This window comes from Comamonas sp. C24C (assembly GCF_053345995.1).
Genome location: NZ_JBKFBC010000005.1, coordinates 93,131 through 146,640 on the forward strand (window position 1 = coordinate 93,131; position 53,510 = coordinate 146,640).

General features: G+C 61.5%; 61 protein-coding genes (1 of these 61 cut by a window edge). 43 read left to right on the forward strand and 18 right to left on the reverse strand.

The window, feature by feature from the left end:
- From ACLBXN_RS11035 to ACLBXN_RS11050, 4 genes are all read left to right on the forward strand, one after another.
- A partial coding sequence (locus ACLBXN_RS11035; RefSeq protein WP_447612158.1) for a type II secretion system F family protein occupies nucleotides 1-573 on the forward strand: 573 nt, incomplete at its 5' end.
- A complete protein-coding gene (locus tag ACLBXN_RS11040) occupies nucleotides 570-2,234 on the forward strand; it encodes a tetratricopeptide repeat protein (protein ID WP_447612159.1) in 1,665 nt (554 codons plus the stop codon). The genes ACLBXN_RS11035 and ACLBXN_RS11040, both read left to right, overlap by 4 nt.
- A 17-nt stretch (nucleotides 2,235-2,251) precedes the next feature.
- Complete coding sequence (locus tag ACLBXN_RS11045; protein WP_447612160.1) at nucleotides 2,252-2,677, forward strand: DUF3613 domain-containing protein; 426 nt, start codon at nucleotides 2,252-2,254, stop codon at nucleotides 2,675-2,677.
- Between the two features lie 21 nt (nucleotides 2,678-2,698).
- Nucleotides 2,699-4,261, forward strand: a complete 1,563-nt coding sequence (locus tag ACLBXN_RS11050) for a pilus assembly protein TadG-related protein (protein ID WP_447612161.1) — start codon at nucleotides 2,699-2,701, stop codon at nucleotides 4,259-4,261.
- Here ACLBXN_RS11050 and ACLBXN_RS11055 read toward each other — a convergent pair.
- The 6 genes from ACLBXN_RS11055 to apaG all read right to left on the reverse strand — a co-directional run bounded on the left by ACLBXN_RS11055 (nucleotide 4,224) and on the right by apaG (nucleotide 10,533).
- Nucleotides 4,224-4,745, reverse strand: coding sequence for a CinA family protein (locus ACLBXN_RS11055; protein ID WP_447612162.1), 522 nt, complete (start codon nucleotides 4,743-4,745; stop codon nucleotides 4,224-4,226). The genes ACLBXN_RS11050 and ACLBXN_RS11055 overlap by 38 nt on opposite strands.
- A 23-nt stretch (nucleotides 4,746-4,768) precedes the next feature.
- Nucleotides 4,769-5,362 (reverse strand): phosphatidylglycerophosphatase A family protein, encoded by a 594-nt coding sequence (locus tag ACLBXN_RS11060; protein ID WP_447612163.1) that lies wholly within the window; start codon nucleotides 5,360-5,362, stop codon nucleotides 4,769-4,771.
- A gap of 21 nt (nucleotides 5,363-5,383) precedes the next feature.
- Nucleotides 5,384-7,000 carry a mucoidy inhibitor MuiA family protein gene (locus ACLBXN_RS11065; RefSeq protein ID WP_447612164.1) on the reverse strand — a complete coding sequence of 539 codons (1,617 nt, stop codon included), beginning with the start codon at nucleotides 6,998-7,000 and terminating at the stop codon, nucleotides 5,384-5,386.
- A 99-nt stretch (nucleotides 7,001-7,099) separates the two neighbouring features.
- Complete coding sequence (gene thiL / locus ACLBXN_RS11070) at nucleotides 7,100-8,077, reverse strand: thiamine-phosphate kinase (RefSeq protein ID WP_447612165.1); 978 nt, start codon at nucleotides 8,075-8,077, stop codon at nucleotides 7,100-7,102.
- Nucleotides 8,078-8,139: 62 nt separating this feature from the next.
- The gene (locus tag ACLBXN_RS11075; protein ID WP_447612166.1) at nucleotides 8,140-10,107 is read right to left on the reverse strand and encodes a site-specific recombinase; all 1,968 of its coding nucleotides are present in this window, start codon (nucleotides 10,105-10,107) and stop codon (nucleotides 8,140-8,142) included.
- An 18-nt stretch (nucleotides 10,108-10,125) separates the two neighbouring features.
- Nucleotides 10,126-10,533 (reverse strand): Co2+/Mg2+ efflux protein ApaG, encoded by a 408-nt coding sequence (apaG, locus tag ACLBXN_RS11080; RefSeq protein WP_019043152.1) that lies wholly within the window; start codon nucleotides 10,531-10,533, stop codon nucleotides 10,126-10,128.
- A gap of 31 nt (nucleotides 10,534-10,564) precedes the next feature.
- Between apaG and rpe the strand changes: the two genes are divergently transcribed.
- The 3 genes from rpe to speE all read left to right on the forward strand — a co-directional run bounded on the left by rpe (nucleotide 10,565) and on the right by speE (nucleotide 13,528).
- Nucleotides 10,565-11,245: a ribulose-phosphate 3-epimerase gene (gene rpe, locus ACLBXN_RS11085; RefSeq protein ID WP_050872514.1), complete on the forward strand. Its 681-nt coding sequence runs from the start codon at nucleotides 10,565-10,567 to the stop codon at nucleotides 11,243-11,245.
- Nucleotides 11,246-11,440: 195 nt separating this feature from the next.
- Nucleotides 11,441-12,124 carry a phosphoglycolate phosphatase gene (gph, locus tag ACLBXN_RS11090; RefSeq protein WP_447612167.1) on the forward strand — a complete coding sequence of 228 codons (684 nt, stop codon included), beginning with the start codon at nucleotides 11,441-11,443 and terminating at the stop codon, nucleotides 12,122-12,124.
- Nucleotides 12,125-12,262: 138 nt separating this feature from the next.
- Entirely contained in the window at nucleotides 12,263-13,528 is a 1,266-nt protein-coding gene (speE, locus tag ACLBXN_RS11095) for a polyamine aminopropyltransferase (RefSeq protein ID WP_447612168.1), read from the forward strand.
- Nucleotide 13,529: 1 nt separating this feature from the next.
- Here the strand turns inward: speE and ACLBXN_RS11100 are convergent, their stop codons facing one another.
- Nucleotides 13,530-14,135: a chalcone isomerase family protein gene (locus ACLBXN_RS11100; protein ID WP_447612169.1), complete on the reverse strand. Its 606-nt coding sequence runs from the start codon at nucleotides 14,133-14,135 to the stop codon at nucleotides 13,530-13,532.
- Nucleotides 14,136-14,562: 427 nt separating this feature from the next.
- Between ACLBXN_RS11100 and trpE the strand changes: the two genes are divergently transcribed.
- The 6 genes from trpE (at nucleotide 14,563) to trpC (ending at nucleotide 19,077) form a co-directional block, all read left to right on the forward strand.
- Nucleotides 14,563-16,062, forward strand: a complete 1,500-nt coding sequence (gene trpE / locus ACLBXN_RS11105; protein ID WP_012840114.1) for an anthranilate synthase component I — start codon at nucleotides 14,563-14,565, stop codon at nucleotides 16,060-16,062.
- Complete coding sequence (locus tag ACLBXN_RS11110; RefSeq protein WP_447612170.1) at nucleotides 16,059-16,388, forward strand: chorismate mutase; 330 nt, start codon at nucleotides 16,059-16,061, stop codon at nucleotides 16,386-16,388. Before trpE ends, ACLBXN_RS11110 begins: the two co-directional genes overlap by 4 nt.
- Nucleotides 16,389-16,392: 4 nt before the next feature.
- Entirely contained in the window at nucleotides 16,393-16,974 is a 582-nt protein-coding gene (locus tag ACLBXN_RS11115) for an anthranilate synthase component II (RefSeq protein ID WP_043003915.1), read from the forward strand.
- Nucleotides 16,975-17,085: 111 nt separating this feature from the next.
- The gene (trpD, locus tag ACLBXN_RS11120; RefSeq protein WP_211457422.1) at nucleotides 17,086-18,126 is read left to right on the forward strand and encodes an anthranilate phosphoribosyltransferase; all 1,041 of its coding nucleotides are present in this window, start codon (nucleotides 17,086-17,088) and stop codon (nucleotides 18,124-18,126) included.
- On the forward strand, nucleotides 18,123-18,284 hold the full coding sequence (locus tag ACLBXN_RS11125; RefSeq protein ID WP_196250270.1) for a hypothetical protein: 162 nt from the start codon (nucleotides 18,123-18,125) through the stop codon (nucleotides 18,282-18,284). The genes trpD and ACLBXN_RS11125 overlap by 4 nt, the downstream gene beginning before the upstream one ends.
- Nucleotides 18,277-19,077 carry an indole-3-glycerol phosphate synthase TrpC gene (gene trpC, locus ACLBXN_RS11130; protein WP_447612171.1) on the forward strand — a complete coding sequence of 267 codons (801 nt, stop codon included), beginning with the start codon at nucleotides 18,277-18,279 and terminating at the stop codon, nucleotides 19,075-19,077. The genes ACLBXN_RS11125 and trpC overlap by 8 nt, the downstream gene beginning before the upstream one ends.
- 21 nt (nucleotides 19,078-19,098) lie before the next feature.
- Here trpC and ACLBXN_RS11135 read toward each other — a convergent pair whose 3' ends face one another.
- Nucleotides 19,099-19,503 (reverse strand): winged helix-turn-helix domain-containing protein, encoded by a 405-nt coding sequence (locus tag ACLBXN_RS11135; protein WP_043003918.1) that lies wholly within the window; start codon nucleotides 19,501-19,503, stop codon nucleotides 19,099-19,101.
- Between the two features lie 171 nt (nucleotides 19,504-19,674).
- On the opposite strand from ACLBXN_RS11135, the gene ACLBXN_RS11140 reads away from it, so the two are divergent.
- The gene (locus ACLBXN_RS11140; protein ID WP_211457323.1) at nucleotides 19,675-20,412 is read left to right on the forward strand and encodes a uracil-DNA glycosylase; all 738 of its coding nucleotides are present in this window, start codon (nucleotides 19,675-19,677) and stop codon (nucleotides 20,410-20,412) included.
- A gap of 21 nt (nucleotides 20,413-20,433) precedes the next feature.
- On the opposite strand, the gene ACLBXN_RS11145 is transcribed toward ACLBXN_RS11140, so the two are convergent.
- The 4 genes from ACLBXN_RS11145 to ACLBXN_RS11160 all read right to left on the reverse strand — a co-directional run bounded on the left by ACLBXN_RS11145 (nucleotide 20,434) and on the right by ACLBXN_RS11160 (nucleotide 24,838).
- Nucleotides 20,434-21,339: a DMT family transporter gene (locus ACLBXN_RS11145; RefSeq protein ID WP_447612172.1), complete on the reverse strand. Its 906-nt coding sequence runs from the start codon at nucleotides 21,337-21,339 to the stop codon at nucleotides 20,434-20,436.
- 122 nt (nucleotides 21,340-21,461) lie between these two features.
- Nucleotides 21,462-22,316, reverse strand: a complete 855-nt coding sequence (locus ACLBXN_RS11150; protein WP_407714473.1) for a Wzz/FepE/Etk N-terminal domain-containing protein — start codon at nucleotides 22,314-22,316, stop codon at nucleotides 21,462-21,464.
- 134 nt (nucleotides 22,317-22,450) lie between these two features.
- Nucleotides 22,451-23,539, reverse strand: coding sequence for a tRNA preQ1(34) S-adenosylmethionine ribosyltransferase-isomerase QueA (gene queA, locus ACLBXN_RS11155; protein WP_003050455.1), 1,089 nt, complete (start codon nucleotides 23,537-23,539; stop codon nucleotides 22,451-22,453).
- An 87-nt stretch (nucleotides 23,540-23,626) separates the two neighbouring features.
- Entirely contained in the window at nucleotides 23,627-24,838 is a 1,212-nt protein-coding gene (locus ACLBXN_RS11160; RefSeq protein ID WP_447612173.1) for an HD-GYP domain-containing protein, read from the reverse strand.
- A 155-nt stretch (nucleotides 24,839-24,993) separates the two neighbouring features.
- On the opposite strand from ACLBXN_RS11160, the gene recG reads away from it, so the two are divergent.
- The 5 genes from recG (at nucleotide 24,994) to ubiA (ending at nucleotide 30,774) form a co-directional block, all read left to right on the forward strand.
- Nucleotides 24,994-27,171, forward strand: a complete 2,178-nt coding sequence (gene recG / locus ACLBXN_RS11165) for an ATP-dependent DNA helicase RecG (protein ID WP_447612315.1) — start codon at nucleotides 24,994-24,996, stop codon at nucleotides 27,169-27,171.
- 142 nt (nucleotides 27,172-27,313) lie between these two features.
- Nucleotides 27,314-28,282, forward strand: coding sequence for a LysR substrate-binding domain-containing protein (locus ACLBXN_RS11170; protein WP_003050465.1), 969 nt, complete (start codon nucleotides 27,314-27,316; stop codon nucleotides 28,280-28,282).
- Nucleotides 28,283-28,345: 63 nt separating this feature from the next.
- Entirely contained in the window at nucleotides 28,346-28,882 is a 537-nt protein-coding gene (locus ACLBXN_RS11175) for a Dps family protein (RefSeq protein ID WP_003068377.1), read from the forward strand.
- Nucleotides 28,883-28,993: 111 nt separating this feature from the next.
- Entirely contained in the window at nucleotides 28,994-29,842 is an 849-nt protein-coding gene (locus tag ACLBXN_RS11180; RefSeq protein WP_447612174.1) for a phosphatase PAP2 family protein, read from the forward strand.
- 50 nt (nucleotides 29,843-29,892) lie between these two features.
- Nucleotides 29,893-30,774 (forward strand): 4-hydroxybenzoate octaprenyltransferase, encoded by an 882-nt coding sequence (gene ubiA / locus ACLBXN_RS11185; RefSeq protein ID WP_211457317.1) that lies wholly within the window; start codon nucleotides 29,893-29,895, stop codon nucleotides 30,772-30,774.
- Between the two features lie 86 nt (nucleotides 30,775-30,860).
- Here the strand turns inward: ubiA and proC are convergent, their stop codons facing one another.
- Both proC and ACLBXN_RS11195 read right to left on the reverse strand, forming a co-directional pair.
- On the reverse strand, nucleotides 30,861-31,700 hold the full coding sequence (gene proC / locus ACLBXN_RS11190) for a pyrroline-5-carboxylate reductase (protein ID WP_211457316.1): 840 nt from the start codon (nucleotides 31,698-31,700) through the stop codon (nucleotides 30,861-30,863).
- Nucleotides 31,701-31,770: 70 nt separating this feature from the next.
- A complete protein-coding gene (locus tag ACLBXN_RS11195; RefSeq protein WP_447612175.1) occupies nucleotides 31,771-32,949 on the reverse strand; it encodes an esterase-like activity of phytase family protein in 1,179 nt (392 codons plus the stop codon).
- A gap of 107 nt (nucleotides 32,950-33,056) precedes the next feature.
- On the opposite strand from ACLBXN_RS11195, the gene aqpZ reads away from it, so the two are divergent.
- Nucleotides 33,057-33,755 (forward strand): aquaporin Z, encoded by a 699-nt coding sequence (gene aqpZ / locus ACLBXN_RS11200; RefSeq protein WP_043003927.1) that lies wholly within the window; start codon nucleotides 33,057-33,059, stop codon nucleotides 33,753-33,755.
- Nucleotides 33,756-33,861: 106 nt separating this feature from the next.
- Here the strand turns inward: aqpZ and glpK are convergent, their stop codons facing one another.
- From glpK to ACLBXN_RS11215, 3 genes are read right to left on the reverse strand one after another with little or no spacing between them, the layout of a single operon-like run.
- Nucleotides 33,862-35,358, reverse strand: a complete 1,497-nt coding sequence (glpK, locus tag ACLBXN_RS11205; RefSeq protein ID WP_447612176.1) for a glycerol kinase GlpK — start codon at nucleotides 35,356-35,358, stop codon at nucleotides 33,862-33,864.
- 14 nt (nucleotides 35,359-35,372) lie between these two features.
- Nucleotides 35,373-35,852 (reverse strand): GNAT family N-acetyltransferase, encoded by a 480-nt coding sequence (locus tag ACLBXN_RS11210; protein WP_447612177.1) that lies wholly within the window; start codon nucleotides 35,850-35,852, stop codon nucleotides 35,373-35,375.
- Nucleotides 35,849-36,613 (reverse strand): DeoR/GlpR family DNA-binding transcription regulator, encoded by a 765-nt coding sequence (locus tag ACLBXN_RS11215; protein WP_447612178.1) that lies wholly within the window; start codon nucleotides 36,611-36,613, stop codon nucleotides 35,849-35,851. The genes ACLBXN_RS11210 and ACLBXN_RS11215 overlap by 4 nt, the downstream gene beginning before the upstream one ends.
- A gap of 229 nt (nucleotides 36,614-36,842) precedes the next feature.
- On the opposite strand from ACLBXN_RS11215, the gene ACLBXN_RS11220 reads away from it, so the two are divergent.
- The 6 genes from ACLBXN_RS11220 (at nucleotide 36,843) to ACLBXN_RS11245 (ending at nucleotide 43,146) form a co-directional block, all read left to right on the forward strand.
- Nucleotides 36,843-37,949: an ABC transporter ATP-binding protein gene (locus ACLBXN_RS11220; protein WP_447612179.1), complete on the forward strand. Its 1,107-nt coding sequence runs from the start codon at nucleotides 36,843-36,845 to the stop codon at nucleotides 37,947-37,949.
- Between the two features lie 2 nt (nucleotides 37,950-37,951).
- Entirely contained in the window at nucleotides 37,952-39,037 is a 1,086-nt protein-coding gene (locus tag ACLBXN_RS11225) for an ABC transporter ATP-binding protein (protein WP_447612180.1), read from the forward strand.
- A complete protein-coding gene (locus ACLBXN_RS11230; protein WP_447612181.1) occupies nucleotides 39,034-39,927 on the forward strand; it encodes a carbohydrate ABC transporter permease in 894 nt (297 codons plus the stop codon). The genes ACLBXN_RS11225 and ACLBXN_RS11230 overlap by 4 nt, the downstream gene beginning before the upstream one ends.
- Nucleotides 39,920-40,732 carry a carbohydrate ABC transporter permease gene (locus tag ACLBXN_RS11235; RefSeq protein ID WP_447612182.1) on the forward strand — a complete coding sequence of 271 codons (813 nt, stop codon included), beginning with the start codon at nucleotides 39,920-39,922 and terminating at the stop codon, nucleotides 40,730-40,732. The genes ACLBXN_RS11230 and ACLBXN_RS11235 overlap by 8 nt, the downstream gene beginning before the upstream one ends.
- 244 nt (nucleotides 40,733-40,976) lie before the next feature.
- Nucleotides 40,977-41,285 carry a DUF2160 domain-containing protein gene (locus ACLBXN_RS11240; RefSeq protein ID WP_447612183.1) on the forward strand — a complete coding sequence of 103 codons (309 nt, stop codon included), beginning with the start codon at nucleotides 40,977-40,979 and terminating at the stop codon, nucleotides 41,283-41,285.
- Between the two features lie 127 nt (nucleotides 41,286-41,412).
- Complete coding sequence (locus ACLBXN_RS11245) at nucleotides 41,413-43,146, forward strand: ABC transporter substrate-binding protein (protein ID WP_447612184.1); 1,734 nt, start codon at nucleotides 41,413-41,415, stop codon at nucleotides 43,144-43,146.
- On the opposite strand, the gene ACLBXN_RS11250 is transcribed toward ACLBXN_RS11245, so the two are convergent.
- Entirely contained in the window at nucleotides 43,143-43,364 is a 222-nt protein-coding gene (locus ACLBXN_RS11250) for a hypothetical protein (RefSeq protein ID WP_447612185.1), read from the reverse strand. The genes ACLBXN_RS11245 and ACLBXN_RS11250 overlap by 4 nt on opposite strands.
- On the opposite strand from ACLBXN_RS11250, the gene ACLBXN_RS11255 reads away from it, so the two are divergent.
- The 17 genes from ACLBXN_RS11255 to ACLBXN_RS11335 all read left to right on the forward strand — a co-directional run.
- A complete protein-coding gene (locus ACLBXN_RS11255) occupies nucleotides 43,363-44,958 on the forward strand; it encodes an FAD-dependent oxidoreductase (protein WP_447612186.1) in 1,596 nt (531 codons plus the stop codon). The two genes, ACLBXN_RS11250 and ACLBXN_RS11255, sit on opposite strands and share 2 nt — an antisense overlap.
- A 422-nt stretch (nucleotides 44,959-45,380) precedes the next feature.
- On the forward strand, nucleotides 45,381-45,749 hold the full coding sequence (gene rplN / locus ACLBXN_RS11260; protein ID WP_003050500.1) for a 50S ribosomal protein L14: 369 nt from the start codon (nucleotides 45,381-45,383) through the stop codon (nucleotides 45,747-45,749).
- Nucleotides 45,750-45,761: 12 nt separating this feature from the next.
- Nucleotides 45,762-46,079 (forward strand): 50S ribosomal protein L24, encoded by a 318-nt coding sequence (gene rplX, locus ACLBXN_RS11265; RefSeq protein WP_003050504.1) that lies wholly within the window; start codon nucleotides 45,762-45,764, stop codon nucleotides 46,077-46,079.
- Between the two features lie 10 nt (nucleotides 46,080-46,089).
- Nucleotides 46,090-46,629 carry a 50S ribosomal protein L5 gene (rplE, locus tag ACLBXN_RS11270; protein ID WP_003050507.1) on the forward strand — a complete coding sequence of 180 codons (540 nt, stop codon included), beginning with the start codon at nucleotides 46,090-46,092 and terminating at the stop codon, nucleotides 46,627-46,629.
- An 8-nt stretch (nucleotides 46,630-46,637) separates the two neighbouring features.
- Nucleotides 46,638-46,943: a 30S ribosomal protein S14 gene (gene rpsN / locus ACLBXN_RS11275; RefSeq protein WP_003050509.1), complete on the forward strand. Its 306-nt coding sequence runs from the start codon at nucleotides 46,638-46,640 to the stop codon at nucleotides 46,941-46,943.
- A 20-nt stretch (nucleotides 46,944-46,963) separates the two neighbouring features.
- Nucleotides 46,964-47,359, forward strand: coding sequence for a 30S ribosomal protein S8 (rpsH, locus tag ACLBXN_RS11280; RefSeq protein ID WP_003050510.1), 396 nt, complete (start codon nucleotides 46,964-46,966; stop codon nucleotides 47,357-47,359).
- Nucleotides 47,360-47,383: 24 nt separating this feature from the next.
- Complete coding sequence (gene rplF, locus ACLBXN_RS11285) at nucleotides 47,384-47,917, forward strand: 50S ribosomal protein L6 (protein WP_003050512.1); 534 nt, start codon at nucleotides 47,384-47,386, stop codon at nucleotides 47,915-47,917.
- 11 nt (nucleotides 47,918-47,928) lie between these two features.
- Nucleotides 47,929-48,294: a 50S ribosomal protein L18 gene (gene rplR, locus ACLBXN_RS11290; RefSeq protein WP_003050513.1), complete on the forward strand. Its 366-nt coding sequence runs from the start codon at nucleotides 47,929-47,931 to the stop codon at nucleotides 48,292-48,294.
- Between the two features lie 15 nt (nucleotides 48,295-48,309).
- Complete coding sequence (gene rpsE / locus ACLBXN_RS11295; protein ID WP_003050515.1) at nucleotides 48,310-48,831, forward strand: 30S ribosomal protein S5; 522 nt, start codon at nucleotides 48,310-48,312, stop codon at nucleotides 48,829-48,831.
- 14 nt (nucleotides 48,832-48,845) lie between these two features.
- Nucleotides 48,846-49,028: a 50S ribosomal protein L30 gene (gene rpmD, locus ACLBXN_RS11300; RefSeq protein WP_003050517.1), complete on the forward strand. Its 183-nt coding sequence runs from the start codon at nucleotides 48,846-48,848 to the stop codon at nucleotides 49,026-49,028.
- Nucleotides 49,029-49,039: 11 nt separating this feature from the next.
- Complete coding sequence (rplO, locus tag ACLBXN_RS11305; RefSeq protein ID WP_003050519.1) at nucleotides 49,040-49,471, forward strand: 50S ribosomal protein L15; 432 nt, start codon at nucleotides 49,040-49,042, stop codon at nucleotides 49,469-49,471.
- Nucleotides 49,472-49,495: 24 nt separating this feature from the next.
- On the forward strand, nucleotides 49,496-50,809 hold the full coding sequence (gene secY, locus ACLBXN_RS11310) for a preprotein translocase subunit SecY (RefSeq protein ID WP_003050520.1): 1,314 nt from the start codon (nucleotides 49,496-49,498) through the stop codon (nucleotides 50,807-50,809).
- A gap of 118 nt (nucleotides 50,810-50,927) precedes the next feature.
- Complete coding sequence (rpmJ, locus tag ACLBXN_RS11315) at nucleotides 50,928-51,041, forward strand: 50S ribosomal protein L36 (protein WP_003050535.1); 114 nt, start codon at nucleotides 50,928-50,930, stop codon at nucleotides 51,039-51,041.
- A gap of 22 nt (nucleotides 51,042-51,063) precedes the next feature.
- Nucleotides 51,064-51,429, forward strand: coding sequence for a 30S ribosomal protein S13 (gene rpsM / locus ACLBXN_RS11320; protein ID WP_003050537.1), 366 nt, complete (start codon nucleotides 51,064-51,066; stop codon nucleotides 51,427-51,429).
- 17 nt (nucleotides 51,430-51,446) lie between these two features.
- Nucleotides 51,447-51,851: a 30S ribosomal protein S11 gene (gene rpsK, locus ACLBXN_RS11325; protein WP_003050538.1), complete on the forward strand. Its 405-nt coding sequence runs from the start codon at nucleotides 51,447-51,449 to the stop codon at nucleotides 51,849-51,851.
- An 89-nt stretch (nucleotides 51,852-51,940) separates the two neighbouring features.
- Nucleotides 51,941-52,564, forward strand: coding sequence for a 30S ribosomal protein S4 (rpsD, locus tag ACLBXN_RS11330; protein WP_003050540.1), 624 nt, complete (start codon nucleotides 51,941-51,943; stop codon nucleotides 52,562-52,564).
- 111 nt (nucleotides 52,565-52,675) lie between these two features.
- A protein-coding gene (locus ACLBXN_RS11335; protein ID WP_003050542.1) for a DNA-directed RNA polymerase subunit alpha crosses the window boundary here: on the forward strand, nucleotides 52,676-53,510 show its 5' portion. 164 nt of this gene lie beyond the right edge of the window; the window shows 835 of its 999 coding nt (coding positions 1-835); it begins with the start codon at nucleotides 52,676-52,678; the stop codon falls past the right edge of the window.

Below are 53,510 nucleotides of genomic sequence, written 5' to 3' on the forward strand. Positions count from 1 at the left end.
GTTTTTTCGGGCAGCAAGCATTTTCTGCTCTACCTGTTTGCCGCCTTCACCATAGGCTTTCTGCTTCCCAAATGGGTGCTGCGCAGCGTGGCACGCCGCCGCAGAGCCAGTGTCGCCCGCGAGCTGCCTTTGCTCGTCGACTTGCTGGGCTTGCTGCAAGGCACGGGCATGAGCCTGGACCAGACCCTGCAGGTCATTGGCTCCGATTTCGGCAATGTCATGCCTGTGCTCTCGCGCGAGATACAGCTGGCCAACCAGCAGTACAGCCGGGGCAGCACGCGCGAGCGTTCTTTTGCTCGCATGAGCGAGGTATATCAGAGCGACAACCTGACCAATCTGACATCCCTGATGATTCAGATCGACAGATACGGTGGAGCCGTGCAGGAGCCTCTGCGCATTTTTGGCGAACGTCTGCGCGAGCAGCGCAAGGCCAAGATGAAGGAGTTGATAGGAAAGATCTCGGTCAAGATGACAGGCGTCATGGTCCTGACGCTGCTTCCGGCCCTGATCATCGTTACTGCCGGACCCGGCTTTCTGGCCGTGATGAAGGCACTGGGGGGGATAAACAAATGAAAAAAGAAAGCCGATATCTGATGCTGCCATTGGCGGCTGCAACCATGGCTCTGTTGTCGGGCTGCTCCAGCATGGGCAATCTGCTGGGGCAGAGCCAGCCCGTGCTGTCGCCCGCGGCCAAGGCAGCGGCAGACAGGCCGCTGGAGAAGGAGGCAGTGGTCGACACGCAGGACACTTACCTCTCTCTGGTCAAGCAGATGCAGTCCAAGTCGCTCTGGTATGCCTCCATCGCGCACCTGGATGCACTGGACAAGCAATGGGGTGCTTCCAGCGATTCGCGGCTGCTGCGCGCCGATGCATTGCGTCAGGTGGGGCAGCTCAGTGCGGCCATCCCCATTTACCAGGGCTTGCTGGGCAGCGCCAAGGATGGTGCTGCACGCTACGGCCTGGGCCGTGTGGCCGCTGAGCAGGGCGACTTTCGCAGTGCCGCTCAGCAGATGGAGCAGGCGCGCATGAGCAACCCTGTGGATTCGCGCCTGTTGACCGATCTGGGCTATGCCTATCTGCGTGCGCATGATCTGAACGCGGCGCGCATTCCGCTGATGCAGGCAGCGCAGCTCAACCCCGAGGATGCACAGGTCAACGTCAATCTGAGCCTGTTCATGATGGTCAGCGGCCAGAGCGCGCAGGCTGAAGAATTCATGCGCCAGCGCAAGCTGGACGCACAGACCCGGCAACTGGTCAAGGAGCAGGCCGGGGAGTGGCTGAGGACTGCAAGCCTGGCAGCAGCAAAGCCTGCCGCGGCTGCGACCGGAAAGGTCGTCAACCTCTCCCGTCCGGAAGTGAAGACCGCCTCCGAGGCCGTGGCCAGCTCCGGGAAATCCGCCGAAGTGCCGGAGCCTGCGGCAGTGCAGGAGGTACCCGCCGCAAAAAAGCCCGTACCGGAGCCTGAAGCCGCAAAGGCTCCGGTAGTGGTAGTCAAGGCAACGGAGTCTGTGCCATCTCGTACCGCTACGTTGCCGCTGCCCCAGGCGCAGCCCATGGTGGCGCGGAATGTGGAGCGTGCGCCCAGCGGCGGTCAGTGGATGGTCTCTGGCGGCAGCTTCGATGCAGGAAGGCCGCGTCACCCCGGTCAGGGGGCGAGCCAGTTTGTGCCGGCCGCTCCGCAGACCTATGCCTATGCGCTACCTGTGCCTGTGCAGGCAAGAGCTGCTCCTGTCGATGTAGCGGCTACCGCTCCATTGGAAAGGATTTCAGAGTCAAAACAACCTGAAGTTGCCACATTTGAAGCGCAGAAAGCTCCTGCATCGATAGCGACAGTGGTGCCACCGCTGGAAGCAGCCGTGGCGACAGCTTCTCGGTCCGCGAAGCAGGAGACGCCCAAGCCGGCACAGCCTCTGCTTACCGAGGCGATGCCCGCAAAACTGCAGCAGACGCAGCCGGCACCGGCCTCGCAAGCCGAGCCTGCGGTGCAGCCCGTGATCGCGCGCCAGCCGGTGCGCCCGACAAGATCGATGCCGGAGGCTGCCGTGGTGATGGCTGCGGCACATCCTGTCGCCGTTCGCCAGGCCGGTGAACCCGGTGGCAAACAGGCGGTGCAAGCCATGCTGCCCCAGCGCGCGGCGGCGGGCGGTTTGTTCTTCGAGACGCCCGATGAAGATGCCGGCAGCAAGCCTGCGGCCTCTGCCAAGATGAGTGCACCCGAGCGTGCCTGGCCCTGAACCTTCAAGGAGTCCCCATGAATACGCAGACAGCATTCACCCGACGGGCACGCGCATTCACCCTGGCGTTGATGGCACTGGGCACGGCCTCGGTCGCCATGGCGCAGGCCGGCAGCAGTACCGGCTCCAGCACGGGCGTGACCAATATGAGTGCGCCCCGAAGTGCGGCAGCGATGCCCGCAGCAACAGCTCAGGCAGCAGTGACGCAGACTCCGGCTCCCGGCAATGCCTCCCTGACACCGCCTGCAAGCAATTGGGTGGGCGACGCCACCAGCTATCTGCTGGCATTGCAGGTCAGCGGCCAGTACGCATCGCGCAATGCCTATCCCGTGACAAGCGATGTGGCACAGCGCAGCTATCAGCGCTATCTGGAGAGCTTTACCCACAAGATTCCGGAAAGCACGGAAACACAGGTGAGCAGTAAAACGGGCGGCAGCCGTTAGGCGGCCACAGAGGTTTTTTGCATGCAGTCATTTGCAACAGGCCTTGGTCGTGCTCGCATGCGTCGCCAATCGGGTTCAGTGGCGATGCTGGGGGCACTGTGGTTGATGATTGCCTTGATCTGCCTGGCAACCATCGATATCGGCAATGTGCTCTGGCAAAGGCGCGAGTTGCAGAAGATCGCGGATCTGGCGGCTCTGGCGGGTGCCAGCGGTGCTCTGGATCAGACCTCTTGTCGTACCAATGCAGAGAGAAATTTGCTGCTCAACGGTAGCGTGGTCTCCGAGCTCGTGACTGCGCAGGCTGGGCGTTGGGACAAAAGCACCAACCCCTTCTTTGGCAGCGTCAGCAAGGCCAGCGATATCAATGCATGCAGGGTGACTTTCCGCAGGACAGTGCCGTACTTGTTTGTCTTTGCGGCTGGAGCCGAAAGAGGACGCCAGATATCGGCCCAAGCCACAGCAATGCAGTCGGCCAGGATCGCCAGACTATCCGTGCGTTCGACCCTGTTGGCACTGGATACGGAAAAGTCTGCCCTCCTGGACGCCGTGGTGGGCGGATTGCTTGGAGGCAAGATCAATCTCGGTGTTGCTGGATGGCAGGGCATTGCCAATTCGAATATCAGCTTGTTGAGTTTTTTTGATGCCCTGGCAATCAGGGCTGGTTTGAATGTCGGTGATTACGACCAGGTCGTAAAGACCAAGGTCACGCTGGACAAGGTCATGTTGGCAATGCTGGATGCCTTGCCACAGCAAGGCAGTCTGGCGGCTGTCAATGCGCTTAATGCATTGGCGCTAGGGGTCGGCAATATACAGATTGCGCTGCAGGATATTCTCAAGCTCGGCACAGGGCTCGGATCCGAGGCCTTGAGAACGGATGTGAACGTCCTGGACCTGGTGACCACGGTTGCGCAACTCGCCAACAGCCAGAATGCGGCCAAGGTGGGCGTCAATCTCAATCTTGGTCTGGTGGAGGTGGGGTTGAATCTGAAAGTGATCGAACCACCGCAAAGCGCAATAGGTGATCCGGTAAGAGACAGGATTGAAGCCAAGACATCCCAGATCGATCTGGTGACCGGGCTGAAACTGAATCTGGCGCTGGTCGCTGCCAGTCTGTCTCTTGATGTGAAGCTGGCGCAAGGCAGTGCCTTGCTGACGGAGCATACTTGCTCGCCTCAGAAAAGCATGACCGTGAATGGTGTGACGGGAGTCGGAACGGTTGCGTTGAAAGGCGCGGTCGACATTCTTCCGCTGCCTCTGGTTCCCAAATTGACAATACCTGTAGAGATAAAAATACCGCTGGTTTCCAAGGCCCAGAGGCTGGACTATCAGAACCCTCCGAATCTGAGCGAACCTCCCAAATGGGCAACCATATATCAGAGCAACTTGGTTGAGAGCTTGATCAAGTCCCTGACAGATCAGTTGGGCTTGCTTGGCGCTTTGTTGGCCGTGGTTCTTACCCCTCTGACTTTGGTGCTGGATGCAGTGTTGAATCTGGTGTTGAATCTGCTGGGGCTGAATCTGGCCCAGACAGATATCGGTGCTCAGCTCAATTGCATTGGGCGCCATGTGGTGCTGGTGGAGTGATGGCGGACAACAGGTGCTGAAGGCCGTGGCTGGTAGTCGCCAGGCGGATACTGGTGCGGCTGCCGCTCAGCTTCAGCAACTGGCTATGGATGGTGTTGTGAACGCACCACCCCACCCACACCGTCCCCACAGGCTTTTCGGCTGAGCCTCCGCTCGGGCCGGCAACCCCCGTCACGGCAATGCTGACCTGGGCGCGTGCGTGACGGAGGGCGCCCTCGGCCATGGCGCGCACGACTTCCTCGCTGACGGCGCCGTGCTTTGCGATCAGCTCGGCGGGCACCCCCAACATCTCTGTCTTGGCCTCGTTGGAGTAGGTCACGAAACCACGCTCGAACCATTGGCTGGAGCCTGCCAGATCGGTGCAGGCCGCGGCAATCATGCCGCCGGTGCAGCTTTCGGCGGTGGCCAGCATCCAGCCTTTTTCAGTCAGCCTGGCGGCCAGTTGTCGCACCAGTTCTTCGATGCTGCTTGCTTGTGTGCTCATCGTCTCCTCCATGGCTTGCACCGTCAGAAGAAATGTCGCCAAAGGGCGATCACCAGCAGGGTGCAGAAGGCGGCTACCAGGTCATCCCACATGATTCCCCAGCCGCCGCGCGGGCCGAAGCCTTTGAACAGGCGGTCGGCCCATCTGACGGGCTGGGGTTTGACGGCATCAAAAAAGCGGAACAGCGCAAAGCAGGTCAGCTGCCCCCAGAAGCCCATGGGCATGCATAGCCACAGAACAATCCACATGGCGACCACTTCGTCCCAGACGATATGGCCGGGGTCGGCCACGCGCATATGCTTTGCGGTGACGGTGCAGGCCCACCAGCCTACGGGAATGCTGGCGGCAATCAGCCAGCCGATCTGTGCCGGGCTCAGCCACAGTGCCAGCACCAGATAGGCCAGCCAGGCCCACAGGCTGCCCACCGTGCCGGGGGCGACGCGGGGCAGACCGGAGCCAAAGCCCAGCGCAATCAAATGGGCCGGATGCTGCAGCATGAACTTTACGCTGGGGTGGGCGATTCCCGCTGCACTCATGCCGGTGCGTGCTTTGTTATTGATAGCTGCTTGCGCACTATCCACATGCGCTGCGGCGCTATCTGATAGATCATCCGTCATGGTGTGATGATACGCGCTGCCTTATTGCAGACCTGTGATGGGCTGGTTTTCGGGGAAGCGGATCTGGTGTGTGGCCTGGAACTGGGCCGTGCTGCGGGCGGCCAGATTCTGCTCCCAGGCAACCATGCCGTTTTGCGCATTCCAGCTGGTGGTGGCGGGCTGTGGGCTGTACTGTGACTGCACCTTGATCTGCTCATTGCGCGAAACAGGGGCCGAGTCCAGCACCTGGAGCGCGATAGGCTGGTTGTGGCGGTTTTCCACGGCATAGTTGCGCACGATGCTGCGCTCGGTCTTGCTGCTGGCCCAACCACCGCTGCCGGTGTGGCTTTGCGCAGGCAGACGGCGCACCACGACGTTGTCATCGCGACCAAAAGACAGTCCCTGTGCCAGCGCCCGGGCATTGCCGAAGTCCAGCCTGCCATTGCCAACCAAAGCGTCGTCGCGCAGCAGCGCCACTGGGCCTGCCGGCCAGATGCCTGGCGGAGCCTGCAGCGTGGCAATCAGATAGGCCGCCTCTTCCATGGCCGGCGCGGTGCGGGTCAGCAAGCTGGTCGCCAGATTTTCCTGACCTAGCGACAGCGTGATGCGCTCGGCGCTGGAGGGTACGCTGATCTTGTACGGCACGATGAATTGCGTGCTGTAGGCCGTGTTGATGCTGGAGACATCGAGCACCGGCAAGTCCGGGGCTGCGGCCACTTCGCGCATGGCGCCGGCACTGCTGCGCGCCATCATGGCGACGGGGGCTGGTGCCGGAGCGGCGGGTGGCATCGGTTGGGCGATATCCACCGTCCAGGGGCGCGGCATGACACCCTGGGTGCTGCGGCCGGGCTGTCCAGTGGACAGGCGCAGGCGCACATTGCTCCAGTCTTCGCCACTGGCCTGCACGACCAGGGCCTGGCGCTCCAGCTGCACCTGCTGTCTGGCGGTGTTGAGCTGTGCACGGTAGCTGGGCTGCCAGCTGGGGCCGCGTACCTGATAGCTCAGACGCACATTGGCCGCGCGTGCGCTGGCCAGTTGCACGCTGACTTTCATGACCTGAGACTGTTCGGAGCCCGTGCGGTCGCGCTCCTGGCGCAGAGGCTGTAGTTGTGCCAGCAGATCCTGCTTCTGGCGCTGAATCTGGTGGGCACGCAAGCTGTTGTCGCGGCTGGTCTGGCGCAGGACCTGGCTGGTGCCGGCGATCTGAGCGGGGCTTATTCTGGCTTCGTCGCCAGGCTTGCTCATGCCTTGCAGAAAGTCGCCCACCAGCCTGGCGGCGCCTTCTTCGGCCTCGATGCTCGCAAGCTGATCCTCAAGGCTGCGAATCTGCTGATCCAGCGGGCTGGTGCATTCCTTGGCAGCCATCTGCCTGGACTGCATCAGGGTCTTGATCTCACCCACGCGCACGCCTTCGTCGCCGCTGATCTGCAGACTCTGCGTATCCACGCTGGCGGGCAGGCATTCAAAGCTGAGCAGGCGGGTCTGGGCGTCAATGCGTGCCTCGCGCTGTATGGCGGCGATGCCAGGATAGAGCGTGACCTCGGTGATAGGCGCGCGATTGCCCGAGACACTGAGGCTGCTGGCGTCGGCCAGGGCGAGCCCGGGCAGAGTAGCTGCAACACAGACCATGGACACAGGCAGAAGACGGCTTGAACGCATTGGCAGCTCTTGTGGGCAGTGGACAGGGCTTGAGCTTAACCCAGGCGGTTTCCTATCCCTTTCCTGGCGCCTCTTGCGTCCGGCTCGCGTTTCTTGCGTTCATCCGCCGAAGTGGTCGAAGGACTTCCAGCGGTTTTGCAGCAGGGCGCCGTCCGCACCGATCACGCGCAGACCCTGCTCGGCATCGATGCGGCCTATGCGATGCACCGGCGTGCCGCTGGCAGCGCCTGCTGCCAGCACGTCGGCATGCCGGGCTGCGGGGGCGGTAAAACACAGCTCGTAGTCATCGCCGCCGGCCAGCGTGCATTGCTGCTGCAGTCTTGCATCCAGTTGCCATGCACTGCCTGACGCGTAGGCGGCAGCAGCCATCAAAGGCGTGATGCAGCGGCTGTCTACCGTGGCGCCGACGCTGGACAGCTCCAGAATATGGCCGAGATCGCCGAGCAGGCCGTCGCTGACATCCAGTGCACTGCTGGCAATGCCGCGCAGCGCCAAGCCCAGGGCCACGCGCGGCGTGGGTGCTTCCAGCCGCTGGCGGGCCTGCTGCAGCAGCTCTGCAGGCAAGGGCGCATGGCCCAGCACGGCCTCCAGTGCCAGGCGTGCATCGCCGAGAGTGCCGCTGACCCAGATCTCATCGCCGGCCCTGGCGCCGCTGCGCAGCAAGGCCTGGCCGGCAGGGACTTCGCCGAACACGGTAATGCAGATATTGAGCGGGCCGCCCGTGGTGTCGCCGCCGATGAGTTCGCAGTCATGGGCATCGGCCAGGGTCAGCAGGCCGGCCGCAAACTCGCTGATCCAGGCTTCGTCGGCGCGGGGCAGGGACAGGGCCAGCGTGAACGCCAGAGGCCTGGCACCGCTGGCGGCCAGATCGCTGAGGTTGACGGCCAGAGCCTTGTGACCGAGCAGGCGCGGGTTCACATCGGCAAAGAAGTGGCGGCCCTCGACCAGCATGTCGCTGGAGATGGCCAGTTGCATGCCAGGGGCCGGGGCCAGCAGCGCGCAATCGTCGCCCACGCCAAGAGCGGCGCGACGTACGGGGCGCTGGAAATAGCGCCGGATCAGATCGAATTCACCCATGAGGTCTCTGGCCGCTCGCGATGCTGCGGCCTGCTGGGCCGCTGGTCGGCGGCGGTTAAAGGTCAAGGCCAGAAAAAGCTCAGCGGCCTGCGCCAGAAGCGCTGGCGTATGGCCTTGTAGATGCGTGATCGGTCCACGCCGCTGACGTTGTGGGCACGCAGTGCAACGCGGAAGGCCAGGTAAAAGCTCACCCCCACGTTCAGCGCCGCATTGAAGGGCAGCATGGCCACGGCCCACCACAGCAGGTCGTCATGCAGCACCTCCCAGCCCAGCGATGCCACGGCCACGCCGATCTGGCCCGTGGACAGGGTGACATGGCGCACTTCCAGCCCCAGGCCGAAGAAAGCCGCAAATGCAGGCACCAGACCCAGCATGAAACCCAGCGAGATATTGGATGCCAGGCTGGAGACATTCTTGCGCAAGAAGTGCGCCCAGCGATCTGCGCGAGCCTTGCCCAGAAAGCGGGTGATACCGGGGTTGTAGCGAATCACCGAATCGATATTGCGCAGCACAAACCAGTTTTCGGCACCGCCGGCAATCAGGCTGCTGACAAACAGCAGCACGCCGGTAAAGGCGGCGAAGAGCACCGACGGCCCCAGCAGGCTCAGCGAGTCAAGCACCTGTCGCGCATGCGGGGTGCTGAGCGCCTGATGACCGACCAGATAGGCATAGCCCAGCGACAGCAGCAACGCCCCGGGGAAGACGATGAGCACGTTGCCCAGGATAGCTGCGACCTGGGAGCGCACCAGATGGGCGACTTCATCGACGAACTCCTGGATGGAGTCATCGCTTTGAATGTCCTTGAGCTTGGCCGCCATGGCCGGCGCCGTCATGGCCGGCTGTTTGGTGGCCACCGTGAAGTGCAGCATCTGGATCAGCACAAAGCTGATGGCGTAGTTGAAGCCCGCAGCCAATCCCGCCCAGAAGACCGACAGGCCCAGCGCATACAGCGCAAACTTGGCCAGCGTGGTGAAGGCCATCACCAGGCCGCCGCCCGCGGCCTTGGCCACCATCTTGCGATACTCGCTGCCGTCGCGGGTGATGTAGTGCTCGCCGGTTTCGGCGCTGCGCTCGGCCACCTTGGCGGCCAGCAAGGATGAGTTGGTAGACATCAGCGCGCGCACGCTGCGCCGCTCTATGCCCACGGCCACCAGATTGGACAGCAGCTCTGACGTTTCGTAGGCGCGGTCTTCGGCCAGCAGGCAATCGAGCAGGCGGCGAATGCGCAGAATGCGCGCACGCACCTGGCGCAGGCGGAAGATCAGGCCGACGGAAATGCCTTCGGCCTCGACATAGGAGTACACCGACGACACGGCGGCGCGGCAGGCCTCAAGCCGTTCGCGCAACTGTGCTGCAGCGGCGTCGCGCCTGTCGGTGGTGCGCAGCGGCAGCATGACCTCCACACGCAGGTTTTCCACATCGTGGATCAGCGCATGAAACGGTTTTTCCTCGCGTGCCTGCTCACTCATGCGCAGACGCAGCTCGGGGGCAAACCCCGTGGAGAGAATCTGGCCCGCGCAATAGGTGATGGCGTCCAGCAGATTGCGCTCCCAGAAGCTCACGCCTTCGTCCTGCTGCTGCGGGGTCAGCAAGGTGGTGATGCGGGCCATGAGCTGGCTGTCCAGCGCATGCAGCCAGCGGGCGTCGAAGCGGTCGGGAAAGACCAGCATGAACAGCTCGGAGGCGTCCTCGGTCTCGGGCGTGCTGGGCAGCAGCTTGTAGCGCAGGCGCTCGGCCACTTCGCTGGCCATGGCCGTGCGCGGGGCAAAGCCGAAATCGGCCAGCAGGGCGGTGATGTCCACCGTCTCCATCAGTGTCTGGCTCCAGCGGCGCAGCCGGGCCAGGGCTTCAGGGTCGGCCTCGAAGGCCTCCACGACCTGTTTCACACGCTGCACGGCGCCTTCGACAGAGGGCTCGGCCGCGCGAATCCATTCGGCCAGATAAATCAGCCACAGATGGCGTTGTGCAAGGCCTGCATCGGGGTCCAGGGAGGCCAGCAGGCCGGGCAGATCAAGAGTGCTTTTCTTCATGCAAATGTGGGACAGGCCTCAGTGCAGAACGCGCTTCTCGGGCATGGGCATGGGGTCGCCAGACTCGTTCATCTGCAATACGAAGAGAGGAATCTCGCATTCGAAGGTCTCGCCCTCGTGATTCACGCAGAGATAGCTTCCCCGCATGGTGCCCGTGGGCGTACGCAGCTGGCAGCCGCTGCTGTACTCGAAGGACTCACCAGGCTGCAGCAACGGCTGTCGGCCCACCACGCCCAGGCCTTTGACCTCTTCGACATGGCCCAGCTCGTTGGTGATGATCCAGTGCCGCGCAATCAGCTGCGCCGGCACCTCACCCGTGTTGGTGACAGTAATGGTGTAGGAAAACACATAGACGCCGGCGGCCGGGGCGGATTGCTCGGGCAGGTAGGCGGGCTGGACTTGGACCAGAAACTCATTCATCGGCATGAGCTAATGGTAACTGCGACAATTGCAATCCATGAGCCCCACCTACCGTATTGCCCCCTCCATCCTGTCAGCCGACTTCGCCCGTCTGGGTGAAGAAGTGCGTAATGTCATTGCGGCCGGCGCCGACTGGATCCACTTTGACGTGATGGACAACCATTACGTGCCGAATCTGACCTTCGGCCCCATGATCTGTCAGGCTTTGAAGCCTCATTCGGTGACACCCGATGGCAAGCCCGTGCCCATCGACGTGCATCTGATGGTGCAGCCCGTGGACGATCTCGCCACGGCCTTTGCCAAGGCGGGTGCGGACTACATCAGTTTCCACCCCGATGCCTCGCAGCATGTGCACCGCAGCATCCAGAACATCAAAAGCCATGGCTGCAAGGCCGGCCTGGTGTTCAACCCTGCCACGCCGCTGGACGTGCTGGACTGGGTGATCGAAGACATCGACCTGATCCTCTTGATGAGCGTGAACCCCGGCTTCGGCGGCCAGAGCTTTATTGATAGCACTCTGCGTAAGGTGGAAGCTGCTCGCAAGCGTATTGAAGCCAGTGGCAAGGATATCCGCCTGGAAGTGGATGGCGGCATCAAGGAAGCCAATATCCGCGCCGTGGCCGATGCCGGTGCCGATACCTTTGTGGCAGGCAGTGCCATCTTCGGCAAGCCGGATTACAAGGCTGTCATCGACACCATGCGCAAGAATCTTGCCTGACTCCCGCTTAAGGCGCTGCGACCCCGCAGCTCCTTCGCACCGGGGTGGCGAGGCCGCCCGGGTCTGGTTCTCTGCCCGGACTTCGGCTGCACTCGATACACGAGCGCGGCTTTGGAGTCGGGGCATGAAGTTTTAGTGTTTTTGGCTGCAAGCCCAATATTGAAAAGCGCATGCAGCTATTGAATTGATAGTTGTATGAAGCTGAATCTGCCTGCTCCCGCCGCCGCCCTGGAACTGGATGCCGTCATGGTCGACCTCGATGGCACCATGGTGAACACGCTGGGTGACTTTGCCGAAGCGCTCAACCGCATGCTGACCGATCTGCAATTGCCGGCCATCAAGCCGCAGGTCATCGAGAACATGGTGGGCAAGGGCAGCGAGCATCTGATCCGCTCCGTGCTGGCGTATGTGGGGGCATTGGACATCGATGCCCTGTATCCCCGGGCCTGGCAGCGTTACGAGCACCATTACCTGGCCATCAACGGTCAGTTTGCCGATGTCTATCCGGGCGTGGCCGAAGGCCTGCACGCACTCCAGTCCCTGGGGCTGCGCATGGCCTGCCTGACCAACAAGCCTTTGTCCTTTGCCCAGCCTCTGCTGGCCGCCAAGGGGCTGGACGGCTTCTTCGACTGCGTGTTCGGGGGCGACTCCTTTGCGCGCAAAAAGCCCGACCCCATGCCGCTGGTCGAGACCTGCAAGGCTCTGGGCAGCGAACCCGCGCGCACGCTGATGGTGGGTGACTCCAGCAACGATGCCCAGGCCGCCCATGCCGCAGGCTGCCCGGTGGTGCTGATGACCTACGGCTACAACCACGGCGAGCCCATCACGGCGGTCGAGGCCAGAGCCCATCTGGATTCCCTGGCGCAACTTGCAGTGTGATGCTGTCTGTTGGTCTGCATATCTGGCAAGAAAGAGTGCGGATAAGCATATTTGCTAGAGTCATTGGCTTTGTTTGAACCAATGTCGGCTCGTGCATCGCCTTGCAGCCGGCAGAGAACGAAGGGGGACTCACGCCACATGCACGGACTGCACCTGACTGCCGACCTTTACCAATGCGCAGGTTCCGAGCGCTACATGCTCGATGCCGATGCCATCGCCGGGCTTTGCCGCGAACAGACTGCGGCCTCGGGTCTGACTCTGGTGGATGACACCTGGGTGAAGTTCCCGCCCTATGAAGGGCAGCCCGGCGGGGTGACGGGTACGGTGCTGCTGGCGGAGTCCCATCTGGCCATACATACCTGGCCCGAGACGGGCAGTGTCACCATCGACGTCTATGTGTGCAATTTTTCCGCCGACAACTCGGGCAAGGCCCGTAGGCTGATGGAAGGCGTGATCGACGCTTTCGCGCCCCGAAAGGTGTTGCGCCAGCAATTGATGCGCGGCGATATCGGCATGGCGCAGCCGGCAGACCACGACGTGGGCCCTGCACCCGAGCCCGAATCCGGCTGGGCCATGGAGCAGCTCACGCCCCATGCGCGCTTTGGTTACCGCGCCACGGCGCTGCAGACGCAGCAGACCTCGCATCAGAAGCTGGATCTATTGCAGACGCCGCAGTTCGGCAAGGTGCTGCGTCTGGATGATTGCTTCATGACCTCCGAGGGCGAGGAGTTTTTCTATCACGAGGCGCTGGTGCATCCGGCCGCCATGGCCCACCCCGCGCCGCGCAAGGCCTTGATTCTGGGAGGCGGCGATGGCGGGGCCGCGGAGGAGCTGCTCAAGCATCCGAGCATCGAGCGCGTGGTGCTGGCCGAGCTGGACGAGGCCGTGGTGCAGTTCTCGCGCCAGCATCTGCAGGCCGTGCATCGCGGCGCGCTCGATGATGCCCGCGTCGAGGTCTGCATAGGCGACGGTCTGGCCCTGATGGAGGCAACCGATGAGCGCTTCGATCTGGCGCTGATGGATCTGACCGATCCAGACACCCCGGCCAGCGCCTTGTATGCGCCGGACTCGCTGGCACGCATGAAGCGTGTGCTGGCGCCGGGCGGCGCGCTGGTGCTGCATCTGGGCAGTCCTGTCTTTCACGGCCCGCAGGTGGCCGAGCTGGTGCGCAGCCTGCGTCAGCAGTTTGCCGTGGTGCGCTGCTACGGCCTCTACATTCCGCTTTACGGTGCTTACTGGGGGCTAGCCGTGGCCTCCGATGAGCTCGATCCGCTGGAGCTGAAGGCGCAGCAAGTGGCCGAGCGCCTCAGGCAGCGCAAGGTGCGGGATCTGCGGTACTACAACGAGCAGGTGCACGGCGCGCTGTTTGCGCTGCCCAACTACTACCGCGAGCTGCTCAAGTGAGTCAGCCGGTCTCGCCCAGCAGCGCTTTCTTGAGCTGCTGATCGGCGGGCCTGGGGCCCAGCCAGATGCCCAGCAGGGCGTTGAAGAACTCTGGCTCCTTGAAGGCTTCGCCCTGTGGCTGGCCTTTGACGGTCACGATGGTGCCCTGGCCGGGAAGCCAGTCCACCATGAAGTTCTCGCCTGCAAGCAGCTTTTTGTGCTGGGTGAAGATCTCGCTCATGCGCATCACCCCCGGAATCAGCTTGGAGAAGGCGGCCCGCTCCATATTGTCTTCCATGCCGCGTGAGAACAGCTTGCCAAGCTCGGCCGAGTCGATATCGCGCAGCATGGTCACGCTGATGCGCTTGGGGCCGGGCAGGGCAGCGATTTCCTGCAGGCTGTGCGCCGGCTTTTCCAGATACAGGCCGGCGGTATAGACCTTGAAAACGGCCTTGTAGCGGGTGCCTGCGCCGTTGAGCTGCAGGGCCTGACCCTGCAACTGCAAGCTGGGTGCGTAGTTCACACCATGCAACTTGACGGGTTCAGTCGGGCGCTCCTGAGCATGGGGGGCAAAGCTGGCAAGCGCAGCAGCCAGCAGCAAAGCCTGTGGCCAACGTAAGCTGGGCATGAATGTCTCCTCGTGTTGGTTGTTCCTGGCCGCTCTGCATGTGGCCTTGAATTGCGAACGGTCGTGCATATTTGTGTCTGCCAGATTTCATCGCAATAAGGACTGTCCCCAGCATGGAAGTCATTGCATGGCATAGAAGCGTCATTGTTTGCGCGTCGGCGCTATGCGCTACACTGTCCGCATCATGTTCATTCATCGCACGTTCAATGCAGGTTGTGGAGACCGGGGAGCCTGGCCCTGGCGTAAGCCTGCACATCTGAACTGCTGAAGCACCCGGCACGAGCCCGGCGTGCACCCCGCGGCCCCATGCGTTGCATACTTCGGGCCAATTGGAATGAACCGGCGCATCCTCTCTTCAAACGCGTCATCTGCCCTGTAATCAATCCGTGTAGATGCACCATGCGCCATGACTCCCGGAGCTTCTCCCGTGATCACGGAACTGGAATTCAAATCGCTTGCGGCCCAAGGCTATAACCGCATCCCGTTGCTGATCGAGGCCTTTGCCGACCTCGAAACCCCGCTGTCCCTCTATCTCAAGCTCGCCCATGCCAATGGCGACGGCAAGTACAGCTTCTTGCTGGAATCCGTTGTCGGCGGCGAGCGCTTCGGCCGCTACAGCTTCATCGGCCTGCCGGCACGCAGCTTTGTGCGCGCCTCTGGCTTCGGTGACCAGGCCAGGACCGAGGTCGTGACCGATGGCAAGGTGGTGGAGACAGCCGGCGGCAATCCGCTGGACTTCATCGCGGCCTATCAGCAGCGTTTCAAGGTGGCCGTCACGCCCGGCATGCCGCGTTTTTGCGGCGGCCTGGCCGGCTATTTCGGCTATGACGCCGTGCGCTACATCGAGAAAAAGCTGGAGAACAGCTGCCCTCCAGACAGCCTGGGCACGCCCGACATCATGCTGCTGCAGTGCGAAGAGGTCGCCGTCATCGACAACCTCTCGGGCAAGCTCTACCTCATCGTCTACGCCAATCCCGGCGAGGCCGAAGCCTATACCCGCGCCAAGAAGCGACTGCGCCAGCTCAAGGACCAGTTGCGCTATTCCGTCAGCGCGCCGCAGATCCGTGCCGGCGAGAGCTATCCCGCAGAGCGCAGCTTTGACAAGCAGGACTATCTGGACGCCGTGCAAAAGGCCAAGGAGCTGATTGCGGCGGGCGACTTCATGCAGGTGCAGGTGGGCCAGCGCATTCACAAGCGTTTCACGGCCTCGCCGCTGTCGCTGTATCGCGCGCTGCGCTCGCTCAACCCCAGCCCCTATATGTACTTCTACCATTTCGGAGATTTCCATGTGGTGGGAGCCAGCCCGGAGATTCTGGTGCGCCAGGAGCGCACGCCCGACGGCCAGAAGGTCACGATTCGCCCCCTGGCCGGCACCCGTCCGCGCGGCAATACGGTGGAGGCCGACAAGGCCACCGAGCAGGAACTGATCGCCGACCCCAAGGAGCGTGCCGAGCATGTGATGCTGATCGACCTGGCGCGCAACGATATCGGCCGCATTGCCAGGACCGGCAGCGTCAAGGTGACCGAGGCCTTTGCCGTGGAGCGCTACAGCCATGTCATGCATATCGTGAGCAATGTGGAAGGCATCTTGCAGGACGGCATGGACAATATGGATGTCTTCAAGGCCACCTTCCCCGCCGGCACGCTGACGGGCGCTCCCAAGGTGCATGCCATGGAAGTCATCGACCGGCTCGAACCCAGCAAGCGCGGTATCTACGGCGGTGCCTGCGGCTATCTGAGCTTTGCCGGCGACATGGATCTGGCGATTGCGATCCGTACCGGCGTCATCAAGGACAACGTGCTCTATGTGCAGGCCGCTGCCGGCGTGGTGGCCGACTCCGTGCCCGAGCTGGAATGGAGAGAGACCGAACACAAGGCCCGCGCCCTGCTGCGCGCCGCAGAACTGGTTGAGGAAGGTCTGGAATGAGCCAAGCCATTGATCTGGTGCAGCACTGCACCACCATGGAAGATGTGCGCCGCAATGTGAATGCGCTCGACGATGTGCTGGTGCCGCTGCTGGTCACCCGCATCGGCTATATGCAGCAGGCAGCGCGCATCAAGGGTGATGCGAGCCAGGTGCGCGATGAGGCGCGCATCGAAGCCATCGTCAGCCGCGTGCGTGAGCGCACGGCGCAGGAGGGCGGTCAGCCCGGTGTGATGGAGACCGTCTATCGCGCGCTGATGGAAGCCTGCATCGACTACGAACACCAGGAATTTGCGCGTCTGCGTGAACCCAGGAAATCAGGGGAGTAAGACCATGAAACTGCTGATGGTCGATAACTACGACAGCTTTACCTACAACATCGTCCAGTACTTTGGCGAGCTGGGCGCGGAAGTGACCGTGGTGCGCAATGACGAAACCACGGTGGCCGAAGTCGAGGCGCTGATCGCGCGCGAAGGCATCGAGCGGCTGGTGATCTCGCCCGGCCCCTGCTCGCCCAACGAGGCGGGCATCTCGGTGGCGGCGATCAAGCATTTCGCGGGCAAGCTGCCGATTCTGGGTGTCTGCCTGGGTCACCAGAGCATTGGCGCGGCCTTTGGCGGCGACATCATCCGGGCGGGCCAGCAGATGCATGGCAAGACCAGCGTGATAAGCACCGACCAGAAGGGCGTGTTTGCCGACCTGCCCAGGCAGTTCACGGTCAACCGCTATCACTCTCTGGTCATAGACCGCAGCACGCTGCCCGAGTGCCTTGAAATCACGGCGACCAGCGAAGATGGTGAAATCCAGGGGGTGCGCCACCGCGAGCTGGCCATCGAGGGCGTGCAGTTCCACCCCGAGAGCATTCTGACCGAGCATGGCCATGCCATGCTGAAGAACTTTCTCGAGCAGAAATAAACGCTGATTTATTGATAGCTGCCAGCGCATGACAATGCTTGATTTCAGAATAAAAACAATGGGAAATCAAGTATTGGTATGCGCAAGCAGCTCCCAAAAGCATAGAGAGATATTGCAATGATCACTCCCCAGGAAGCGCTGCAGCGAACCATCGAGCATCGTGAAATCTTCCATGACGAAATGCTGCATCTGATGCGCATGATCATGCGCGGCGAGCTCTCGCCCGTGATGACGGCCTCCATCATCACCGGCCTGCGCGTGAAGAAGGAAACCATTGGCGAGATCTCGGCTGCGGCCGAGGTGATGCGCGAGTTCTCCAACAAGGTGAACGTGCACGACAAGAGGAATCTGGTCGATATCGTCGGCACCGGCGGCGATGGCGCCAACACTTTCAACATCTCTACCTGCTCGACCTTTGTGATTGCGGCGGCGGGCGGCAAGGTCAGCAAGCATGGCGGGCGCAGCGTCAGCAGCAAGTCGGGCAGTGCCGATGCCATGGAGGCGCTGGGCGTCAACATCAACCTCAACGCCGCGCAGATCGCCGATTGCATACGCGATGTGGGCATAGGCTTCATGTTTGCGCCCAACCATCATCCGGCCATGAAGAACGTGGCCCCCGTGCGCAAGGAACTGGGCGTGCGCACCATCTTCAACATCCTGGGCCCGCTGACCAACCCGGCATCCGCGCCCAATATCCTGATGGGCGTGTTCCACGAAGACCTGGTCGGCATTCAGGTGCGTGCCCTGCAGCGCCTGGGCGCCGAGCATGCGCTGGTCGTCTACGGCCGTGATGGCCTCGATGAAATCAGCCTGGGCGCGGGCACGCTGGTCGGCGAGCTCAAGGACGGCGTGGTGCGCGAGTATGAAGTCCATCCCGAGGACTTTGGCCTGCGCATGGCGGGTACGCGCTCGCTCAAGGTCGAGAACCCCGAGGAGTCCAAGGCCATGCTGATGGGCGTGCTGCAGGGGGACCAAGGCCCGGCGCGCGATATCGTCTGTCTCAACTCCGGCGCTGCCCTGTATGCGGCCAATGTGGCCGGCTCGATCGAAGAGGGCCTGGAGCGTGCGCAGAAGGCCATCGATAGCGGCGCGGCACTGGCCAAGCTCCAGGAGCTGGTGGCCTATTCGCAAAAGCTCGGCGCAGCCGCATGAGCCTGCTGGATGCGCCCATCTGGAGCGATCCCGGCACCTGGATCGTGCTGGGCGTCTCCCTGCTGTTCATCGCGGTGGGCATAGGCATGCACCGCGTCATCATGAAGGTATTGCGCGTCCCGGCAGATGCCGCCGCCAACAAGGAAAACCATGTCTGACATTCTGAAGAAAATCTGCGACGTCAAGGTCCAGGAAGTTGCCGCTGCCAAGAAGGCCGTGCCGTTTGCCGAGATGCGCCGCGATGCGGAAAGCCGTGTCTCCACGCGCGATTTCGTGGGCGCCATCCGTGCCAAGATCGCCAAGGGACAGGCCGGCGTGATCGCCGAAGTCAAGAAGGCCAGCCCCAGCAAGGGCGTGATTCGGGCCGATTTCGATCCTGCCGATATCGCTCAGAGCTATATGGTGGGCGACGGCAAGATCAGTGCAGCCTGCCTGTCGGTGCTGACCGATCGCCAGTTCTTCCAGGGGCAGCCTGACTATCTCAAGCAGGCCCGCGCGAGCACGCTGCTGCCGGTGCTGCGCAAGGACTTCATGGTCGACCCTTATCAGATCTACGAATCGCGGGTGATGGGCGCCGACTGCGTGCTGTTGATCGCCGCCTGCCTGGATGATGCGCAGATGACCGAGATGGAGCAGATTGCGCACAGCCTGGACATGGATGTGCTGGTGGAAGTGCATGACGCCGAAGAGCTGCAGCGCGCTCTCAAGCTCAAGACGCCGCTGGTGGGCATCAACAACCGCAATCTGCGCAGCTTCGAGGTCGATATCCAGACCACGATTGCGCTCAAGAAGGATGTGCCCGCCGATCGCCTGCTGGTGACCGAGTCCGGCATCCTGAGCCGGGACGACGTGAAGACCCTGCGTGAGGCAGGCGTTGACGCCTTCCTGGTGGGAGAGGCCTTCATGCGTGCCCGCGAGCCGGGCGAGGCCCTGGCCCAGCTGTTTCAGTAAGCGGCAGTCGGCTGCGCAGGTTCAGCGCAGCACCTGCACGTCGGCATCCAGAAAATAGCCGGCGCCACGCTTGGTCTTGAGCAGCGTGGGCGAGCGACCCGACGTTTCGATCTTGCGGCGCAGGCGCAGCATTTGCACATCGATGGCACGGTCGAAGACCGTGTCTTCGGCCTGGGTCATGTCCATGATCTGTTCACGGCTCATGATTTGCTTGGGGCGCTTGAGCAGGGCCAGCAGCAGTGCGAACTCGCTCTTTGTGAGCCCCACTTCGTGCCCGGCGGCGCTGATCAGGCTGCGCGTGCGCAGGCGCAATTCCCAGCCGGCAAACCTGAAACCCTGGGGGTTGAGGCTGAAGGCCGGGCGGGCATAGGAGAAGAAGGCCTGCGCGGCAGAGACTGGCAAGTGACTGGCAGAAGACGTGTGCATGAAAAACTCCCTGTGAGCCCGAGCTGCCGAGCGGTCAGCTGTGTTGGAGTCGATTTTTTGCAAAATGTCAGAATGTGTCACTCACTGAAATCAGGTATTTTGGGTCCCCGATAGTCGCCAAGCCTGCAGGAACTCCTTCGGGATGGTCGTGGAAGTTGAGAAAATCAAGGCATGAACCTCACCAGCCAGAGCACAGTTGCTAACACCGCAGCGCCTACCCAGTTGACGAGTGCAGATCCGCAGGACTGGCCAGTCTCGTCAGGTTGGCAAACCGCTGTCGACACCTTTTTTGCGGGAAATACCGGCCAGAAGCTGCTGCAGTTCCTGCAGCAAAGGCTGGATGTCGGTGCGGTGATCTTTCCCCCGGCCCCCTTGAGGGCCCTGGAGTTGACACCGCCGGAGGATGTGCGTGTCGTGATCCTCGGGCAGGACCCCTATCACGGCCGCGGGCAGGCCGAGGGGCTGGCATTCTCGGTCGCCCCCGGGGTGCGTGTTCCGCCTTCGCTGCAGAACATCTTCAAGGAAATGCAGCGCGAGCTGGGGACGCCGTTTCCGGCTTTCCCCCAGCCCGGCGGCAGTCTGGTGGGCTGGGCCCAGCACGGCGTGCTGCTGCTCAACACCAGTCTGACGGTGGAAGAGGGGCAGGCCGCAAGCCATGCCAAAAAGGGCTGGGAAGAGCTGACCGACGCCATCATCCGCCAAGTGGCCGAGCAGGGGCGCCCCACGGTCTTCATGCTCTGGGGCTCGCACGCCCAGTCCAAGCGGGTGTTCATTCCCCAGGATAGAGGCCATCTGGTGCTGATGAGCAACCACCCTTCGCCGCTATCGGCCCTGAGGCCGCCCGTGCCCTTTATCGGTAACGGGCACTTCGGCAAGGCCAGGGAATTCAGGCTCAGGCACGGCTATTGAGAGGCTCGTTCTCCGGAGGGCTCAGCGCTTTTCCCGGATGCCCAGCCAGACGCCCATCAGGCCGCTGAGCGTCACCACCGCCATGCCGATCAGCGATGTGCTGTCGGGAAGCTGTCCGAAAAACAGCCAGCCCATCAGCATGGCGAAGCCGATCTGGCTGTAGAGAAACGGGGCAACAGTCGCAGGCGTGGCGTGGGTGTATGCCTGCAGCAGCATCAGGTGGCCAATGCCGCTGCAAAGTCCCATCACGGCCGCCGCCGCGTAGATCTGCCAGTGATCGATGGGCTGCCATACCAGGCCGACCAGCGGCGTGGTCAGCAGTATCGGCAGCCAGGTGGAGTAAAGCTGGGTGGTCGGAGGCGAGTCCAGGCGCGACAGGCGGCTTCCCAGCACCTGGTAGGTGGTGCCGGATATCAGCAGACCCACGGGCCACAGGGCGGCCAGACCCAGGGCCTGACCGTCATTTTCCGGCCGCACAATGGCAATCACGGCCAGCAGACCGATCACCAGCAGCGCCCAGCGGGCAGGACTGACCTTTTCCTTGAAGAAGAGTGCCGATGCAACCACGATGAACAGCGGGGCTGCAGACCAGATGGCCGTGAAATTGGCCAGGGGCATGTTCTGTATGCAGAAAAAGGCGCAGACCGTGGTCAACAGCCCAGAGATCGCGCGCAGCAGCTGAAACCTCAGGTTCCGGGTTTTCAGTGCCGACAGGCCATGCCGGGGCAGAACCAGCACGCTGGTGACAAAGGCCTGGGCCATGAAGCGCAACCACAGCACCATGAGCACCGGCAGCAGCTTGCCGCTGAACTTGGTGGCGCTATCCAGAACCGCAAACAGTGCACAGGCGAATATGGTGAGCAGAACACCGCGGATGGCAGACTGCGCTGACGGGGAAAGTGTGGGAGAGAGCCAGCGGGGGAGCATGTCCGTAGCGATTTGCGACAAAGAAGCGAGGAATTCTAGGGGGCGAGGCGTCCGGCCTGCGTTGCGGCGCCCAGAAAAATGCCCGCACTGTCGGGTGCGGGCATGGGTTGGGCGGTGAGGGCTTACCAGGGCATGGCGTTACGAATACGCGCAATTTTCTCGGCCTGTTCGGGTGAGGATTCTTTGGCGGTGCGCAGTGCCTGTCGGATGAAGACAAACAGCAGCAGCAGGAAACCGGTGCCCACGGCCGCACCAATGGCCAGCATGGGCTTCTTGGGCTTGATGGAGCGCTCGGGCAGGGTTGGCATCTGGATCACATCGTCGTTGTCCAGACCGCCGAGGCGACGCTCCATGTCCAGAATCCCCTTCTGGCGATTGCTGTTGGCGGTCAGCAGTTCGCCATAGAGGCGGCTGGTGGCTTCGGTGACACTTTTCCCGGAGGAGAGGTTGGCGGAGGTGTCATGCTCGAGCTTGAGCGACTCCTCCAGGCGTGTCTTCTCGGAAGCCAGCTGCACTTCCAGCTGCTTTTTTTCCAGACCGCGTGGCTTGCTCAGGGGAAACAGGGTGTCCAGCAGCGCCTGGTTGAGCTTTTGAGCCGCTTCGGGCGACTTGGCCTGCGTTGCAATATTCAGCAGCTTGTCCTGCTTGCCGACATTGACGCTTATGCGCTTGCTGAGCTTCTTATAGATCTCTTCCTTGGTCAGGCCATCGTCCAGGCCCGCAACGGGAGCAATCTGGTGCAGAACGTCTGCGGACATGGCCAGGCTGGCGGCCATGGGGGCGGTAAAGCTGGAGCCGGCACGCTCCACCTGAACCGATGCGCTGCTTTCGTAGGTCTTGGGGATCACCAGACCGATGCCATAGGCTGCGATGCCCGCCAGCAGCGGGCCGAAAATCAGAATCTTCCAGTTTTCCGCGAGAGTGACCAACAGATCCAGCAGATCCAACTCTTCATCTTGTGGGGTTTGAACTTCCATTGATTTTTCTAAATGACTAAATAAATAAGCACTTTGACAAAACGATGAAATCTACCACTAAGAAAAGATTGGACCCAGTGTTTCTGTAACTCCTTATGCCGGGAGCCGTCGCAGCGGCTCCAATATGTTGCAGATCAGCGCTGGCGCTCCAGCAGCATGGAGTCCCCGTAGCTGAAGAAGCGGTAGTGCTGGGCAATCGCATGCTGGTACATGGCCATGATGTGCTCGTAGCCCGCAAAGGCGCTGACCAGCATCATCAGCGTGCTTTTGGGCAGATGGAAGTTGGTGATCAGCATGTCCACCACCTGGTACTGAAAGCCCGGGGTGATGAAGATGCTGGTGTCACCGGTGATATTGCCGTACTTGGCCCAGGACTCCAGCGTGCGCACTGTGGTGGTGCCCACGGCAATGATGCGGCCGCCGCGCTGGCGGCAGCGCTCCATGGCGGCCAAGGTGGGCAGGGGAATGTCGTACCACTCGCTGTGCATGGTGTGGTCGGCAAGGTTTTCGGTCTTGACGGGCTGGAAGGTGCCGGCACCCACATGCAGGGTGACGCTGGCGCGTTCCACGCCCTTGGCTTGCAGGGCGGCAAGTACCGTCTCGTCGAAATGCAGGGCGGCGGTCGGTGCGGCCACGGCGCCGGGGTGGGCTGCGAACACGGTCTGGTAGCGCTCGCTGTCTTCCTTTTCATCAGGATCGTGCTCGGCGTTCTGCTGGCGCTCGATATAGGGCGGCAGCGGCAGGTGGCCGAACTGCTCCAGCAATTCATAGGGCGACTCGCCCTGGTTGCCCTTGAAGGAAAGATGGAACAGCGGCCCGTTCTCGTCCGGCCAGCGGCCCAGCAGCGTGGCTTCGAAACCGCCATTCCTGAGGCCGCCGCAAAGATGGATCTTGGCACCGGGCAAGGGCTTCTTGCTCACGCGCATGTGGGCCACGACTTCGTTGTTCTGCAGCACGCGCTCGACCAGCAGTTCGATCTTGCCGCCGCTGGCCTTTTCGCCGAAGACGCGTGCCTTGATGACCTTGGTGTCGTTGAAGACCAGCAGGTCGCCGGGCTGCAGCAGATCGGGCAGTTCGCGGAAGATGCGGTCGGTGGCGGGGAGGCTGCGGCCATCAAGCAGGCGCGAGGCGCTGCGAACGGCGGTGGGATGCTGGGCAATCAGGGATTCGGGCAGGTCGAAGTCGAAATCGCTGAGTGTGAATTCACGGGTGCTGGAAGACATGCGGTGCTTGAGGGCCGTACGAGGCCCGTTCCAAGTTCAATCAAACAAGTGGGCGATTGTCGCAAATCGCCATTAGGGCTGCCGGCTTCAGGGCTGAGCAGCAGCTGGGGTCCAGAGCTCGTTGAGATTCCTGAAGGGCCAGTCGGCAGGGTCTTCGCGCCCGACGATGCTGTCGTTGGCATGGGGGCAGGCCAGATCGAGAATCTCGGGCGTGATGCGGCGCTGCTGGCTGAGGCAGTAAAAGCGCCGTACCTTGGGAGTCAGCAGGCAGTTTGGCGAGACATCCAGCACCACGGCAAGATGCTGGGACTGCAGCCGCACCAGCGAGCCCAGCGGGTAGATGCCCACTGTCTGGACAAACTGCTCGAAGATAGCCTTGTCGAAGTGGTGGGGCGCCCATTGCGCCATGCGCTGCAGCGCGATGGCCGGGTGCCAGCCCTGCTTGTAGGGGCGATCCGAGGTGATGGCGTCATAGACATCGCAGACGGCCGTCATGCGCGCCATCAGACTGATGTCGTCCTGCTTCAGGCCGTCGGGATAGCCTGTGCCGTCGACTTTTTCGTGGTGATGCAGGCAGGCATCGGTGACGGCATCATCCAGGCCCTGGGGCAGCAGGAGTTCGTAGCCCCAGCGAGGGTGGGACCTCATGATGACCCATTCCTCGGCATCCAGCGCCCCTGGCTTGTTGAGCACCTCCAGAGGCACTTTGCTCTTGCCGATGTCGTGCAGCAGGCCCGCGACGCCCGCCAGATGCACCTGGTGTTCGTCCAGGCCCATGCGGCGCGCCAGACCTATCATCAGGGCGCATACCGCGATGCTGTGCATATAGGAGTAATTGTCCGCAGTCTTCAGGCGCGCCAGGCTGATCAGGGCATGGGGGTTGCGCTTGATCGACTCCGCCATTTCGTCGACCAGCTGGCCTGAGGCTGGCAGGTCCAGCGGACGGCCCAGACGAACGTCCCTGAACATGGTCTTCAGCACATCGCGCGCCTGCCCGATGATCTGGCGGGCCTGCTGCAACTCCACGCTGGTTCTGGTGAGCCGTGCAGGCGAGCTCGGCGCCGCTTCATCGTCCGGCGCCTCGGAGACCTCGGCCGGCGTGATGTCGGGAGCGATGTCGACGCCTCTGCCGGTGTCTATCCACACCTGGCGGATGGTGGTGGCAAGCAGGCGTTCCAGGTCCCTGGGCTGTTCGAGCAGGAGGCTGGCACGCAAAAAGGGATGCTCCATCCACGAGCCACAGAACTCGTGCACGAACATTCCTGGGCGCAGGTGCTCGACATCAACTCGCTTCAACATGGATTTCTACTGAAACACAAAGTAACAAGCTGGGAATGGTAGCGATTTTGCATTTCTTGCGCTGGCGGGCAGTTGTTTGCAAACCTGAATATGCTGTATATACATACATTGCTTTCCCTGTTGCGGGGAGTGTAGCCAAGGAGTCCTATTTGTCTGTGTCAAAAAAGCCTGTTGCCGAGCCTAAGTCTGCTGCCAAGCGCGCTGGCACTCGTGAAAAAAAGGCGGGCACGGATCTGGATGCCGCTCCCAAAAAGACCATCAGCCCTGCGCAGCAGGCGCTGTTGAAGATGGGGCTGACACGCGATATCGACCTGGCTCTGCACCTGCCGCTGCGCTATGAGGACGAAACCCGCATCGTGCCGCTGAAGAACGCGCGCGATGGCGAGACGGTGCAGATCGAAGCCACGGTCACGCACAGCGAGGTGCAGCTGCGTCCGCGACGCATGCTCAAGGTCACCGTGGACGATGGCAGCAGCACCTGTCTGTTGACCTTCTTCAGCTTCTACCCGTCGCAGCAAAAGACCATGGCGCCAGGCGCGCGCCTGCGCATCCGCGGCGAGGTCAAGGGTGGTTTCTGGGGACGGCAGATGATGCATCCTGCGTTCCGGGTGGCGGGCGGAGAGCTGCCCACGGCGCTGACTCCGGTCTATCCCGCCAGCGCAAGCCTGCCCCAGGCCTATCTGCGCCGGGCCATTGCTTCGGCGCTGCTGCGTGCCGATCTGTCCGAGACCCTGCCTCCGGAGCAGTCGCCTCCCATTGCGCAGTTCTATGGTCAGAATGGGCTTCAGCCCGCATATGACTTGCGCAATGCGCTCACTTTTCTGCATCACCCAACGCCTGATGTGGCACTGGTCACGCTGGAGGACCATTCCCATCCTGCCTGGCAAAGGCTCAAGGCCGAAGAGCTGCTGGCCCAGCAACTGTCCCAGTACGAGGCCAAGCGCGAGCGCGCCCGCTTGCGCGCGCCCGTGCTCAGGCCGCAGGCTGGGATGGCGGATCTGACCCAGCAGTTTCTGGCGCAGCTGCCGTTTGGCCTGACGGGGGCGCAGCAGCGCGTGGTGGGCGAGATTCGGGCCGATATGGAGCGCCGCATTCCCATGCACCGTTTGCTGCAGGGCGATGTGGGCTCTGGCAAGACGGTGGTGGCGGCCTTGTCTGCCGTGGCCTGCATCGAGGCTGGCTGGCAATGCGCATTGATGGCGCCCACCGAGATTCTGGCCGAGCAGCATTTTGGCAAGCTGGTCGGCTGGCTGGAGCCGATTCTGGCGCCGCTGGGCAAAAAGGTCGCCTGGCTGGCAGGGGCCCAGAAAAAGAAGGAGCGCACCGCAATGCTCGCGCTGGTGGAAAGCGGCGAGGCGGCGCTGGTCGTGGGTACCCATGCCGTGATTCAGGAGCAGGTCCAGTTCAAGAACCTGGCCCTGGCCGTGATCGACGAGCAGCATCGCTTTGGCGTGGCCCAGCGTCTGGCGTTGCGGCAAAAGCTCGCAGCCACGGGCATGGAGCCGCATTTGCTGATGATGAGCGCCACGCCGATCCCGCGCACCCTGGCCATGAGCTATTACGCCGACCTCGATGTCTCCACCATCGACGAGTTGCCGCCAGGGCGCACGCCCATCGTCACCAAGCTGATCTCGGACAGCCGCAAGGACGAGGTGATCGAGCGCATCGGCGCCCAGGTCGCCAGCGGGCGCCAGGTCTACTGGGTCTGCCCGCTGATCGAGGAAAGCGAGGCGCTGGATCTGTCGAATGCCACGGCCACCCATGAGTATTTAAGCGAAATGCTGCCCGGTGTCATGGTGGGCCTGCTGCACTCGCGTATGCCCACGGCAGAGAAAAAGGCCGTGATGGAGCTGTTTTCGGCCGGCGTCATGGGCGTGCTGGTGTCCACCACCGTGATTGAAGTCGGTGTGGACGTGCCCAATGCCTCGCTGATGGTCATCGAGCACTCGGAGCGCTTCGGACTGTCGCAACTGCACCAGCTGCGCGGCCGCGTGGGGCGAGGCGCTGCGGCTTCGGCCTGCGTGCTGCTGTATTCGGTCAATGACAACGGGCGCCTGTCCGATACCGGCAAGGAGCGCCTGCGGGCCATGGCCGAAACGAATGACGGTTTCGAGATCGCGAGGCGGGATCTGGAGATTCGCGGTCCGGGCGAGTTCCTCGGCGCGCGGCAGTCCGGCGCTCCCATGTTGCGCTTTGCCGATCTGGAGCAGGATGTGCTGCTGCTGGACTGGGCGCGCGAGCTGGCACCGCTTATGCTTGAGCAATTTCCGGCGCTGGCGGCACGCCATGTCAGCCGCTGGCTGGGTGGCAAGGCCGAGTATCTGAAGGCCTGAAGTACCGAAAATTGCGTCTGTAGACGTAAATAGTTACGTTTTTGCAGGAATATATGTAATCTTTTGCCTTGGTAATATGTGATTGAATGCAAAAACAGGATGAATCAATGTTGTTATTGATGATCCGAAAGATCCACTCTCTATGACTCTTACCGAATTGAAGTACATCGTGGCCGTTGCGCGGGAGAAGCACTTTGGCCGCGCAGCCGAAGCCTGCTATGTGTCCCAGCCTACGCTGTCCGTGGCGATCAAGAAGCTGGAGGAAGAGCTGGATGTCAAGATTTTCGAGCGCAGTGCCGGCGAAGTCTCGGTCACCTCGCTGGGCGAGGAGATCGTGCGCCAGGCGCAAAGCGTGCTGGAGCAGGCCAACGAGATCAAGGAAATCGCCAAGCGAGGCAAGGACCCGCTGTCAGGCGTTCTGACCCTGGGCGTGATCTACACCATCGGCCCCTATCTGCTCCCCGATCTGGTGCGCAACTCCATCAATATGACGCCGCAGATGCCGCTGATGCTGCAGGAGAACTTCACCGTCAAGCTGCTGGAGATGCTGCGCACGGGCGAGATCGACTGCGCCATCATGGCCGAGCCTTTCCCGGATACCGGCCTGGCACTGGCGCCGCTTTACGACGAGCCCTTCATGGCCGCCGTGCCCAGCACCCACCCGCTGGCGCAGAAGAAGAGCCTGTCCACCACGGATCTCAAGAACGAGACCATGCTGCTGCTGGGCGCGGGTCACTGCTTCCGCGACCATGTGCTCGAGGTCTGCCCCGAATTCGCGCGCTATGCCAGCAACTCCGAAGGCATTCGCCGCACGTTCGAAGGCTCCTCGCTGGAAACCATCAAGTACATGGTGGCGGCCGGCATGGGCGTGACCCTGGTGCCGCGCCTGTCCGTGCCCGAGGACGCGCTGGCTCCCATTGAGCGCCGTCGCCGCGCCGATGAGCCTCATATTCGCTATCTTCCGATTCATGAGGAAGACGGCATTGCGCCGCCCACCCGCCGTGTGGTGCTGGCCTGGCGGCGCAGCTTCACGCGCTACGAGGCGATTGCCGCATTGCGCAATGCCGTCTACGCCTGCCCGCTTCCGGGAGTGCAGCGCCTGTCGCAGTAAGCGTGGCTTCAGCGGCTCTAAGAGGGCGGGAGTCTGGATTCGTTAAACCTGAAAGGTGAGTGCATGACCAAGCAAGGCAAGGACAAATCGCAGAAACAAAAGTCGGACGCCGCGCCGCAGGTGCCCGCCGGCATCCATATCGGCATCAGCGACGAGGACCGCGCCGCCATTGCCAAGGGGCTGTCGGCGCTGCTGGCCGACACCTATACGCTGTACCTGACCACGCACAACTTCCACTGGAATGTCACGGGGCCCATGTTCAACACGCTGCACACCATGTTCATGGCGCAGTACACCGAGCTGTGGAATGCCGTCGATCCCGTGGCCGAGCGCATCCGCGCACTGGGCCACCATGCGCCTGGCTCCTATGCCCAGTTCGGCAAGCTCACCAGCCTGCCCGACGCACCGGCCCAGCCGCCCAAGGCCCTGGAGATGGTGCGCATCCTGGTGCAGGGCCACGAGGCCGTGGCGCGCACGGCTCGCCAGCTGTTTCCCCGTGCCGACAAGGCCGGCGACGAGCCGACTGCCGATCTGCTGACCCAGCGTCTGGCCGTGCACGAGCAGACGGCCTGGATGCTGCGCTCCCTGCTCGAAGAGTGAGCCGCGCCGCGGCAACTGCCCGGCCCGGTCATAGTTTCAGTTTCGCTTAAGCCCTGGCGGGTTAGCCTCTGGAGGCCCGTCAGGGCTTTTTCGCTTTTGATGTTGAAAGGAATGCGCGTGCTTGCTGTGGTGGAACCCGTGGTCTTGCTGATGCAGTGGGTGGACGGACATGCCATATGGATGTTGCTGCTGCTGTTGCTGGCTGCGGCCTGCATGCTGCGCTGGCGTGCGCAGGGCCGGGCCGCGTGGCTGTGGCAGGACCACAGCACGGATCTCAGGCCTTGCGGCAATTGGCTGCTGGCGGTGGCGGGGTTGGCTGCCACTGCTCTGGCCTTGCTGGTCGTCGGCGTGCAGCAGTCGCAGTCGCTTCAGCCGCCGCAGGGGCTGATGGCTCTGGATCTGAAGCTGCAGAACGCGGTGAGCGCAGGCCTGCCGCCCAGTCTGCAGCCCCTGGTGCTGGGCTGGACCATGCTCGGGGATTTGCGCGTCATGGGGCTGCTGAGCCTGGTCGTGGGCCTGTGGCTGCTGTGGCGACGCCAGGGCCTGCAACTGCTGGGTTGGGTGGTGGCTGTGGCCGGCACGGGACTGTGGGTGCGCTTCCTCAAGGCGACCATGCAGCGCGAGCGTCCGCTGGACGGTCTGGTGCATGAGGCCGGTTTCAGCTTTCCCAGTGGTCACAGCGCAGGCACGGCCGCGATTTTCGGCATGCTGGCCTGGCTGGTCGCTCGTCGACTGCCGCCGCGCTGGCGGGCCTGGGTCTTTGCGGCGGCAGTGCTGCTGGCCATGAGCACGGGCCTGAGCCGCGTGTTGCTGTCCGTGCATCATGCCAGCGATGTGCTGGCGGGGCTGTGCCTGGGATTGGGCTGGACGGCCTTGGTGCTCTGGCTGGCAGACCGTGTCGAGCATGGGGGTGGCGCCCTCAGGGCGGTGCAGGCCGAGGCACAATTGCCGCTGCGCTGACCGCGGCCTGGGGGCCCGGTCATGATCTCCTGCCTTCCGGAACCCCTCTCATGTCCGCCTCCATTCCTGCTTCGCCGCGCTCCAAGCTGTCGCTGTATCTGGATCTGATCCGCTTCAACCGTCCCGCGGGCTGGCTGGTGCTGGTCTGGCCCACGCTGGTGGCACTGTGGGTGGCCGGTCAGGGCTTTCCGGGCTGGCATCTGCTGGTGGTCTTTGTGCTGGGCACGGTGCTGATGCGCAGCGCGGGCTGCACCATCAACGATATTGCCGACCGCGACTTCGACAGGCATGTGAAACGCACCACTCAGCGCCCCATCACCAGCGGCCAGATCTCGGTCAGGGAAGCCGCCATGGTCGGCCTGGTGCTCACGCTGGTGGCCTTCGGCCTGGTGCTGTCCACGCGCTGGGAGGCCGTGGCCTGGTCGGTGCCCGCCGTGCTGTTCACGATTCTCTATCCGTTCACCAAGCGCTTTTTTGCCATGCCGCAGGCCTTTCTGGGCATTGCCTTCAATTTCGGCATCGTGATTGCGTTTGCGGCGGTGACGGGCGAGGTCAATGCCACGGCTTGGACGCTGTGGCTGGCCAATATGTTTCTGGTGCTGGCCTATGACACCGAATACGCCATGGTGGACCGCGATGACGATCTCAAGATCGGCATGAAGACCTCGGCCATCACCCTGGGCCGTTTCGATGTCACGGCCATCATGCTGTTCTTTGCCCTGTGCTGGGGGCTGATCGCCTGGGTGCTGGCTCCCTATCAGCTGGGCTGGCCCTTCTGGCTGGGCATGGGCGTGGCAGCAGCCCAGATCGTCTGGCATTTCAGCCTGATCAAGAACCGCACACGCGAAGGCTGCTTCGTCGCCTTCAGCAAGAGTCACTGGATCGGCGCTGCGATCTTTGCGGGCGTGGCGCTAGGGTTTGCGTTGAAATAGTCCTGTTTTGATAGCCTGAATCGCTTGATTGATAAGCGATAGATAGCTGAAAGATCCAAAAGAAAACCGGCCGAGGCCGGTTTTCTTTATTTGCCGAACTCGGCGGCCAGTTCCTGTGCGCGGATCTGGGCCTTGCGCATGGCTTCGATGAAATGCTCGGGCAGCTTCTGCTCCTGCATATGGGTGATGGCAGCATAGGTGGTGCCGCCCTTGCTGGTCACGCGCTGGCGCAGCACTTCGGCGCTCTCGCTGGAGCGCGCCGCCAGTTCCGATCCGCCCGCAAACGTGGCCACGGCCAGCTTGTAGCTTTGCTCGGCGCTGAGGCCCATGTCGACGCCGGCCTGGGTCATGGCTTCGAGGAACAGGAATACATAGGCCGGGCCGGAGCCGGAGATGGCCGTCACGGCATCCAGATGTGCTTCCTGGTCCACCCAGGTGAGTTCGCCGGTGCTGCCGATCACGGTCTCGATCAGGGCCTTGCCCTGGGCATCGACCTCGGGGCGGGCGAACAGGCCCGTCATGCCCTTGCCGACCAGGGCCGGGGTATTGGGCATGGCGCGCACGATGTGGCGGGTGCCGGTCCAGGCCGCAATGCTGTCGGTGGTGATGCCGGCAGCTACGCTCAGGTGCAGGGCGTTGCGGGTGTGGGCGGCAACGGGAGCGGCCGCCTCCTTGAAGCTCTGGGGCTTGACGGCCCAGACCACCAGCTGGGCGCTTTGCAGGGCCTCGGTGGCGGCGGGCAGGGCGTCGATGCCGAAGCTGGTCTTGATCGCAGCACGCGTGGCTTCAAAAGGCTCGACCACGGTGATGCTGCTGGCCGGAACGCCCTGGCGGATCAGGCCGCCGATGATGGCGCTGGCCATATTGCCGCCGCCGATAAAGGCGATGGGAGGGAAGACGGAGGTCGAGTGGTCGGTCTGGCTCATGATGGTTAGATTCGCTTTGCAATGCAGCAAGTGGGCAAGCCTGTATTCGGATTCCAGGCGCAGAACGGCACTATAAACCTGCGCCGCAGCGGCCGTGCTCCTCGCTCAGGGCGACGAACTGGGTGACTTCGGCGGGGTTGAAGTTGTTGTCGCTGACCAGCAGCAGCACGCGTCGGCCATCGGGCAGCGGTGGTCCCCAGCTCATGCCCTCCAGGTTGTCCACGGATTGCAGGCCTGCATCCGCCAGATCCAGCAGCAACTTCTTGTCGGCGGGCCGGTAGCTGCCAGGCTGCAGCCGGCTCTGGCCCAGCGTGTCACTGCTGGCGTCGGCGCGGGTGCTGATGCGGTAGATGCGGGCGCCGAAGCGCAGCGGCGGCGCAAAGGAGCGCTCCAGCACCAGCAGATGCTCTGCGTCGTCGGCCAGCACGGCGCTGACGCCGTTGATGGCGCCGCGTTGCAGCCACAGGTCGGCAGGCATGGCATCGGGCTGGTAGGCCAGCTGGCGTCGGGGCTGTTGCGTGCCCATGTCATAGGCAGTGATGCGCACCGGGCCGCCCGCTTGGCCGGGTGCGGGCAGGGGGCCGTCTTGTCTGAGCGCCGCTTCCATGGCCAGCCAGAGCGTCTTGCCATCCTGACTCAACGCCAGACCTTCGAGCGTGAGGTTGCTGCGCGGCCCCTCGGACTTGCGGACCCGCAGGCGCAGCTCGGGCGGTAGCGGCCATTCGCGCTGCCAGCGCCCGTCCGTGCCCGATTGCAGCAGCTGCGGGCCGAATCCGCGTGCGAAGTCGCCCTCGCTGCTCCAAATCAGGGACTGGCCTCCCGGCAGCACGCGCAGGGCTTCCGCGTCGGGCGTCGCGATGCCGGGCAGGGGCTGGCGGTGGCTGGGATAGGGGGCCTGTGCGGGGCTGAGCAGCGGTCGCGCATCCTGCAGCGTGACCTGGTGCAGGCCGCTGGCGTCGTAGTCGATGCGGGCCGTGTAAAAGCGCGCCGGCCCATGGGCTAAGCGGTCGTCGCTGACCAGGTAATACAGACGGCTGCCCGCGTCGTAGTCGATCGAGGACAGACCGCCCACGGTCGTGCCGGCAAACAGCTGCTCGTGCGGCCAGCGGATCTCGCCGAGCAGAGACCAGAGCCGGGCCTGGGGTGTGCTGCAGATGCGATGGGGTGTGAGCGACGCCGTCGTGCAGGCAGCGAGGCTGGCGCAGATCAACAAGAGGCTCCAAAGCCAGCGCCGTCGTGGATTGTTCACATTTGTGCCTTGTACTTTTCGTCGATCGCTTTCTAAGATTCGCAGCGGTACGGTTCCATGCCGCGTGGTGCGGCACGGGCAACGCTCATTGGAAATAGGGAGCAATCATGGCATCCAATGTCAAAAAATGGTCGGCGGAGTTTCTGGGTACTTTCTGGTTGACCTTTGGCGGTTGCGGCAGCGCGGTGCTGGCAGCGGCCTTTCCCGAAGTGGGCATCGGCCTGCTGGGCGTGTCCTTTGCCTTCGGTCTGACGGTGCTGACGGGGGCCTATGCCTTCGGCCCGGTCTCCGGCGGCCACTTCAACCCGGCGGTCTCCGTCGGTCTGGCGGTGGCCGGTCGTTTTCGCTTTGCCGAGCTGCCCGGCTACATCATTGCCCAGGTCCTGGGCGCCATCGTGGCGGCAGCCATGCTGTACTTCATTGCCAGCGGCAAGGCCGGTGCCCATGTGACCGATCTGGCCACCAATGGCTATGGCGAGCATTCGCCGGGCAAGTTCAATATGGCGGCGGCGCTGGTGACCGAAGTCGTGCTCACCGCCGTGTTTCTGCTGGTGATCCTGGGCTCCACCACCAAGAAGGCCGCCGTGGGCTTTGCGGGCATGAGCATCGGCCTGTGCCTGACGCTGATCCATCTGATCTCCATTCCCGTGACCAATACCTCGGTCAACCCCGCCCGCAGTACCGGCCCGGCGTTGTTCGGTCCAGCCATCGCACTGGAGCAACTGTGGCTGTTCTGGCTGGCTCCCATTGTGGGCGCCATCATCGGCGCCGTGATCCACAAGGCGCTGCTGGGCGACGAAGACTGAGCGCTGCGGCTGTTGTGGTCCAAGGGAAAAGGGATGCCCTGGCATCCCTTTTTTGATGGCTTTGCCGGTCCACGCGCTTGCCTGGCAAGGGCTGGGCGGCGCGGCTTTACTGCGCCGTGGTCTGGCGCACGGCCTGTTCCCAGCGCTGCATCAGCTCGTCGGCGCGGTCCTTGCTCAGCGTGGGCAGGAAGCGGCGCTCGGCCTTCCACAAGGCCGACAGCTCCTCGGTGCTCTGATAGACACCGCTGGACAGGCCGGCCAGATAGGCCGCACCCAGAGCCGTGGTTTCCACGCAGGCCGGGCGCACCACGGGAATGCCAAGCAGGTCGGCCTGGAACTGCATCAGCAGATTGTTCACACAGGCGCCGCCGTCCACACGCAGCTCGCTGACCGGCGTGCCACCCGTGGCCACGGCGTCGCGGCTCATGGCGCCGAGCAGGGCCGCACTCTGGTAGGCAATGGATTCCAGGGCCGCTCGAGCGATATGGGCCATCGTCGTGCCGCGTGTCAGTCCGGTGATGGTGCCGCGCGCATCGGGTTTCCAGTAGGGGGCGCCCAGGCCGGTAAAGGCCGGCACCAGCATCACGCCGCCGCTGTCGGGCACGCTTTCGGCCAGTTGCTGTACCTGGCCGCTGTGCTCGATGGCCTGCAGGCCGTCGCGCAGCCACTGCACCACCGCTCCGCCGACGAAGACGCTGCCTTCCAGCGCAAACTGGGGCTGGCTGCTCGCCTGGGCGGCCGATGTGGTCAGCAGACCGTTGCTCGATGTCTGGAAGCTGCTGCCCGTATGCATAAGCATGAAGCAACCCGTGCCGTAGGTGTTCTTGGCCATGCCCGCGTCGAAGCAGGCCTGGCCGAACAGCGCGCTTTGCTGGTCGCCGGCCACGCCGCCGATATTGATGGAGCCGCCCAGCACCTCGTCCGCCGTCTGGCCGAAATCGGCGGCCGAGGGCAGGACTTCGGGCATCAGGCCCGCAGGAATGTCGAGCAGGGCCAGCAGATCGGCATCCCACTGGTTGCTGTGCACATTGAAGAGCATGGTGCGGCTGGCGTTGCTCACATCGGTGACATGGCGCTTGCCGCCCGTCAGCTGCCAGATCAACCAGCAATCCACCGTGCCGAAGGCCAGCTCGCCAGCTTGCGCAGCAGCGCGTGCGCCGGGCACATGGTCCAGCAGCCATTTGAGCTTGGTGCCTGAAAAATAGGCATCGATGCGCAGGCCGGTTTTCTGCAGAATGGCGTCGCTATGACCGGCTTCGCGCAGCTGCACGCAGGTGGGTTCGGCACGGCGATCCTGCCAGACGATGCCGTGGTGGATGGGAGCGCCGGTCTTGCGGTTCCATACGATGGTGGTTTCGCGCTGGTTGGTAATGCCCACCGAGCGGATATCGGCGGCCTTGAGGCCCGCCTTGGCCAGCGCCTCCTTGGCGGTGGTCAGCTGGGTGCGCCAGATCTCGCGCGGGTCATGCTCCACCCAGCCCGGCTGCGGGTAGATCTGCGGCAGCTCCAGTTGGGCCGATGCCACGATGCGGCCTTGCGTGTCGAAGACGATGGAGCGGGAGCTGGAGGTGCCCTGGTCCAGGGCGAGCAGATAGGTTGTCATGGGTTGTCCGTGGTTCAGAGGGGGAGCACAAAGCGCGCCATTTCGGCCTGTTCGCTCCAGCCCTGGCGGGAATAGAAGCCGCGCACATAGGAAGGGCGCTCGCGGTTGTTGACCAGCCAGATGCGCAGGCAGTGGCGCTCGCGCGCAGCCTGTGTGGCTGCATCCAGCAGTTGCTGGCCCAGGCCGACACCGCGTGCTGCTTCGGCGACAAACAACTCGCTCACATAGGCCTCCCAGCCCTGCTGCACGGCGACCGGCAGCCAGTGCACGGCGCAGTAGCCGTGAATGCGGTGCTGGCCGTCTTGTGCCACCAGCATCAGAGAGCGCTCCGGCCCGGTCTGCAGCTCGTCCAGCAGCGCTTGCACGGCCTCGGTGCTCTGGGCGGCGGAATGGGTTTCATAGGCCTTGAACCAGCCTATGTCGTGCAGCAGCCCGGCAATGCCTGCTGCATCTTCGGGGAGCGCAGGGCGGATCAGATAGGGGGCTGCGTTCATTGGGCGATGGTGCATTGCACCTCGGCATCGCGCAACAGGGCATCGAAGGGGGCGGAGGGCGGCACGTCGGTGAACAGGCGGTCGATCTGGTTCAGTCGGGCCAGCTCCACCATGGCCTGGCGGCTGAACTTGCTGTGGTCGGCCGCCAGCCAGACTTCGCGCGACTGGCCGATGATGGTCTGGGCGACCTTGACCTCGCGCAGGTCGAAGTCGCGCAGACTGCCGTCCGACTCGATGGCCGAGATGCCGATCACGGCAATGTCCACCTTGAACTGGCGCATGAAGTCCACGGCAGCCTCGCCCACGATGCCGCGGTCGCGGGTGCGCACCACGCCGCCCGCGACAATGACCTCGCAATCGGCATTGCTGCTGAGGATGGCGGCGACATTGAGATTGTTGGTGATGACGCGCAGCCCCTTGTGCTGCAGCAGGGCCTGGGCCACTGCTTCGGTGGTGGTGCCGATGTTGAGAATCAGCGAGCAGCCGTTGGGAATGGCCTCGGCGATGGCGCGCGCAATGCGCATCTTGCCTTCGGCATGCAGCACCTGGCGTTGGGTGTGAGCCAGGTTCTCCACCGTGGCGCTGGGCACGCGCACGCCGCCATGAAAGCGCACCAGCAGGCCGGCGTCGGCCAGCTTCTGAATATCGCGGCGCACGGTCTGCAGGGTCACGCCCAGTGTTTCGGCCAGTTGCTCCACTGACGTGGACTGGCGGGCGCGGACTTCTTCGACGAGTTGCAGTTGGCGGGGGTTGGAGTTCATTGCGATGGACTTTTGATATGAGGATCCCTGTAGATCGACCGGTTTATAACGCATCGAACACCTCCACTACATGGTCTGGTCAATTTAGATCGAATCTAAACGAACATCACTTAGGGTAATTTTCTATTGGTTTGATCTTCAAAAATACAAAAATGAAAACGAATCGAAAGCAAATGATTGTTTGCTCACGATGGTTGTCAGGCATGTCCAAACGGGCGGAGGTAGTGCAATGCAGCTGGTGCTGGAGAACGCGGTGCAACGTGTCGGGGGGCAGACATGGCTCTACCCCTTGAACCTTACCTTGCAAAGCAATGCCGTGACTGTGCTGCTGGGGGCCACGCAAGCGGGCAAGACCAGTCTGATGCGCATCATGGCCGGACTGGATGCACCCACCAGCGGTCGTGTGCTGGTCGACGGCCAGGATGTCACCGGCATGCCGGTGCGCCAGCGCAATGTGGCCATGGTCTACCAGCAGTTCATCAACTACCCGTCGATGACGGTGGCCGACAACATTGCATCGCCGCTGAAGCTGCGCGGAGACAAAGGCATTGATAGCAAAGTGCGCGCTCTGGCACAGCGTTTGCACATTGATATGTTCCTGGATCGCTTGCCTGCCGAGCTGTCGGGCGGTCAGCAGCAGCGCGTAGCGCTGGCGCGCGCATTGGCCAAGGATGCACCGCTGATGTTGCTCGATGAACCCCTGGTGAACCTGGACTACAAGCTGCGCGAAGGCCTGCGCGAGGAGTTGAGCCAGCTGTTCGATGCTGGTCGCTCCACCGTGGTCTACGCCACGACCGAGCCCGGTGAGGCGCTGCTGCTAGGCGGCTACACCGCGGTACTGGATGCGGGGGAGTTGCTGCAGTACGGTCCCACGGCTCAGGTGTTCCATGCACCGAAGTCTCTGCGTGTGGCGCGGGCGTTCAGCGATCCGCCCATGAATCTGGTGGACGTGGTGATTGATGCAGGCGGGCATCAGATGACATTGCCAGACGGAACCCAGCTGGAGCTGCAGCAACCCTTGCCTGCAGGTACAGCGGTTCTAGGCGTGCGTGCCAACGCACTGGGCTTGCAGGCGCGACCGGGTGATGTGGCGCTGCGTGGGATGGTGCACCTGGCGGAGATTTCGGGATCAGACACCTTTGTGCATGTGGAGTTGCCCTGGGGGGACTGGGTGGCGCAGCTGACAGGGGTGCACAAAATTGGAATCAATCAACCCATCAGCGTTTATCTTGCACCAGCGCAGTGCTATGTCTTCGAGAGTGAAAAGGTCGGTGGAAATAACCGTGGCAATGGCGGAGCGCTGCTGCAGTTGCCAGCAGCCGCGGCAGGAGTCTGAATATGGCACGCATCACACTCGACCTGGCCCATGCTTATCGACCCCATCCGCAGCAGGACAGCGATTACGCGCTGTTGCCACTGCAGATGGAGTTTGCTGATGGCGGTGCCTACGCGTTACTGGGCCCTTCTGGCTGCGGCAAGACCACACTGTTGAACATCATGTCGGGGCTGCTGACGCCATCGCACGGCAAGGTGCTGTTCGATGGGCGCGATGTAACGCAGCAAAGTCCGCAGCAGCGCAACATCGCCCAGGTGTTCCAGTTCCCGGTGATCTACGACACCATGACCGTGGCCGAGAACCTGGCCTTCCCATTGCGCAACCGCAAAGTGCCAGAGGCTGAAATCCGCCAGCGCGTGGGCGCCATCGCCGAGATGCTGGAGATGAGCGGCCAGCTCAACCAGCGCGCAGCAGGTCTGGCGGCGGATGCCAAGCAAAAGATCTCGCTCGGCCGGGGGCTGGTGCGCTCTGATGTGGCGGCCGTGCTTTTTGATGAGCCGCTCACTGTGATCGACCCGCACCTCAAATGGCAGCTGCGGCGCAAGCTCAAGCAGATTCACCAGGAACTCAAGCTCACGCTGATCTATGTGACGCACGACCAGGTCGAGGCGCTGACGTTTGCCGAACAGGTGGTGGTGATGTCGCGCGGCCGGGTGATGCAAATGGGGGCACCCGACGAATTGTTCGAGCGTCCGCGCCATGCGTTTGTGGGGCACTTTATTGGTTCGCCCGGCATGAACTTTCTTTCGGCTGAAAGCCGTGATGGCGCGCTGTGGGTGGGTGATCGTCGCATGCCAGTGGCAGCCGAGCTGCAGGCACTGGTGACCGAAGGAGCGAACCTGCAACTGGGCGTGCGTCCAGAGTATTTGCGCCTGGCTTTGCCCGATGCACCCGGCGCGATTGTGGCGCAGGTGCAGCGTGTGCAGGACGTGGGCACGCACCTGATGCTGACAGCGGTAGTTGATGGCAAAGCATTGAAAGCCCGCTTTGCCAGTGGAACAACGCTGCCTGCAGTGGGGCAGACAGTGTGGTTGCAACTTGCGGGCCCCCACACCTGCTACTACCGCAATGAGGAGTTGCTGGCATGACCCCTACAAACAAACCCGTCAACCAGCGGGCCTGGCTGCTTATTTTGCCGGTGATCATCTGCGTGGCGTTCTCGGCCATCTTGCCGCTGATGACGGTGGTGAACTATTCGGTGCAGGACATTATCGACCCCGAGCGTCGCGTGTTCGTGGGTACGGAGTGGTTTGCAACCATGCTGCGTGACCAGGAGTTGCATGCTGCGCTCTGGCGGCAGATCACGTTCTCGCTGGCGGTGCTGCTGGTGGAAATTCCGCTGGGCATTGCGCTGGCGCTGTCCATGCCAGCACAGGGCTGGAAGGCATCGGCTGTGCTGGTGATGGTGGCGCTGTCGCTACTGATTCCGTGGAACGTGGTGGGCACCATCTGGCAGATTTATGGCCGTGCCGATATTGGCCTGTTGGGCGCTGCGCTCAACGGCCTGGGTATCGACTACAGCTACACGGGCAGTGCGGTGGATGCATGGCTCACGGTGCTGGTGATGGATGTGTGGCACTGGACGCCGCTGGTGGCGCTGCTGTGCTATGCCGGTCTGCGCTCCATTCCTGATGCGTATTACCAGGCCGCGCGCATTGATGGGGCCAGTAAATGGGCGGTGTTTCGCTATATCCAGCTGCCCAAGATGCGCGGCGTGCTAATGATTGCCGTGCTGCTGCGCTTTATGGACAGCTTCATGATCTACACCGAGCCCTTTGTGCTGACGGGTGGCGGCCCGGGCAATGCCACCACGTTTCTGAGCCAGTATCTGACGCAAAAAGCTGTGGGGCAGTTTGATTTGGGACCAGCAGCGGCGTTCTCGCTGATCTACTTTCTGATCATTCTGCTGCTGTGCTTCATCCTCTACAACTGGATGCAGCGCGTGGGAACCAATTCGCCGGAGGTTGGCTATGAATGAAAACCGCTTCCACAAGCGCAGCCTGTTCTTGCTGCTGTACTTGGTGTTTGCCGTGTTGCCCATCTACTGGATGGTGAACATGAGCTTCAAGACCAATGAAGAGATATTGGTCAGCTTTTCGCTGTGGCCCCAGCATTTCACTTGGGCCAACTACCGCACCATCTTTACCGACCCCTCTTGGTATTCGGGCTATATCAACAGCCTGATTTATGTGGCCATCAACACGGTGATCTCGCTCACCGTGGCTCTGCCCGCTGCCTATGCGTTCTCGCGCTATCGTTTTCTGGGCGACAAGCATGTCTTCTTCTGGCTGTTGACTAACCGCATGACACCGCCAGCCGTGTTCCTGCTGCCGTTCTTTCAGCTCTACACCACCATGGGGCTGATGGATACGCACATTGCCGTGGCCCTGGCTCACCTGCTGTTCAACGTGCCGCTGGCGGTGTGGATTCTGGAAGGCTTCATGAGCGGCATTCCTCGTGAAATCGACGAGACCGCCTATATCGACGGCTACAGCTTTCCGCGCTTTTTTCTCACCATTTTTCTGCCGCTGATCAAGGCGGGCGTGGGCGTGGCGGCGTTCTTTTGCTTCATGTTCAGCTGGGTGGAGCTGCTGCTGGCGCGCACGCTGACCAGCGTGAACGCCAAGCCCATCGTGGCCACGATGACGCGCACGGTTAGTGCCTCTGGAATGGATTGGGCCACGCTGGCTGCGGCTGGCGTGCTCACCATCTTGCCGGGCGCGGTGGTGATCTGGTTTGTGCGGCATTACATCGCCAAAGGCTTTGCGATGGGAAGGGTCTGAATGCACCCCTGAGTCGCTGCGCGTCTTCCCCCTCACTGGCTTCGCCGGAGGGGACGACACCAGCGCGGCGGGGCGGCCCTTGCGCGGTGTCTAGATCTGGGCTGCGTCAGTTTTTGGGTGCTACGTCCAGGTTTGACTCCCTCACCCCTTTAGGGAGAGGACGGGGTGAGGGCTGCTTGGCAACAGGCGGAGCCTAGTTGCCGTAGGCAGGGCGGTTTTGATGAGTGACTGAAAGGGCTGGCTCATGTTTAGCTGGATGGTCTGGACCACCCCGGTGGCCGTGTTTTTTACTTGTATCGCGTTGATGCTGGTCGTGATGACCGTCTGGGAAATTCGCAGCCCCACGGTGCAACGCAAAGGCTGGCTACCCATGGAAACTACGCGTGGTGACCGCTTCTTCATCGGTCTGCTGTTGGCCGCCTATATCAATCTTGCGTGGGTGGGCCTGGGTGAAAAGATGGTGCAGTGTTTCTCTTTGTCGGAAGAGCCGTCGGTGTGGATCAGCTTTGTGCTGTCCATGCTGGTACTGGCACTGGTGATGCGTAAAGGCTGACGCCCTGCGGCGAATGTGCGCCGCACCATGGCTTGACAGAGTGACCCGATCTGGCCCGATCCTCCCCCGTGGCCGAGATTTGTAGGACGGCGGGGAGTGCTTGTAGACACATCAACAGGAGACAGCTATGAACGTGCAATTTCGGGCCATTGCCTTTGCCGCTGCGGCACTGGTCGCAGGCCATTCCGCCTGGGCTGGCGAAGCCGAGGCCAAAAAATGGGTGGACAGCGAATTCCAGCCCAGCACCTTGAGCAAAGACCAGCAGATGGCCGAGATGAAGTGGTTCATCGAGGCCGCCAAGAAACTGCAGGCCAAGGGCGTGAAAGAAATTTCGGTGGTATCGGAAACGCTGACCACGCACGAGTACGAGAGCAAGACGCTGGCCAAGGCGTTTGCCGAGATCACTGGTATCAAGGTCAAGCATGACCTGATTCAGGAGGGCGATGTGGTCGAGAAACTCCAGACCTCGATGCAGTCGGGCAAGAGTATTTACGACGGCTGGATTTCGGATTCTGACCTGATCGGTACCCACTACCGCTACGGCAAGATCATGAATCTGACCGATTACATGGCAGGCGAGGGTAAAGAGTGGACCAACCCTGGTCTGGACCTGAAGGACTTCATTGGTATCAGCTTTACCACCGCGCCGGATGGCAAGGTTTATCAGTTGCCCGATCAGCAGTTTGCCAATCTGTACTGGTTCCGCGCCGATCTGTTTGAGCGTAAGGACTTGAAGGACAAGTTCAAGGCCAAGTACGGTTACGACCTGGGTGTGCCGCTGAACTGGAGCGCGTATGAAGACATTGCCGAGTTCTTCACCAATGATGTGAAAACCATTGATGGCAAGCCCATCTATGGGCACATGGATTACGGCAAGAAGGATCCTTCGCTGGGCTGGCGCTTTACGGACGCCTGGCTGTCCATGGCCGGCGCGGCCGACAAGGGCATTCCCAACGGCATGCCGGTGGACGAGTGGGGCATCCGCGTGGCAGATGACAAGTGCACGCCCTTGGGGGCATCGGTCTCGCGCGGCGGCGCCACCAATTCGCCAGCGGCTGTCTATGCGCTCACCAAATATGTGGACTGGATGAAGAAGTACGCGCCCAAGGAAGCCATGGGCATGACTTTCGGCGAGTCTGGTCCCGTGCCAGCCCAGGGGCATATCGCGCAGCAGATCTTCTGGTACACAGGTTTCACGGCAGACATGACCAAGCCCGGGTTGCCTGTGGTGAATGCCGATGGCTCGCCCAAGTGGCGCATGGCTCCAGGCCCGAACGGCCCGTACTGGAAGCCCGGTATGCAAAACGGTTATCAGGACGTGGGTAGCTGGACTTTCTTCAAGGACCATGATGCCAACCGCAAGGCAGCTGCCTGGCTGTACGCACAGTTTGTGACCTCCAAAACCACCAGCCTGAAGAAGACCGTGACGGGGCTGACGCCTATCCGGGAGTCTGATATCCGCTCCAAGGCAATGACCGACATGGCGCCCAAACTTGGCGGCCTTGTGGAGTTCTACCGCAGCCCCGCGCGCGCAGCGTGGACTCCCACCGGCAACAACGTGCCCGACTACCCCAAGCTGGCACAGTTGTGGTGGAAAAACGTGGCGACTGCTGTGACCGGTGAAAAAACGCCCCAGGCTGCGATGGACAACCTTGCGGAGGAAATGGACCAAGTCATGGCCCGTCTGCAGCGCGCTGGCATGGCGCACTGCGCACCCAAGCTCAATCCCAAGGGCGACCCGACCAAATGGCTCAGTGAACAGCATGCGCCGTGGAAAAAACTGGGCAATGAAAAACCAAAGGGTGAAACCATTGCCTATGACACGCTGCTCAATGCCTGGAAAAACGGCAAGGTGCGTTAAGACGATCTGAAGAAGAGGGCTTGGCGGGACTCACTTGCCAAGCCTTTCTTTTTACCCTTGGTAGATCTTTTTGTATCAAAATCGAAAAAATTTTCTGTTAAAAACAAAAGAAACGAAAAAGAGCGAAAATACTGACCGAAGTTTGTACTCTGCAGTGCGGCTTGTTTCGTGTGGGTGCGAAGCCAGCGCAATGTGAGACCTTTAGCAAAGTTTTTCATGAATCAGTCCGCTTCCCCTTTGACTTCCTTGCGAGCCGACCTGCTGGCTCGTCTGGCTCAGCCCGAGACGTATGACTTGGCCATCATTGGTGGTGGTGCCACCGGTCTGGGGGTGGCGGTTGACGCGGCGGCGCGTGGCTTCAAGGTCGTGCTGCTGGAGTCCATGGACTTCGCCAAGGGCACTTCCTCGCGCGCTACCAAGCTGGTGCACGGCGGCGTGCGCTATCTTGCGCAGGGCAATATCTCCCTGGTGCGCGAAGCGCTGCATGAGCGCACGACCCTGCTGCACAACGCGCCGCATCTGGCCCAGCCTCTGGCCTTTGTGATGCCCTCGTACAAGCTGCTTGACACGCCGTTCTACGGCATCGGCCTCAAGATGTATGACGCTCTGGCCGGCAAGGCCGGCCTTGGGGCGACCGAATTCCTCTCCAGCGCCAAGACCGTGAAATACCTGCCGACCGTGCAGCAAAAAGGTCTCAAGGGCGGGGTCAAGTACTGGGATGGTCAGTTTGATGATGCGCGCCTGGCGCTGGCGCTGGCGCGTACCGCTGCGGCCAAGGGCGCTTTGCTGATCAATTACTGCCCGGCAGAAAAGCTGATCTATGAAAACAACCAGATTGCCGGACTGATCTGCCGCGATGCGGAATCGGGCCGCAACTTCACCGTGCGCGCCAAATGCGTGGTCAATGCCACGGGGCCCTGGGTGGATCTGTTCCGCCAGCAGGATGCCGAGGCTCAGGGCAAGCCCGTCAAGCCCATGGTTGCGCCCAGCCAGGGCGTGCACGTGGTGGTGGATCGCGAGTTCCTGCCCACGGATCATGCGCTGCTGATCCCCAAGACGGCCGATGGTCGCGTGCTGTTTGCCGTGCCATGGCTGGGCAAGGTGATTCTGGGAACCACCGACACGCCGCGTCACGATCTGGCGCGCGAGCCCTTGCCCTTCCCAGAAGAGCTGGATTTCATTCTCGGCGAGGCCGGCAAGTATCTGAATCGCCAGCCCACGCTGGCCGATGTGCGCAGCATGTGGGTGGGCCTGCGCCCCCTGGTCAAGCCGCAGGACGATGATGGCGAGAACACCAAGAAGATCAGCCGCGAGCACACGGTGATGGCCAGCAAGACGGGTCTGGTGACCGTTACCGGCGGCAAATGGACCACGTACCGGGCCATGTCCGAGGATGTGCTGGCCGAATGCTTCCAGATCGGTCGTCTGCCCAGCCGCCCCGCCGGGGTGACCGTGAACCTGCCGTTGGTCGGTGCGCCGGTCGAGGCGGCCGTCACGCACAGTATGAATCAGAGCCAGGGACTGCACTCCTACGGCACGGATGCTACGGCCGTGGCGGCGTTGCCGGGCGCGCAGAACTGGCTGATGGACGGACTTTCCGAGGCCATGGTGCGCTTTGCCGCCCGCTTCGAGTACGCGCGCACCGTCGAGGACATGCTGGCTCGCCGCAGCCGCCTGCTCTTTCTCGATGCCCGCAAGGCGGCCGAGATTGCGCCCCGCGTGGCGGCCATTCTGACCGAGGAGCTGGGGCAGGATGTGCATCTCAACGACTTTCTGGCTCTGACCCGCCAATATCTGCCCGCTCAGGGCTGATCTGTGCGGCCGCTCCGAGGGGCGTGGCGTGCGGGCAACAGGCTGTGGTCCGTATACTTACCAAAAATGTGAGCTGTCAGCGCTTTCTATCTGTTGATTTCAGATGAAATATTGTTTGAAATCAATGCGGTGAGAGCGCTGCGTGCTATTGTTTTGGTTGCAAGTGCGAAAGGCCTGTCTGCTAGGCTTGGCGCCAGTGAAATCAGTGCGGGTATTGCGGGCTAAACGCTTGACGCACAAAGGATTTCCTGCGACAATCTCATGCTTCACGTGTAAAAGCGTGGAACTTTCTGCCCAGCGGGAAGCCCTTCGGAATGGTCCGAGGGGTGGACGACGGGCCCAAGACTGACCGGCTGCTTGAACGGCCCTTGAGAAGACTCTGGGGCTGTCGAGCGTTGCTGGAGCAAGTTGGGAATATTGAAATGATCCAAACAGAATCTCGGTTAGAGGTTGCCGACAACACCGGCGCGAAGTCTGTTCAGTGCATTAAGGTGCTGGGCGGTTCTCATCGTCGCTACGCAAGTGTTGGCGACATCATCAAGGTGAGCGTCAAGGAAGCAGCTCCTCGTGGTCGCGTCAAAAAAGGCGAGATCTACAGTGCTGTGGTTGTGCGCACCGCCAAGGGCATCCGTCGTGCAGACGGTTCGCTCGTGAAGTTCGACGGCAATGCCGCCGTGCTGCTGAACGCCAAGCTGGAGCCTATCGGCACCCGCATCTTTGGCCCCGTGACTCGTGAACTGCGTACCGAAAAGTTCATGAAGATCGTGTCGCTGGCCCCTGAAGTTCTCTAAAGGAATAGCACCATGAACAAGATTCGCAAGGGCGACGAAGTTATCGTGCTGACCGGCCGTGACAAGGGCAAGCGTGGCGTGGTTTCTCTGCGCAAGGATGACTCCCACGTGATCGTGGACGGTATCAACCTGGTCAAGAAGCACACCAAGCCTAACCCCATGAAGGGCACCACCGGCGGTATCGTGGAAAAGGCCATGCCTATCCACCAATCCAACGTGGCTATCTTCAATGCAGCGACCGGCAAGGCCGATCGCGTGGGCATCAAGGTGAACGCCGACGGCACACGTGTTCGCGTGTTCAAGTCCAATGGCGCTGAAATCGCCGCCTAAGGAGCAACACATGGCACGACTGCAAAAACTCTATCGCGAAAAGATCGCGGCTGAACTGAAAGAAAAGTTCGGCTACACCTCCGCTATGGAAGTGCCCCGTCTGACCAAGATCACTCTGAACATGGGTGTGAGCGAAGCCGTGGCCGACAAGAAGGTGATGGACAACGCCGTGGCTGACCTGACCAAGATTGCTGGTCAGAAGCCTGTGGTGACCAAGGCCAAGAAGGCTATCGCTGGTTTCAAGATCCGCGAAGGCCAAGCTATCGGCTGCATGGTGACCCTGCGTGGCGTTCAGATGTACGAATTCCTGGACCGTTTCGTGACCGTGGCTCTGCCCCGCGTGCGTGACTTCCGTGGTATCTCGGGTCGCTCGTTCGATGGTCGCGGCAACTACAACGTTGGCGTCAAAGAACAAATCATCTTCCCCGAAATCGAGTACGACAAGGTGGACGCTCTGCGTGGTCTGAACATCAGCATCACGACAACAGCGAAGAACGACGAAGAGTGCAAGGCACTGCTCGCCGCTTTCAAATTCCCCTTCAAGAACTGAGGTGGCGCATGGCTAAAGTAGCAATGATTCAGCGCGAACTGAAGCGCGAAAAGCTGGCAGCCAAGTATGCTGCCAAGTATGCAGAACTGAAGGCAATCGCCGGCGACGTGAAGCGTTCCGACGAAGAGCGCGACGCCGCTCGCCTGGGTCTGCAGAAGCTGCCCCGTAACTCGAACCCCACTCGCCAGCGTAACCGTTGCGAGATCACTGGCCGTCCTCGCGGTACCTTCCGCCAATTCGGTCTGGGTCGCGCCAAGGTGCGTGAATTGGCCTTTGCTGGCGACATCCCCGGTGTCACCAAGGCCAGCTGGTAAGCAAGCAGGAGAGATTAAACATGAGCATGAGTGATCCCATCGCTGACTTGCTGACCCGCATCCGCAATGCACAACTGGTCTCCAAGGCCACTGTGTCGGCTCCTTCCTCCAAGGTCAAGGTTGCCATCGCACAAGTGCTGAAGGAAGAAGGCTATATCGACGGCTTCGAAGTGAAGTCCGAAGGTGGCAAGTCCGAACTCGAAATTACCCTGAAGTACTACGCCGGTCGCCCTGTGATCGAACGTATCGAACGTGTGAGCCGTCCCGGCCTGCGCGTCTACAAGGGTCGTCACGCAATCCCTCAGGTCCAAAACGGCCTGGGTGTGGCCATCGTCACTACTCCCAAGGGCGTGATGACCGATCGCAAAGCACGTGCTGCCGGTATCGGCGGTGAAGTGCTGTGCTATGTGGCCTAACGGACATTAAGGAGAAATACTGAAATGTCTCGCGTAGCAAAAGCTATTGTGACCATCCCCGCTGGTGTGGATGTGTCCATCAACGCTGAATCCATCAAGGTCAAGGGCAAGGGCGGCGATCTGTCGCTGGCTCTGAACCGCCTGGTGGCCATCGGCAACAACGACGGCAAGCTGTCCTTTGCTCCCGCCAACGATTCCCGTGAAGCTGACGCTCTGGCCGGTACTTTCCGCCAGCTGGTCAACAACATGGTCAAGGGCGTGACTGAAGGCTTCGAGAAGAAGCTGACGCTGATTGGCGTGGGCTACAAGGCCGCTGCACAAGGTTCCAAGCTGAACCTGGCGGTGGGCTTCTCGCACCCCGTCAACTTCGAGATGCCTGCCGGCATCACTGTCGCTACCCCCACTCCGACTGAAATCGTGATCAAGGGTGCTGACCGTCAAGTGGTCGGTCAATTGGCTGCTGAGATCCGTGCCGTTCGTCCTCCCGAGCCTTACAAGGGCAAGGGCATTCGCTATGCGAATGAGAAGGTCGTGATCAAAGAGACCAAGAAGAAGTAAGGAGCTGCATGATGTTGAACAAGAAAGAGCAGCGTCTGCGCCGTGCCCGTCAGACTCGCATCCGCATTGCCCAGCAAGGCGTTGCACGTCTGAGCGTGAACCGCACCAACCTCCATATCTACGCCTCCGTGGTTTCGGAAGACGGCACTACCGTGCTGGCTTCGGCCTCCACTGCAGAAGTCGAAGTGCGTTCGCAACTCGGCGCCGCTGGCAAGGGTGGCAACGTGGCCGCCGCCACGCTGATCGGCAAGCGCATTGCTGAGAAGGCTAAGGCTGCTGGCGTTGAGAAAGTGGCTTTCGACCGCGCCGGTTTTGCATACCACGGCCGCGTGAAGGCTTTGGCAGAAGCCGCTCGCGAAGCGGGCCTGCAGTTCTAAGCGGAGCGGATACAAATGGCTAAATTTTCCCCCAAAGTGCAAGACGAAGGTCGTGACGACGGTCTGCGCGAAAAAATGATCGCGGTCAACCGCGTCACCAAGGTTGTGAAGGGTGGTCGTATTCTCGGCTTCGCTGCACTGACCGTGGTTGGCGACGGTGACGGTCGCGTTGGCATGGGTAAGGGCAAGTCCAAGGAAGTGCCTGCTGCCGTGCAAAAAGCGATGGAAGAATGCCGTCGCAACCTGATGAAGGTTGCACTGAAGAGCGGCACCATTCACCACTCGGTGAAGGGCCATCACGGCGCTGCCAAGGTCGAACTGCACCCAGCTCCCAAGGGTACCGGCATCATCGCTGGCGGCCCCATGCGCGCTGTTTTTGAAGTGGTGGGTATCACCGACATCGTGGCCAAGAGCCACGGTTCGTCGAACCCCTACAACATGGTTCGCGCAACTTTCGACGCTTTGAAGAACTCCACGACCCCTGCGAACGTGGCAGCAAAGCGCGGCAAGTCGGTCGAAGACATCTTCACCGCCTGATCGGAGTCCAGCACATGACAACACAACAAACTGTCAAGATTCAGCTGGTTCGTAGCCCCATCGGCACCAAAGAGTCGCACCGTGCGACTGTGCGTGGCCTGGGTCTGCGCAAGCTGAACAGCGTCAGCGAACTGCAGGACACTCCTGAAGTGCGCGGCATGATTAACAAGATCGCCTACTTGGTGAAGGTTCTCTGAAAGGATTGATGATGGAACTCAATAGCATCAAGCCTGCAGACGGCGCCAAGCACGCCAAGCGTCGCGTGGGTCGCGGTATCGGTTCTGGTCTGGGTAAGACCGCCGGTCGCGGTCACAAGGGTCAGAAGTCGCGTTCGGGTGGCTACCACAAGGTGGGCTTCGAAGGCGGTCAGATGCCTCTGCAGCGTCGCCTGCCCAAGCGTGGCTTCAAGTCGCATCTGCTGAAGTTCAATGCAGAAGTGACCCTGTCCGAGCTGGATAAGCTCGGCCTGGCCGAAGTCGATCTGGCTGCTCTGAAGCAAGCCGGTCTGGTTGGTTCTATCGCTAAGGTCGTGAAGATCATCAAGAGCGGTGAACTGACTAAGGCTGTCAAGCTCAACGGTATCGGCGCTACCGCCGGTGCCAAGGCTGCCATCGAAGCTGCCGGTGGCAGCATCGCCTGATTAAAGTTCTGAAAGAAGACATCCGTGGCTACTAGCGCAGCTCAAATTGCAAAGACTGGAAAATTCGGCGACCTGCGTCGTCGTCTGGTTTTTCTGTTGCTTGCGCTGGTCGTATACCGTATCGGGGCGCATATCCCCGTTCCGGGCATCGACCCAGCGCAGCTGCAGCAGCTGTTCTCTGGCCAGCAGGGCGGCATTCTCAATCTGTTCAACATGTTCTCGGGTGGAGCGCTCTCGCGCTTCACAGTGTTCGCACTGGGGATCATGCCGTACATCTCGGCATCGATCATCATGCAGCTCATGACCTACGTGGTCCCGACATTCGAGCAGATGAAAAAGGAAGGTGAAGCGGGTCGTCGCAAGATTACCCAGTACACCCGCTATGGCACTCTGGGCCTGGCGCTGTTTCAGTCCTTGGGAATTGCTGTTGCCCTGGAAAGCTCCGCAGGCTTGGTTCTGAACCCTGGTTTTGGCTTCCGCATGACTGCGGTCGTCAGTCTCACGGCCGGTACCTTGTTCCTGATGTGGCTCGGTGAACAGATCACTGAACGTGGTCTGGGCAACGGTATCTCGATACTGATTTTTGGCGGTATCGCCGCAGGCCTGCCGAGCTCTATCGGCGGTCTGCTGGAACTGGTGCGCACCGGTGCCATGAGCATTCTGGCGGCAATCTTCATTGTTCTCGTTGTGGCAGCCGTGACGTATTTCGTCGTGTATGTCGAACGAGGTCAACGCAAGATCTTGGTGAATTACGCACGCCGACAAGTCGGCAACAAGGTGTACGGTGGTCAGTCTTCGCACTTGCCACTGAAGCTGAACATGGCAGGTGTGATTCCTCCCATCTTCGCTTCGTCGATCATCTTGCTGCCCGCTACGGTGGTGAATTGGTTCAGTGCAGGAGAATCCATGCGCTGGCTGAAGGATATTGCGAGCACGTTGACCCCTGGTCAGCCAATCTATGTCATCCTTTATGCTGCCGCGATCATTTTCTTCTGCTTCTTCTATACGGCCCTGGTTTTCAACAGCCGGGAAACTGCCGACAACCTGAAGAAGAGTGGCGCTTTCATCCCCGGGATTCGTCCTGGCGAACAGACAGCCCGCTACATTGACAAGATTCTGGTTCGCCTGACCCTGGCTGGCGCGATCTACATTACCTTCGTGTGCTTGTTGCCCGAATTCCTGATCCTGAAGTACAACGTTCCGTTCTACTTCGGTGGTACATCGTTGCTGATCATTGTGGTCGTGACAATGGACTTCATGGCGCAAGTGCAGAACTACGTGATGTCGCAGCAATACGAGTCGCTCCTGAAAAAAGCGAACTTTAAGGCTGGTATTTGATGACAAGGCTGCCCAAGGGGGCAGCCTGCCAAAAGTTAGTAGACGCCCATCGATCTATCGCGGGCATTGTTTCCCGGTCGATAGGCCGATAGTGGATGGAAAGTTTTAGGAGAAAAGAATGAGAGTTTCGGCTTCGGTCAAGAAAATCTGCCGTAACTGCAAGATCATCCGCCGCAAAGGTGTTGTGCGCGTGATCTGCACTGACCAGCGCCACAAGCAGCGCCAAGGTTGATTGAAAGCATTAGAGGACTAATATGGCACGTATTGCTGGCATTAACATCCCGCCGCACAAGCATGCTGAAATCGGCCTGACTGCCATCTTTGGCATCGGTCGCACTACAGCTCGCAAAATCTGCGAAGCATGCGGTATCGAGTATTCCAAGAAGGTCAAGGACCTGACGGACGCTGATCTGGAAAAGATCCGTGACTTCCTGAATCCCATGACTCTGGAAGGTGATCTGCGTCGCGAAACCACCATGAACATCAAGCGTTTGATGGACATTGGTTGCTACCGCGGTTTCCGTCATCGTCGCGGCCTGCCCATGCGCGGTCAACGTACCCGCACGAACGCTCGTACTCGCAAGGGTCCGCGCAAGGGTGCAGCGGCTCTGAAGAAATAAGAGATTGAAAGATCATTATGGCTAAGTCTCCCGCAAACAACGCAGCTGCTCGCGTTCGCAAGAAGGTCCGTAAGAATATTTCTGACGGTATTGCGCACGTGCACGCTTCGTTCAACAACACGATCATCACCATCACCGACCGTCAAGGCAACGCTCTGTCGTGGGCTTCGTCGGGTGGCCAGGGCTTCAAGGGTTCGCGTAAGTCGACTCCCTTTGCTGCTCAGGTTGCTTCGGAAGTGGCCGGTCGTGCTGCTATCGAACAGGGCATCAAGAACCTGGAAGTCGAAATCAAGGGTCCCGGTCCTGGCCGTGAATCCTCGGTTCGCGCCCTGGGTGCTCTGGGTATCCGCATCACTTCCATTTCGGACGTGACACCGGTTCCCCACAACGGCTGCCGCCCTCAAAAGCGTCGTCGTATCTAATTTTTTATCAAGCCCACCGCCGCCCAGGTGCATTTGCATCGCGGGCGGCTCCCGTGTTTGCGCACGGTAGATGACACAAAGGAAATCAAGTGGCACGCTATATTGGCCCCAAGGCAAAACTCTCCCGCCGCGAAGGCACCGATCTGTTCCTGAAGAGCGCTCGTCGCTCCATCGCAGACAAGGCTAAGTTCGACACCAAGCCTGGTCAGCATGGCCGCACTTCCGGTCAGCGCACTTCCGACTACGGTCTGCAACTGCGCGAAAAACAGAAGGTCAAGCGCATGTACGGCGTGCTGGAGAAGCAATTCCGCCGCTACTTCGAAGCAGCTGACCGCAAGCGTGGCAACACTGGTGCCAACCTGCTGTCCCTGCTGGAATCGCGTCTGGACAACGTCGTGTACCGCATGGGCTTCGGCTCCACTCGCGCTGAAGCACGTCAGCTGGTGTCGCACAAGGCTATCACCGTGAACGGCCAGTCCGTGAACATTCCTTCCTACTCCGTGAAGGAAGGCGACGTGGTTGCCCTGCGTGAAAAGTCCAAGAAGCAAGCTCGCGTGGTCGAAGCTCTGCAACTGGCTGCTCAAGTGGGCTTCCCCGCATGGGTGGAAGTGTCTGCTGACAAGGCAGAAGGTACTTTCAAGAAGTCTCCTGACCGCGATGAATTCGCAGCTGACATCAACGAATCCCTGATCGTTGAGTTGTACTCGCGTTAATCTTTAGCAGCGACATTTCTGTAACCGTCCCCACGGCGCGAGGCATCGCGCCGTGGGTGCTTCACCAGCCTTACCGGTGTAACGAGCCGAGGGTATTGAGAGGAAGTCTGCATGCAAACGAATTTGCTGAAGCCCAAGACAATCAATGTCGAGCAACTTGGTCACAACCGTGCCAAGGTTGTTCTGGAGCCGTTTGAGCGTGGCTACGGTCATACGCTGGGCAATGCCCTGCGCCGTGTTCTGCTCTCCTCCATGGTGGGTTACGCAGCGACGGAAGTGACGATTGCTGGAGTGCTGCATGAGTACTCCTCCATCGACGGTGTCCAGGAAGATGTGACGAACATCCTGCTGAACCTCAAGGGTGTGGTGTTCAAGCTGCACAATCGTGACGAAGTCACCCTGAGCCTGCGCAAGGATGGCGAAGGTGTTGTCACTGCCCGTGACATTCAGACCCCCCACGACGTAGAAATCGTCAACCCTGATCATGTGATTGCCCATCTGTCGCAAGGCGGCAAGCTGGACATGCAGATCAAGGTGGAAAAGGGCCGCGGCTATGTGCCCGGCAACGTGCGCCGCTACGGTGACGAATCGACCAAGTCGATCGGCCGTATCGTGCTCGACGCTTCGTTCTCGCCCGTCAAGCGCGTGAGCTACGCTGTCGAATCCGCACGTGTGGAACAGCGTACCGATCTGGACAAGCTGGTTCTGGAAATCGAAACCAACGGTGCCATCACCGCTGAAGACGCAGTGCGCGCATCCGCCAAGATCCTGGTGGAACAGCTGGCAGTGTTTGCCCAGCTCGACGGTGGCGATATCGCCAGCGTGTTCGACGCTCCTGCCGGTGGCCGCGGTGCTGCCACCTCGTTCGATCCCATCCTGCTGCGTCCTGTGGACGAGCTCGAGCTCACCGTGCGTTCTGCCAACTGCCTCAAGGCAGAGAACATTT

Excerpts from the sequence above, each read along its gene's own strand:
- gph (WP_447612167.1), top strand. The coding sequence starts at position 11,441 with ATGAAGCTGAATCTGCCTGCTCCCGCCGCCGCCCTGGAACTGGATGCC.
- rplR (WP_003050513.1), top strand. The coding sequence starts at position 47,929 with ATGTTGAACAAGAAAGAGCAGCGTCTGCGCCGTGCCCGTCAGACTCGC.
- ACLBXN_RS11075 (WP_447612166.1), bottom strand. The coding sequence starts at position 10,107 with ATGAAGAAAAGCACTCTTGATCTGCCCGGCCTGCTGGCCTCCCTGGAC.
- ACLBXN_RS11145 (WP_447612172.1), bottom strand. The coding sequence starts at position 21,339 with ATGCTCCCCCGCTGGCTCTCTCCCACACTTTCCCCGTCAGCGCAGTCT.
- ACLBXN_RS11230 (WP_447612181.1), top strand. The coding sequence starts at position 39,034 with ATGACCCCTACAAACAAACCCGTCAACCAGCGGGCCTGGCTGCTTATT.
- ACLBXN_RS11135 (WP_043003918.1), bottom strand. The coding sequence starts at position 19,503 with ATGCACACGTCTTCTGCCAGTCACTTGCCAGTCTCTGCCGCGCAGGCC.
- ACLBXN_RS11175 (WP_003068377.1), top strand. The coding sequence starts at position 28,346 with ATGACCAAGCAAGGCAAGGACAAATCGCAGAAACAAAAGTCGGACGCC.
- ACLBXN_RS11060 (WP_447612163.1), bottom strand. The coding sequence starts at position 5,362 with ATGACGGATGATCTATCAGATAGCGCCGCAGCGCATGTGGATAGTGCG.
- ubiA (WP_211457317.1), top strand. The coding sequence starts at position 29,893 with ATGTCCGCCTCCATTCCTGCTTCGCCGCGCTCCAAGCTGTCGCTGTAT.
- rplN (WP_003050500.1), top strand. The coding sequence starts at position 45,381 with ATGATCCAAACAGAATCTCGGTTAGAGGTTGCCGACAACACCGGCGCG.
- proC (WP_211457316.1), bottom strand. The coding sequence starts at position 31,700 with ATGAGCCAGACCGACCACTCGACCTCCGTCTTCCCTCCCATCGCCTTT.
- trpC (WP_447612171.1), top strand. The coding sequence starts at position 18,277 with ATGTCTGACATTCTGAAGAAAATCTGCGACGTCAAGGTCCAGGAAGTT.
- ACLBXN_RS11115 (WP_043003915.1), top strand. The coding sequence starts at position 16,393 with ATGAAACTGCTGATGGTCGATAACTACGACAGCTTTACCTACAACATC.
- ACLBXN_RS11160 (WP_447612173.1), bottom strand. The coding sequence starts at position 24,838 with ATGTTGAAGCGAGTTGATGTCGAGCACCTGCGCCCAGGAATGTTCGTG.
- thiL (WP_447612165.1), bottom strand. The coding sequence starts at position 8,077 with ATGGGTGAATTCGATCTGATCCGGCGCTATTTCCAGCGCCCCGTACGT.
- ACLBXN_RS11065 (WP_447612164.1), bottom strand. The coding sequence starts at position 7,000 with ATGCGTTCAAGCCGTCTTCTGCCTGTGTCCATGGTCTGTGTTGCAGCT.
- ACLBXN_RS11240 (WP_447612183.1), top strand. The coding sequence starts at position 40,977 with ATGTTTAGCTGGATGGTCTGGACCACCCCGGTGGCCGTGTTTTTTACT.
- apaG (WP_019043152.1), bottom strand. The coding sequence starts at position 10,533 with ATGCCGATGAATGAGTTTCTGGTCCAAGTCCAGCCCGCCTACCTGCCC.
- aqpZ (WP_043003927.1), top strand. The coding sequence starts at position 33,057 with ATGGCATCCAATGTCAAAAAATGGTCGGCGGAGTTTCTGGGTACTTTC.
- ACLBXN_RS11045 (WP_447612160.1), top strand. The coding sequence starts at position 2,252 with ATGAATACGCAGACAGCATTCACCCGACGGGCACGCGCATTCACCCTG.
- rpmJ (WP_003050535.1), top strand. The coding sequence starts at position 50,928 with ATGAGAGTTTCGGCTTCGGTCAAGAAAATCTGCCGTAACTGCAAGATC.
- ACLBXN_RS11055 (WP_447612162.1), bottom strand. The coding sequence starts at position 4,745 with ATGAGCACACAAGCAAGCAGCATCGAAGAACTGGTGCGACAACTGGCC.
- rpsH (WP_003050510.1), top strand. The coding sequence starts at position 46,964 with ATGAGCATGAGTGATCCCATCGCTGACTTGCTGACCCGCATCCGCAAT.
- rpe (WP_050872514.1), top strand. The coding sequence starts at position 10,565 with ATGAGCCCCACCTACCGTATTGCCCCCTCCATCCTGTCAGCCGACTTC.
- ACLBXN_RS11150 (WP_407714473.1), bottom strand. The coding sequence starts at position 22,316 with ATGGAAGTTCAAACCCCACAAGATGAAGAGTTGGATCTGCTGGATCTG.
- ACLBXN_RS11110 (WP_447612170.1), top strand. The coding sequence starts at position 16,059 with ATGAGCCAAGCCATTGATCTGGTGCAGCACTGCACCACCATGGAAGAT.
- ACLBXN_RS11225 (WP_447612180.1), top strand. The coding sequence starts at position 37,952 with ATGGCACGCATCACACTCGACCTGGCCCATGCTTATCGACCCCATCCG.
- rplX (WP_003050504.1), top strand. The coding sequence starts at position 45,762 with ATGAACAAGATTCGCAAGGGCGACGAAGTTATCGTGCTGACCGGCCGT.
- ACLBXN_RS11140 (WP_211457323.1), top strand. The coding sequence starts at position 19,675 with ATGAACCTCACCAGCCAGAGCACAGTTGCTAACACCGCAGCGCCTACC.
- glpK (WP_447612176.1), bottom strand. The coding sequence starts at position 35,358 with ATGACAACCTATCTGCTCGCCCTGGACCAGGGCACCTCCAGCTCCCGC.
- ACLBXN_RS11100 (WP_447612169.1), bottom strand. The coding sequence starts at position 14,135 with ATGCCCAGCTTACGTTGGCCACAGGCTTTGCTGCTGGCTGCTGCGCTT.
- rpsK (WP_003050538.1), top strand. The coding sequence starts at position 51,447 with ATGGCTAAGTCTCCCGCAAACAACGCAGCTGCTCGCGTTCGCAAGAAG.
- rplO (WP_003050519.1), top strand. The coding sequence starts at position 49,040 with ATGGAACTCAATAGCATCAAGCCTGCAGACGGCGCCAAGCACGCCAAG.
- speE (WP_447612168.1), top strand. The coding sequence starts at position 12,263 with ATGCACGGACTGCACCTGACTGCCGACCTTTACCAATGCGCAGGTTCC.
- ACLBXN_RS11170 (WP_003050465.1), top strand. The coding sequence starts at position 27,314 with ATGACTCTTACCGAATTGAAGTACATCGTGGCCGTTGCGCGGGAGAAG.
- rplF (WP_003050512.1), top strand. The coding sequence starts at position 47,384 with ATGTCTCGCGTAGCAAAAGCTATTGTGACCATCCCCGCTGGTGTGGAT.
- ACLBXN_RS11245 (WP_447612184.1), top strand. The coding sequence starts at position 41,413 with ATGAACGTGCAATTTCGGGCCATTGCCTTTGCCGCTGCGGCACTGGTC.
- ACLBXN_RS11210 (WP_447612177.1), bottom strand. The coding sequence starts at position 35,852 with ATGAACGCAGCCCCCTATCTGATCCGCCCTGCGCTCCCCGAAGATGCA.
- ACLBXN_RS11050 (WP_447612161.1), top strand. The coding sequence starts at position 2,699 with ATGCAGTCATTTGCAACAGGCCTTGGTCGTGCTCGCATGCGTCGCCAA.
- queA (WP_003050455.1), bottom strand. The coding sequence starts at position 23,539 with ATGTCTTCCAGCACCCGTGAATTCACACTCAGCGATTTCGACTTCGAC.
- rplE (WP_003050507.1), top strand. The coding sequence starts at position 46,090 with ATGGCACGACTGCAAAAACTCTATCGCGAAAAGATCGCGGCTGAACTG.
- ACLBXN_RS11040 (WP_447612159.1), top strand. The coding sequence starts at position 570 with ATGAAAAAAGAAAGCCGATATCTGATGCTGCCATTGGCGGCTGCAACC.
- ACLBXN_RS11255 (WP_447612186.1), top strand. The coding sequence starts at position 43,363 with ATGAATCAGTCCGCTTCCCCTTTGACTTCCTTGCGAGCCGACCTGCTG.
- rpsE (WP_003050515.1), top strand. The coding sequence starts at position 48,310 with ATGGCTAAATTTTCCCCCAAAGTGCAAGACGAAGGTCGTGACGACGGT.
- ACLBXN_RS11125 (WP_196250270.1), top strand. The coding sequence starts at position 18,123 with ATGAGCCTGCTGGATGCGCCCATCTGGAGCGATCCCGGCACCTGGATC.
- rpmD (WP_003050517.1), top strand. The coding sequence starts at position 48,846 with ATGACAACACAACAAACTGTCAAGATTCAGCTGGTTCGTAGCCCCATC.
- ACLBXN_RS11235 (WP_447612182.1), top strand. The coding sequence starts at position 39,920 with ATGAATGAAAACCGCTTCCACAAGCGCAGCCTGTTCTTGCTGCTGTAC.
- ACLBXN_RS11220 (WP_447612179.1), top strand. The coding sequence starts at position 36,843 with ATGCAGCTGGTGCTGGAGAACGCGGTGCAACGTGTCGGGGGGCAGACA.
- ACLBXN_RS11180 (WP_447612174.1), top strand. The coding sequence starts at position 28,994 with ATGCGCGTGCTTGCTGTGGTGGAACCCGTGGTCTTGCTGATGCAGTGG.
- ACLBXN_RS11215 (WP_447612178.1), bottom strand. The coding sequence starts at position 36,613 with ATGAACTCCAACCCCCGCCAACTGCAACTCGTCGAAGAAGTCCGCGCC.
- rpsM (WP_003050537.1), top strand. The coding sequence starts at position 51,064 with ATGGCACGTATTGCTGGCATTAACATCCCGCCGCACAAGCATGCTGAA.
- rpsN (WP_003050509.1), top strand. The coding sequence starts at position 46,638 with ATGGCTAAAGTAGCAATGATTCAGCGCGAACTGAAGCGCGAAAAGCTG.
- ACLBXN_RS11250 (WP_447612185.1), bottom strand. The coding sequence starts at position 43,364 with ATGAAAAACTTTGCTAAAGGTCTCACATTGCGCTGGCTTCGCACCCAC.